This is a genomic window from Bartonella sp. A1379B (genome assembly GCF_002022485.1).
In the GTDB taxonomy this organism is placed as follows: domain Bacteria; phylum Pseudomonadota; class Alphaproteobacteria; order Rhizobiales; family Rhizobiaceae; genus Bartonella; species Bartonella rochalimae.
This window is the reverse complement of record NZ_CP019780.1, coordinates 519,042-576,712: the sequence shown is the minus strand read 5'-3', so window position 1 is coordinate 576,712 and position 57,671 is coordinate 519,042. Positions and strand designations below refer to the sequence as shown.

At 34.1% G+C, this 57,671-nt stretch carries 53 protein-coding genes, 4 tRNA genes and 1 pseudogene (2 of these 58 cut by a window edge); 24 read left to right on the top strand and 34 right to left on the bottom strand.

The genetic code is table 11. The annotated features are described in order from the left end of the window. Both BA1379B_RS02465 and BA1379B_RS02460 read right to left on the bottom strand, forming a co-directional pair. Positions 1-161 carry the beginning of an NADH-quinone oxidoreductase subunit A gene (locus tag BA1379B_RS02465; RefSeq protein WP_035005864.1) on the bottom strand. It extends 205 nt beyond the left edge of the window, so the window shows 161 of its 366 coding nt (coding positions 1-161); its start codon is at positions 159-161; the stop codon falls past the left edge of the window. Positions 162-455: 294 nt separating this feature from the next. Beyond that, a tRNA-Asp gene (locus BA1379B_RS02460) sits at positions 456-532 on the bottom strand. Between the two features lie 214 nt (positions 533-746). On the opposite strand from BA1379B_RS02460, the gene BA1379B_RS02455 reads away from it, so the two are divergent. Continuing rightward, a tRNA-Val gene (locus tag BA1379B_RS02455) sits at positions 747-822 on the top strand. 955 nt (positions 823-1,777) lie between these two features. Here the strand turns inward: BA1379B_RS02455 and BA1379B_RS02450 are convergent. From BA1379B_RS02450 to BA1379B_RS02425, 6 genes are all read right to left on the bottom strand, one after another. Continuing rightward, positions 1,778-2,179, bottom strand: coding sequence for an SUF system Fe-S cluster assembly protein (locus tag BA1379B_RS02450; protein WP_078673736.1), 402 nt, complete (start codon positions 2,177-2,179; stop codon positions 1,778-1,780). Beyond that, entirely contained in the window at positions 2,172-3,416 is a 1,245-nt protein-coding gene (locus BA1379B_RS02445) for a cysteine desulfurase (RefSeq protein WP_078692351.1), read from the bottom strand. Before BA1379B_RS02445 ends, BA1379B_RS02450 begins: the two co-directional genes overlap by 8 nt. A gap of 9 nt (positions 3,417-3,425) precedes the next feature. Further along, positions 3,426-4,694 (bottom strand): Fe-S cluster assembly protein SufD, encoded by a 1,269-nt coding sequence (gene sufD / locus BA1379B_RS02440; RefSeq protein WP_078673734.1) that lies wholly within the window; start codon positions 4,692-4,694, stop codon positions 3,426-3,428. A gap of 11 nt (positions 4,695-4,705) precedes the next feature. Further along, positions 4,706-5,461 carry a Fe-S cluster assembly ATPase SufC gene (gene sufC / locus BA1379B_RS02435; protein WP_078673733.1) on the bottom strand — a complete coding sequence of 252 codons (756 nt, stop codon included), beginning with the start codon at positions 5,459-5,461 and terminating at the stop codon, positions 4,706-4,708. 40 nt (positions 5,462-5,501) lie between these two features. Continuing rightward, positions 5,502-7,013, bottom strand: a complete 1,512-nt coding sequence (gene sufB, locus BA1379B_RS02430; RefSeq protein ID WP_078673732.1) for a Fe-S cluster assembly protein SufB — start codon at positions 7,011-7,013, stop codon at positions 5,502-5,504. 159 nt (positions 7,014-7,172) lie between these two features. Further along, positions 7,173-8,321: a cysteine desulfurase family protein gene (locus BA1379B_RS02425; protein WP_078673731.1), complete on the bottom strand. Its 1,149-nt coding sequence runs from the start codon at positions 8,319-8,321 to the stop codon at positions 7,173-7,175. 181 nt (positions 8,322-8,502) lie between these two features. Between BA1379B_RS02425 and BA1379B_RS02420 the strand changes: the two genes are divergently transcribed. Next, positions 8,503-9,189, top strand: a complete 687-nt coding sequence (locus BA1379B_RS02420; protein WP_078673730.1) for an alpha/beta hydrolase — start codon at positions 8,503-8,505, stop codon at positions 9,187-9,189. Between the two features lie 42 nt (positions 9,190-9,231). Here the strand turns inward: BA1379B_RS02420 and BA1379B_RS02415 are convergent, their stop codons facing one another. The 3 genes from BA1379B_RS02415 to BA1379B_RS02405 form a co-directional block, all read right to left on the bottom strand. Further along, positions 9,232-10,005, bottom strand: coding sequence for an alpha/beta fold hydrolase (locus BA1379B_RS02415; RefSeq protein WP_078692350.1), 774 nt, complete (start codon positions 10,003-10,005; stop codon positions 9,232-9,234). Beyond that, on the bottom strand, positions 10,002-10,520 hold the full coding sequence (locus BA1379B_RS02410) for a DUF192 domain-containing protein (protein ID WP_236829070.1): 519 nt from the start codon (positions 10,518-10,520) through the stop codon (positions 10,002-10,004). Before BA1379B_RS02410 ends, BA1379B_RS02415 begins: the two co-directional genes overlap by 4 nt. Positions 10,521-10,613: 93 nt before the next feature. Further along, complete coding sequence (locus BA1379B_RS02405) at positions 10,614-11,189, bottom strand: cold-shock protein (RefSeq protein ID WP_035005879.1); 576 nt, start codon at positions 11,187-11,189, stop codon at positions 10,614-10,616. Between the two features lie 327 nt (positions 11,190-11,516). Between BA1379B_RS02405 and BA1379B_RS02400 the strand changes: the two genes are divergently transcribed. From BA1379B_RS02400 to BA1379B_RS02380, 5 genes are all read left to right on the top strand, one after another. Beyond that, positions 11,517-12,686 (top strand): ABC transporter substrate-binding protein, encoded by a 1,170-nt coding sequence (locus BA1379B_RS02400; RefSeq protein ID WP_078673729.1) that lies wholly within the window; start codon positions 11,517-11,519, stop codon positions 12,684-12,686. Between the two features lie 81 nt (positions 12,687-12,767). After that, positions 12,768-13,844 (top strand): branched-chain amino acid ABC transporter permease, encoded by a 1,077-nt coding sequence (locus BA1379B_RS02395; RefSeq protein WP_078692349.1) that lies wholly within the window; start codon positions 12,768-12,770, stop codon positions 13,842-13,844. Then, positions 13,844-14,905 carry a branched-chain amino acid ABC transporter permease gene (locus tag BA1379B_RS02390; RefSeq protein ID WP_078692348.1) on the top strand — a complete coding sequence of 354 codons (1,062 nt, stop codon included), beginning with the start codon at positions 13,844-13,846 and terminating at the stop codon, positions 14,903-14,905. Before BA1379B_RS02395 ends, BA1379B_RS02390 begins: the two co-directional genes overlap by 1 nt. Then, entirely contained in the window at positions 14,898-15,671 is a 774-nt protein-coding gene (locus tag BA1379B_RS02385; protein ID WP_035005883.1) for an ABC transporter ATP-binding protein, read from the top strand. Before BA1379B_RS02390 ends, BA1379B_RS02385 begins: the two co-directional genes overlap by 8 nt. Beyond that, complete coding sequence (locus BA1379B_RS02380) at positions 15,668-16,378, top strand: ABC transporter ATP-binding protein (RefSeq protein WP_035005884.1); 711 nt, start codon at positions 15,668-15,670, stop codon at positions 16,376-16,378. Before BA1379B_RS02385 ends, BA1379B_RS02380 begins: the two co-directional genes overlap by 4 nt. 169 nt (positions 16,379-16,547) lie before the next feature. Here the strand turns inward: BA1379B_RS02380 and gatA are convergent, their stop codons facing one another. Both gatA and gatC read right to left on the bottom strand, forming a co-directional pair. Continuing rightward, the gene (gene gatA, locus BA1379B_RS02375; protein WP_035005886.1) at positions 16,548-18,032 is read right to left on the bottom strand and encodes an Asp-tRNA(Asn)/Glu-tRNA(Gln) amidotransferase subunit GatA; all 1,485 of its coding nucleotides are present in this window, start codon (positions 18,030-18,032) and stop codon (positions 16,548-16,550) included. Positions 18,033-18,062: 30 nt separating this feature from the next. After that, complete coding sequence (gatC, locus tag BA1379B_RS02370) at positions 18,063-18,350, bottom strand: Asp-tRNA(Asn)/Glu-tRNA(Gln) amidotransferase subunit GatC (RefSeq protein WP_035005887.1); 288 nt, start codon at positions 18,348-18,350, stop codon at positions 18,063-18,065. A 152-nt stretch (positions 18,351-18,502) separates the two neighbouring features. On the opposite strand from gatC, the gene ruvX reads away from it, so the two are divergent. Next, a complete protein-coding gene (ruvX, locus tag BA1379B_RS02365; protein WP_035005889.1) occupies positions 18,503-18,994 on the top strand; it encodes a Holliday junction resolvase RuvX in 492 nt (163 codons plus the stop codon). On the opposite strand, the gene BA1379B_RS02360 is transcribed toward ruvX, so the two are convergent. Then, positions 18,968-20,596 (bottom strand): acyl-CoA dehydrogenase family protein, encoded by a 1,629-nt coding sequence (locus tag BA1379B_RS02360; RefSeq protein ID WP_078692347.1) that lies wholly within the window; start codon positions 20,594-20,596, stop codon positions 18,968-18,970. The genes ruvX and BA1379B_RS02360 overlap by 27 nt on opposite strands. Before the next feature lie 126 nt (positions 20,597-20,722). On the opposite strand from BA1379B_RS02360, the gene BA1379B_RS02355 reads away from it, so the two are divergent. Genes BA1379B_RS02355 through dprA form a run of 4 tightly spaced genes read left to right on the top strand, consistent with a single transcriptional unit; the run spans position 20,723 to position 24,783 of the window. After that, on the top strand, positions 20,723-21,688 hold the full coding sequence (locus BA1379B_RS02355) for an aspartate carbamoyltransferase catalytic subunit (protein WP_078692346.1): 966 nt from the start codon (positions 20,723-20,725) through the stop codon (positions 21,686-21,688). Continuing rightward, the gene (locus BA1379B_RS02350; RefSeq protein WP_078688522.1) at positions 21,685-22,989 is read left to right on the top strand and encodes a dihydroorotase; all 1,305 of its coding nucleotides are present in this window, start codon (positions 21,685-21,687) and stop codon (positions 22,987-22,989) included. Before BA1379B_RS02355 ends, BA1379B_RS02350 begins: the two co-directional genes overlap by 4 nt. A gap of 8 nt (positions 22,990-22,997) precedes the next feature. Further along, positions 22,998-23,624 (top strand): glycerol-3-phosphate 1-O-acyltransferase PlsY, encoded by a 627-nt coding sequence (plsY, locus tag BA1379B_RS02345; RefSeq protein ID WP_035005896.1) that lies wholly within the window; start codon positions 22,998-23,000, stop codon positions 23,622-23,624. Continuing rightward, entirely contained in the window at positions 23,602-24,783 is a 1,182-nt protein-coding gene (dprA, locus tag BA1379B_RS02340) for a DNA-processing protein DprA (protein ID WP_371441552.1), read from the top strand. Before plsY ends, dprA begins: the two co-directional genes overlap by 23 nt. Here dprA and BA1379B_RS02335 read toward each other — a convergent pair. Further along, a complete protein-coding gene (locus BA1379B_RS02335) occupies positions 24,743-24,949 on the bottom strand; it encodes a hypothetical protein (protein ID WP_035005898.1) in 207 nt (68 codons plus the stop codon). The genes dprA and BA1379B_RS02335 overlap by 41 nt on opposite strands. 246 nt (positions 24,950-25,195) lie before the next feature. On the opposite strand from BA1379B_RS02335, the gene topA reads away from it, so the two are divergent. The 6 genes from topA to BA1379B_RS02305 all read left to right on the top strand — a co-directional run bounded on the left by topA (position 25,196) and on the right by BA1379B_RS02305 (position 34,283). Beyond that, positions 25,196-27,787 (top strand): type I DNA topoisomerase, encoded by a 2,592-nt coding sequence (gene topA / locus BA1379B_RS02330; RefSeq protein WP_078673721.1) that lies wholly within the window; start codon positions 25,196-25,198, stop codon positions 27,785-27,787. A 3-nt stretch (positions 27,788-27,790) separates the two neighbouring features. Further along, on the top strand, positions 27,791-30,061 hold the full coding sequence (rnr, locus tag BA1379B_RS02325; protein ID WP_078692345.1) for a ribonuclease R: 2,271 nt from the start codon (positions 27,791-27,793) through the stop codon (positions 30,059-30,061). Between the two features lie 559 nt (positions 30,062-30,620). Next, on the top strand, positions 30,621-31,793 hold the full coding sequence (locus tag BA1379B_RS02320) for an MFS transporter (protein ID WP_035005902.1): 1,173 nt from the start codon (positions 30,621-30,623) through the stop codon (positions 31,791-31,793). A gap of 102 nt (positions 31,794-31,895) precedes the next feature. Next, entirely contained in the window at positions 31,896-32,063 is a 168-nt protein-coding gene (gene rpmG, locus BA1379B_RS02315) for a 50S ribosomal protein L33 (protein WP_035005904.1), read from the top strand. A gap of 969 nt (positions 32,064-33,032) precedes the next feature. Further along, a complete protein-coding gene (locus BA1379B_RS02310; protein ID WP_035005906.1) occupies positions 33,033-33,599 on the top strand; it encodes a thermonuclease family protein in 567 nt (188 codons plus the stop codon). A 48-nt stretch (positions 33,600-33,647) separates the two neighbouring features. Continuing rightward, a complete protein-coding gene (locus tag BA1379B_RS02305) occupies positions 33,648-34,283 on the top strand; it encodes a uracil-DNA glycosylase family protein (protein WP_078673719.1) in 636 nt (211 codons plus the stop codon). A gap of 666 nt (positions 34,284-34,949) precedes the next feature. On the opposite strand, the gene cobT is transcribed toward BA1379B_RS02305, so the two are convergent. From cobT to BA1379B_RS02270, 6 genes are all read right to left on the bottom strand, one after another. Further along, on the bottom strand, positions 34,950-35,939 hold the full coding sequence (gene cobT / locus BA1379B_RS02300; RefSeq protein ID WP_078692344.1) for a nicotinate-nucleotide--dimethylbenzimidazole phosphoribosyltransferase: 990 nt from the start codon (positions 35,937-35,939) through the stop codon (positions 34,950-34,952). A 346-nt stretch (positions 35,940-36,285) separates the two neighbouring features. Then, positions 36,286-37,266, bottom strand: a complete 981-nt coding sequence (gene dusA / locus BA1379B_RS02295; protein ID WP_078674093.1) for a tRNA dihydrouridine(20/20a) synthase DusA — start codon at positions 37,264-37,266, stop codon at positions 36,286-36,288. Positions 37,267-37,915: 649 nt separating this feature from the next. Continuing rightward, positions 37,916-37,988 (bottom strand) — tRNA-Thr (locus BA1379B_RS02285). A 153-nt stretch (positions 37,989-38,141) separates the two neighbouring features. Then, positions 38,142-39,500 (bottom strand): acetyl-CoA carboxylase biotin carboxylase subunit, encoded by a 1,359-nt coding sequence (gene accC / locus BA1379B_RS02280; protein WP_078692343.1) that lies wholly within the window; start codon positions 39,498-39,500, stop codon positions 38,142-38,144. A gap of 14 nt (positions 39,501-39,514) precedes the next feature. Then, positions 39,515-39,997 (bottom strand): acetyl-CoA carboxylase biotin carboxyl carrier protein, encoded by a 483-nt coding sequence (gene accB, locus BA1379B_RS02275; RefSeq protein ID WP_035005912.1) that lies wholly within the window; start codon positions 39,995-39,997, stop codon positions 39,515-39,517. Between the two features lie 218 nt (positions 39,998-40,215). Continuing rightward, the gene (locus tag BA1379B_RS02270) at positions 40,216-41,085 is read right to left on the bottom strand and encodes a DsbA family protein (protein ID WP_035005914.1); all 870 of its coding nucleotides are present in this window, start codon (positions 41,083-41,085) and stop codon (positions 40,216-40,218) included. A gap of 259 nt (positions 41,086-41,344) precedes the next feature. On the opposite strand from BA1379B_RS02270, the gene glpD reads away from it, so the two are divergent. Next, positions 41,345-42,886 (top strand): glycerol-3-phosphate dehydrogenase, encoded by a 1,542-nt coding sequence (glpD, locus tag BA1379B_RS02265; protein WP_078674092.1) that lies wholly within the window; start codon positions 41,345-41,347, stop codon positions 42,884-42,886. A 936-nt stretch (positions 42,887-43,822) separates the two neighbouring features. Then, positions 43,823-44,605: an N-acetylmuramoyl-L-alanine amidase gene (locus tag BA1379B_RS02260; RefSeq protein ID WP_078673715.1), complete on the top strand. Its 783-nt coding sequence runs from the start codon at positions 43,823-43,825 to the stop codon at positions 44,603-44,605. A gap of 637 nt (positions 44,606-45,242) precedes the next feature. Here BA1379B_RS02260 and BA1379B_RS02255 read toward each other — a convergent pair. The 4 genes from BA1379B_RS02255 to folE all read right to left on the bottom strand — a co-directional run bounded on the left by BA1379B_RS02255 (position 45,243) and on the right by folE (position 48,095). After that, positions 45,243-45,734, bottom strand: a complete 492-nt coding sequence (locus BA1379B_RS02255) for a hypothetical protein (protein WP_078692342.1) — start codon at positions 45,732-45,734, stop codon at positions 45,243-45,245. A 140-nt stretch (positions 45,735-45,874) separates the two neighbouring features. Further along, positions 45,875-47,047, bottom strand: a complete 1,173-nt coding sequence (locus BA1379B_RS02250; RefSeq protein ID WP_371454972.1) for an alpha/beta hydrolase — start codon at positions 47,045-47,047, stop codon at positions 45,875-45,877. A 205-nt stretch (positions 47,048-47,252) separates the two neighbouring features. Next, positions 47,253-47,337: transfer RNA gene (locus BA1379B_RS02245), tRNA-Leu, on the bottom strand. Positions 47,338-47,480: 143 nt separating this feature from the next. Then, on the bottom strand, positions 47,481-48,095 hold the full coding sequence (gene folE, locus BA1379B_RS02240) for a GTP cyclohydrolase I FolE (protein WP_035005920.1): 615 nt from the start codon (positions 48,093-48,095) through the stop codon (positions 47,481-47,483). Positions 48,096-48,216: 121 nt separating this feature from the next. Here folE and BA1379B_RS02235 point away from each other — a divergent pair, with 121 nt between their 5' ends. The 3 genes from BA1379B_RS02235 (at position 48,217) to thrS (ending at position 51,086) form a co-directional block, all read left to right on the top strand. After that, the gene (locus tag BA1379B_RS02235; protein ID WP_035005921.1) at positions 48,217-48,654 is read left to right on the top strand and encodes an iron-sulfur cluster assembly scaffold protein; all 438 of its coding nucleotides are present in this window, start codon (positions 48,217-48,219) and stop codon (positions 48,652-48,654) included. After that, on the top strand, positions 48,647-48,991 hold the full coding sequence (gene yidD, locus BA1379B_RS02230; RefSeq protein ID WP_035005923.1) for a membrane protein insertion efficiency factor YidD: 345 nt from the start codon (positions 48,647-48,649) through the stop codon (positions 48,989-48,991). Before BA1379B_RS02235 ends, yidD begins: the two co-directional genes overlap by 8 nt. Before the next feature lie 130 nt (positions 48,992-49,121). Continuing rightward, complete coding sequence (gene thrS, locus BA1379B_RS02225; protein ID WP_078673712.1) at positions 49,122-51,086, top strand: threonine--tRNA ligase; 1,965 nt, start codon at positions 49,122-49,124, stop codon at positions 51,084-51,086. 47 nt (positions 51,087-51,133) lie between these two features. Here thrS and BA1379B_RS02220 read toward each other — a convergent pair. From BA1379B_RS02220 to BA1379B_RS02200, 5 genes and pseudogenes are all read right to left on the bottom strand, one after another. Continuing rightward, a pseudogene (locus BA1379B_RS02220) lies at positions 51,134-51,636 on the bottom strand (MerR family transcriptional regulator). A 190-nt stretch (positions 51,637-51,826) separates the two neighbouring features. Then, positions 51,827-52,138, bottom strand: coding sequence for an integration host factor subunit alpha (locus BA1379B_RS02215; RefSeq protein ID WP_035005927.1), 312 nt, complete (start codon positions 52,136-52,138; stop codon positions 51,827-51,829). Between the two features lie 74 nt (positions 52,139-52,212). Next, complete coding sequence (locus BA1379B_RS02210; RefSeq protein ID WP_035005929.1) at positions 52,213-53,184, bottom strand: beta-ketoacyl-ACP synthase III; 972 nt, start codon at positions 53,182-53,184, stop codon at positions 52,213-52,215. 37 nt (positions 53,185-53,221) lie between these two features. After that, the gene (plsX, locus tag BA1379B_RS02205) at positions 53,222-54,292 is read right to left on the bottom strand and encodes a phosphate acyltransferase PlsX (protein ID WP_078692341.1); all 1,071 of its coding nucleotides are present in this window, start codon (positions 54,290-54,292) and stop codon (positions 53,222-53,224) included. A 135-nt stretch (positions 54,293-54,427) separates the two neighbouring features. Beyond that, positions 54,428-54,994: a YceD family protein gene (locus BA1379B_RS02200; RefSeq protein ID WP_035005933.1), complete on the bottom strand. Its 567-nt coding sequence runs from the start codon at positions 54,992-54,994 to the stop codon at positions 54,428-54,430. 229 nt (positions 54,995-55,223) lie between these two features. Between BA1379B_RS02200 and BA1379B_RS02195 the strand changes: the two genes are divergently transcribed. After that, positions 55,224-55,739, top strand: a complete 516-nt coding sequence (locus BA1379B_RS02195; RefSeq protein WP_035006680.1) for an outer membrane protein assembly factor BamE — start codon at positions 55,224-55,226, stop codon at positions 55,737-55,739. A 50-nt stretch (positions 55,740-55,789) separates the two neighbouring features. Here the strand turns inward: BA1379B_RS02195 and nusB are convergent, their stop codons facing one another. The 4 genes from nusB to ribD all read right to left on the bottom strand — a co-directional run. Further along, complete coding sequence (nusB, locus tag BA1379B_RS02190) at positions 55,790-56,260, bottom strand: transcription antitermination factor NusB (RefSeq protein ID WP_078673710.1); 471 nt, start codon at positions 56,258-56,260, stop codon at positions 55,790-55,792. A gap of 2 nt (positions 56,261-56,262) precedes the next feature. Next, entirely contained in the window at positions 56,263-56,721 is a 459-nt protein-coding gene (locus tag BA1379B_RS02185; RefSeq protein ID WP_035005936.1) for a 6,7-dimethyl-8-ribityllumazine synthase, read from the bottom strand. 72 nt (positions 56,722-56,793) lie between these two features. Further along, positions 56,794-57,411, bottom strand: a complete 618-nt coding sequence (locus tag BA1379B_RS02180; protein WP_078673709.1) for a riboflavin synthase — start codon at positions 57,409-57,411, stop codon at positions 56,794-56,796. Beyond that, on the bottom strand, positions 57,393-57,671 hold the final stretch of the coding sequence (gene ribD / locus BA1379B_RS02175) for a bifunctional diaminohydroxyphosphoribosylaminopyrimidine deaminase/5-amino-6-(5-phosphoribosylamino)uracil reductase RibD (RefSeq protein ID WP_078673708.1). 846 nt of this gene lie beyond the right edge of the window; 279 of the gene's 1,125 nt are visible here — the last part of the coding sequence; its start codon lies beyond the right edge, outside the window — the gene reads right to left on this strand; its stop codon occupies positions 57,393-57,395. The genes BA1379B_RS02180 and ribD overlap by 19 nt, the downstream gene beginning before the upstream one ends.

Sequence of the window (57,671 nt, the reverse complement as noted above, 5' to 3'; positions counted from 1 at the left end):
TCATCAAATGAATTAAATCCACATTCATAAGCCGATAGTTTTTCAGGATCAGGAGCACGATAAGCCACAATATAAGGTATGATTAAAAGAACTCCAGCAATAATTACTGAAACAATAATGAAAATCAATACCGGTAAATAAGAGTTCAATAAATGGATCATAATCCTTTTCCGCCTTAATGAGGTTCTGAATTAGCGTAATCATCTAATATTGTCTAGATAAAATTACAACACTCATCACGCTAATTCCGCTCGTACAGCTTAAAGGGCATGCCGCGCAGTATTTATTTTATTATAGGTACCGCAGAGAAAAGAAAGACGCAAGCCCTTATTCTCATAAAACTATATAAAAAAGGAAAAATTAAACATCAGCTAAAAATTCTATAGGATGCGCTATAATTATTATAACCCACAAAAAACCACATGCTAAGGAAATTAGGAAATAAAAAATCGAAATGGCGCGAGTGACGGGGCTCGAACCCGCGACCTCCGGCGTGACAGGCCAGCACTCTAACCAACTGAGCTACACCCGCGCACTTCTTGGAACCAATTAATATGGTATCAATCGTCGTGTAAGATGTTCATTCGGTTCTGTCAAGAAAAATGAAACATTTTAAAAAAAAATTAAATAAACAATAAAAACTCATCCAATTCTCTAAAAAACATTAATAAATAACATTTTTTATTCTTGCCTTTAATTTTTTTTTTCCTTAATAAAGTGCTCATCCAATTGTGAATTATTAAATTGGGCGATTAGCTCAGCTGGTAGAGCGCCTCGTTTACACCGAGGATGTCGGGAGTTCGAGTCTCTCATCGCCCACCATGTTTCTTATAGACAAATGTAACATACTGATTTTATTTATCTTTTTTAAGGTTAGGGATAAATAAAGGTTAGGGAATAGCACTTTATATTTTCCTTTATACGCATTAAAAATCAAAACTTGCTTTCAAGGTGATTTTTAGTTTGTGTTAAGTATCAAAAGCATTGAGCTTCTCTTTACGATTCGATTTTTTATGCACTTTTCCACCTACATATTATGAGCACCTTGTTTGTTATGCTGTAAAGATTTTCCTTACTAAATTTGGGATAATGACCATGAAATCGCTTTTCTCCAAATATATTCAATACTAACTAATACAACCCTAGCTATATTATTGCTCTCTTAATGATAGTCGCTGTTTATTTTTGCCGTTTAGTCTTCTTACCAAAACGAAGAGCCCTCACTCAGGCTACAAAAAAGCTTCTAAAACCACTATCACCACCACAAAATATTTCTTTCCTCAACAAGATCACAAACATTGCTCTTGCAAGCGTTTAGCAATAGGCACTAACCGCATAAGGACTAAGGACATAAACACCTTTTCTAATACTAACCATACTCTTTCCAAGAAACTTTTTCTTTGTTCTTAAGCGTGCACAACAACCACAAAAATCACTTTCACAGCCAACTCTACTTTCATGATTATCAATCCCAGTCTTGCTATTGTCTAAAGCCCCATCTCCAGTTCTATCTTATCAATGATAGCTTCTATTGCCATTACTGTTGCTAGTACTAGAAATTAACTGATGGCTTAAGAAAAGTAGCTGCAACAAAAACTGCAAACTTAGATGCAATAGTATTTCAACTCAAAGAAATTTTTAGCTGCTAACATAGCAGTTCTTTATACAAAGAACGCTGATCGCAAAAAGCTAGTTTATCGAAACAATAAAAAAGCTCAAAAAAGTGATAAATAAGATAAAACAATAATAAAATCAATATTTTATTATTGTTTTATTTTTAATACCATCCAACAGCAATTTGTGCTTCTTCTGACATACACTCAGGTGTCCACGGAGGATCAAATGTCATAATTACTTCAACACTTAAAACACCTTCAACTGCACTTACAGCATTTTCTACCCAACCTGGCATCTCACCTGCGACAGGACATCCAGGAGCTGTAAGTGTCATTTCAATTTTTACCGAACGATCATCTTCAATATCAATCCGATAAATCAATCCTAGCTCATAAATATCAGCAGGTATTTCCGGATCGTAGACTGTTTTAAGAGCAGCAATAATATCGTTTGTCAGACGATTAATCTCAGATTCTGGAATTGCTGGTAAACAAGACTCTTGCTTATCACTTTCTAAACCAACAGGCTCAGCTGAAGAGCATTTTTTAATTAATCTAACCATTAAAAAATATCCTTGCTTTTTCTAATGCTTCAACCAATTGATCGATATCTTCCCGATTACTATACATTGCTAATGACGCACGACAGATAGATGTTAAACCAAAATGTTGTAATAAAGGCTGTGCACAATGTGTTCCCGCACGTATAGCAACTCCCTGTCGATCAACAAACATAGCAACATCATGTGCATGGATACCTTCAAGCTCAAAGGATATAATAGCACCTTTATTCAAAGCACGTCCATAAATATGTAATGACTGAACTGTTTCAAGTCTTTCATGAGCGTAATTTAAAAGCGCCATTTCATGTGTATAAATCGCATTTCTATCCTTTTCTTGTATATAATCAATAGCTGCCGCTAATCCAATAGCTTCAACTATAGGAGGTGTACCAGCTTCAAAACGATATGGAGGAGAATTATAAGAAACCTTATCAAGTGTCACCTCTTCAAGCATTTGTCCTCCGCCCTGAAAAGGACGCATTTCTTCCAACCGACACTTTTTACCATAAAGAACACCAATACCTGTAGGACCATAAACTTTATGACCAGTAAAAACATACCAATCACAATCGAGATCTTGTACATCCACCGTTAAATGTGCCGCTCCTTGAGAACCATCAACCAAAACAGGAATAGCATTTTGATGTGCTAACTTAACAATTTCTTTTATAGGAGATATGCTTCCCAATATATTGGACATATGTGTAATAGCAACAAGACGGGTTCTATCACTTAAAGCGTTTTGAAAAGATTCAATATGTAAAACACCATCTTTATCAACTGGTACAAAAATAAGTTTCACACCTTTTTGTTCACGAATAAAATGCCAAGGAATAATATTTGAATGATGCTCCATAATAGTGAGAATAATTTCATCACCTTCTTTTAATTTAGGCATCCCCCAACCATAAGCTACAGTGTTAATAGCTTCTGTTGCACTTTTCGTAAAAACAATTTCTTCAACTACTTGAGCGTTTAAAAAAGCCCGAACTGTTTCACGAGTATCTTCATAAAATTGTGTTGCTGTATTTGATAAAAAATGCATTCCTCGATGCACATTAGCATAATGATATCGGTAAAAATTATCCATGATATTAAGGACAGATAGCGGCTTTTGAGCAGATGCTCCGCTATCAAGATAAGCTAATCGTTTACCATAAATACTATTTTGCAAAATAGGAAAATCACGGCGAATTTCTTCTACATTATAATTTAATGTTTTTACCTTATTTTCCATTTTTTTGCCTTAGATGTTCGTTACTAACCATTTATTAATGATAGTACTCAAAAGAGTGTGCATGTTATCTTGCTTAATGTCATCAATAAGTTCTGAGATAAACCCTTTTACCAAAAGTTCGCAGGCAGTTTTAAAAGAGATACCGCGTGCCATTAGATAAAAAAGATGATCATGATTAATTTTAGCAACTGTTGCTCCATGGGCGCAAGCAACATCATCTGCAAAAATTTCTAGTTCAGGCTTTACATCAAATTCTGCATCATCTGAAAGAATAAGGCTATTGCAAGCCATACGGGCATCTGTTTTTTGCGCTTTCTGTGCAACGCGTATTACCCCTTGAAAAGCACCACGTGCTTTATCTGTGATAACATTACGTATAATTTCTTTCGAAATTGATTTTTCTTCAACGTGACGTACAGTCATCGTAAGATCACTGTGCATTTTTCCAGACAATAAATTTATTGCTCGTAATTGAAAATTAGCCTCTTTTCCCAACAACTCAATATCAATTTCTTGACGATTAAGTTGACTACCTATATTAATCACATAAAGTGTTAATTCAGCGTTTTCAGCAAGCACAGCACGAAATTGGCTAAATTGTGTAGCACTTTCTCCCCTATCACGGATAAGAATCCATGTTATATTACTGTTAGCAGCAAGATCTAATGAAAAGACTGAACTAACGAAAGTATCTTTATCATTGCCTATCTGGCGTTCAATAATTACAGCCTGACTATTCTTTCCGACTTTGATGCTTGAAAAAGTATGTGATTGCCCTCCCATTTGAATATTTTGCAATTCAATTGGCACATCCAATTGAATATTATCAGAAATCTTGAAAAACCACCCATCTGTAACGAAGGCTGTATTTAATTGTCCAATAAAATTTTCATCAGAAATAATTGAATTTAGTTTAGCACTATTTTTATCTAATGCCGTTACAAGATTCTCTACTTCAACACCCTCTATTTTATTTGAGGTAAGCGCTTTACCATTTTCAATAGAAAAAACAATATTTTCTGGAAGTAATTTATCAATCGTTTGTTCATCATTAAATTCTGAAAACTCACTGACAGATTTTAATAAAACGCGTAAATCAGTATAATGCCAATATTCTACTTTGCGCGAAGGAAGACGCGTTTTTTGAAATAATTCAATCGCCTTCTTACGGATAACTTGCACTGCTTCATCGCCGGGTAAATGATCAATGCGTTGATTAAAATTACTGATAATATCTTCTTCAACTGCAATCAATTTTTGTTGTGAGTTTATGCTCATATTCAATAACCTCAAGCAGTTTTACTGATAATATCAGCATACCCATTTTGCTCTAAATACAATGCTAAAGATTTATCGCCACTTTTAATAATACGACCTTTATAAAGAACATGCACTGTATCAGGCGTAATATAATCAAGCAGACGTTGATAATGAGTAATAACCAAAAATGAACGTTCTTGATTACGCAATTTGTTAACACCATCTGCAACAATTTTTAAAGCATCAATATCTAAACCAGAATCCGTTTCATCTAAAATGCAAAGTTTTGGTTCAAGCAGAGCCATTTGAAGAATTTCAGTACGTTTTTTTTCTCCACCTGAAAAACCAACATTCAGTGAACGTTTAAGCATAGCCATATCTATTTCAAGTTCAGAAGCGGTTTTCTTAACATACTGAATAAATTCAGAAATTTTAAGTTCTTTGTCACCTCGAGTTTTACGTTGAGAATTTATTGCAACTTTTAAAAATTCCATTGTTGCAACACCAGGTATTTCCATTGGATATTGAAATGCTAAAAAAATACCGCTTACTGCACGCTCTGTTGGACTCATTCCTAAAATTGATTGTCCATTATAAAGAATATCACCTTCTGTTACTTCATAGTCATCACGACCAGAAAGCAAATAAGATAAAGTAGATTTTCCTGCTCCATTTTGCCCCATAATAGCAGCGACTTCACCATCTTGAATGGTCAAATTTAAACCACAAATGATTTCTGTATTAGTTTCAGAAATACGGGCGTGCAAATTTTTTATTTCTAACATAGCTTAATCCTGTTTTTGCTGTATTTTATGCAATGCGCAATTAGCCTACGCTGCCTTCTAAACTAATGCCAATTAGTTTCTGCGCTTCAACAGCAAATTCCATTGGTAATTTTTGAATAACTTCTTTTACAAATCCATTAACGATTAATGCAATTGCTTCTTCCTCAGGAATCCCCCGTTGCATAACATAAAAAAGTTGATCGTCAGAGATCTTTGATGTCGTTGCCTCATGTTCAAACTGAGCTGTTGCATTTTTTGCTTCAATATAAGGTACTGTGTGAGCACCGCAATCATTACCAATTAACAAACTATCGCATTGAGTAAAATTACGTGCATTCTTAGCTTTTTTATGTGCAGTAACTTGTCCACGATAAGTATTATTCGAAAAACCAGCAGAAATACCCTTTGAGATAATACGACTTGATGTATTTTCTCCTAAATGGATCATTTTTGTACCGGAATCAATTTGCTGGTGACCATTTGCAACAGCAATAGAATAAAACTCTCCGCGTGAATTATTACCCCGTAATAAACAAGATGGATATTTCCAAGTAATCGCAGAACCTGTTTCAATTTGTGTCCACGAAATTTTGGAATTATCTCCTCTACAATCCCCTCGTTTAGTTACAAAATTATAAATTCCCCCCTTTCCTTCCTTATCACCAGGATACCAATTTTGTACTGTTGAATATTTAATTTCTGCATTTTTTAGAGCGATAAGCTCGACAACAGCTGCATGCAACTGATTTTCATCACGCTGGGGCGCAGTACACCCTTCCAAATAAGAGACATACGAATCTTCATCTGCAATAATCAATGTTCGCTCAAATTGTCCTGTATTGCGTTCATTAATCCTAAAATAGGTTGAGAGTTCCATAGGACAACGCACTCCTTTGGGAATATAAACAAATGAGCCATCCGTGAAGACAGCAGCATTTAAGGCAGCGTAATAATTATCACCAGCTGGTACAACTGCTCCTAAATATTCCTGAATAAAAGCAGGATGCTCAGTGATAGCCTCTGAAATAGAACAAAAAATGACGCCGGCACGTGCTAATTCTTCTTTAAATGTTGTTACAACTGAAACAGAATCAAAAACAGCATCAACAGCTACTTGTCCTGATGCGTAGATATTATCATCAGATGTAGAAAGATCCGTCTGTTTTTTTACTCCAGCTAAAATTTCCTGCTCTTTTAAGGAAATACCAAGTTTTTCATAAGTTGCTAATAACTCAGGATCAACCTCATCTAAAGATTTTGGTCCCGTATGATTTTTAGGAGCAGCGTAATAATAAAGTTCTTGAAAATTAATTTTTGGATATTTAATTCGTGCCCAACGAGGTACTTCCATTTTAGACCACCGGCGAAAAGCTTTCAAACGCCATGTCAACATCCATTCAGGTTCACATTTTTTAGCGGAAATAAATCGAATAATATCTTCATTTAGCCCTTTTGGAGCCTTATCTACTTCAATATTCGTTTCAAAACCATATTTATATTGATCAACGTCTATTTCACTTACCTGGCGTATTGTTTCCTGCACTGCCGGCATCGGTTTTCTCCATTTTTTTCGGTGTCAAAAACCGGTGATAAATGGTAAATATCTTATTTACTTCACAAAATAAAAATAGGTGACTTTAATATGCAAAATAGGAAAATTCCAATCAAGCTTACTCCATTTTTTAAGAATAATGCTTAATTTCTTAATTGATTAATGCTGCCTTTTGTTACCTATAATTTGAGCAAAAATCAATAAAAAATCATCAATATCTTTAGAAGTTGTACAACGTCCTGTTGAAACACGGATCGCACCATTTGATATATGATATCCCATTGCTTCCAAAACTTTGCTTTGTTTTACTTTTCCTGAAGAACAAGCAGAACCTGCTGATACAGAAAATCCCGCTAAATCAAGACCAATTTGCATTGTTTCAGCTTTTATACCCCGTACAGTAAAATAAGTAGTATTTGGCAAACGTTGAACGTTCTTACCAAAAATTATAACATCATGACTAATTTTTAGTAAACCATCTTCCAATTTGTTACGTAAATAGATTAATTTTTTTATTTCTTCTTGAGTAAAACAATTTTCCATTGCTGCTCCAAAAGAAGCAATAAGCGGTAAAGCTTCTGTCCCTCCACGGTGTCCTTTTTCTTGTCCACCAGCAGTAATAAGAGGAGAAGGCATAAGAAGATCTCCACATGAAACAAATGCACCAACCCCTTTAGGTCCTCCAATTTTATGAGCTGATAGTATAAAAAAGTCACCTCCAAAATGATTAATATCAATGGGATATTTATCTATATATTGAACTAAATCAACAATGAGAGTACCTCCAGCATCCCGAACAATAGACGCTATTTCTTGAATGTTTTGGATAACACCAGTTTCGCTATTAGCAGCTTGAATAGCGATAAGCGGTAAACCTTTCGCTTTATCATGTTCTATTAATAAAGATTTTAACTTATCCTGCTGGATCAAACCATGCTGATCAACATCAATTATACTAATCAATTCTTTAGAAAAACGCCCTCCCTCTGCAATGGACGGGTGCTCACTCGCACCAATGTACAGATGCGAAAACTGCACTTCAGACCTTCCAATATGATAAAAAGGTGTCAACAGAGTCATCGCTGCTTCACTAGCACCAGATGTAAATACAACATTATCTGGATTTGCCTTAAGTCTATCAGCAATTTGTCTACGGGATTTCTGTAAAAGTGCTTTAGCAGCACGCCCTTCCGTATGAACAGATGATGGATTACCAAATATCTCTAAAGATTCTAATAATGCCATTCGTGCCATTTTTGTGAGCGGTGTCGTTGCATTATGATCAAGATACCGGCGTTTTACAGCCATTTTAAATCCTAATTATCTATCCCACAAATTGATTTAAAAAAAATAATGCAATTTTCTTGAAAAACGCCTTCAAAAAAGGATATCTAGTAATTAATTAAAGAAAATACCTAAACAAGGTGGATTTTATTGTAAAATTCGACCAAGGTCAATGAAAACATTCATAGCTTTTAAGGAGCATTTAATGCCAGAAATCATTTTTAATGGTCCCACAGGTCGTCTTGAAGGACGTTATCAACCTTCTCAACAAAAAAATGCACCAATTGCGATTGTTCTACATCCTCATCCTCAATTCGGTGGAACAATGAATAATAAAATTGTTTATGATTTATTTTATATGTTTCAACAACGTGGTTTTACTACACTGCGTTTCAATTTTCGTGGCATTGGTCGAAGTCAAGGAGAATTTGATTATGGTATAGGCGAACTTTCAGATGCTGCCGCTGCTCTTGATTGGGTGCAAACACAGCATCCTAATTCTAAAAACTGTTGGGTAGCTGGTTATTCGTTTGGTGCTTGGATTGGAATGCAACTTCTCATGCGCAGACCTGAAATTGAGAGCTTCATATCAGTTGCTCCACAACCAAATATTTATGATTTTTCATTTCTTGCTCCTTGTCCTTCATCCGGCTTAATCATTCACGGTGATATCGACAAAGTCGCGCCTTCGAAAGATGTTCAAAATCTTGTCGATAAACTAAAAATGCAAAAAGGAATTACTATTACACAAGAAATCCTAAAAGGAGCTAACCACTTTTTTAGTGGATATAATGAAGAACTTATTGAACGATGTGGACAATATTTAGATAGGCATATTGCAAGTAACTTATCAACTCTTTCTCCACGTAAAATACCTGCACTTTTAAAATAATAGATTATTTCTTTAATATCTCGAATATCTTTTAAACAATAATTAAACAATAGGATGACGAGCAAGAAAATCGATAACACCTTTTTTATAAACTTTATCTCCAACAGCAAGCATATGATCACGCCCAGGAATTTGTAGTGCCTCACCATGTGGCAATAAAGCCACTAATGGCTCAGCTTCACCACTAATTTCATCTAATGAACCAACTGCAACGAGTGCAGGCTGCTTAATTTTATAAATTTCATGCTCTGTTAATTCTTGTTTTGATGTCATGATGCAAGCAGCAAGAGCACGTCTATCGCTCTTAGTTTGTTCTGCAAATTTACGGAACATCAAACCACGAGGATCAGTAATTGCTGAAACATCTTTTTCTAAAAGAGCTTGAGCAACAGGCTCCCAATCACCTGCCCCCGTTACCATACCAATTCCTAAACCACCAAAAATAACACTATGCACATATGTCGGATACAAAAGAGCCATAAATGCGCTAATTCGAGCTCCCATAGAATATCCCATAACATGGGCCTTGGATAACTCTAAATGTTGAAGCAATTTAACCGCATCACTAGCCATAGCTTGAGGTGTATAAAATAAAGGATCATAGATCTTATCCGAATCACCATGGCCACGATTATCAAAAGCAATAACACGATAGCCTGCCGCAATGAGAGTACGAAACCAACCTGTTGCATACCAATTTATAAGCGCAGAAGATCCAAAACCATGAATCAATAAAATAGGAGCACCCTGTCCTTCTTCACAGTAAGCAAAACGCAAACCATCATGTTCAAAAAAGCGAATCTCTTCTGCTATCATAGTTTATCACTTTCACATTTCTCATAAATAACAGGATGCATCACACATTGACCCTGCTGTATCTTTTTATCAGCAACCTCACCGGCATTAAGTTCTATAGCAAAAGCTGCAGGTACTTTTGACGAAATTATATTTTTTGAAAATGGAAGAGTATTTTCAACAATTGAAACAATAACTCCCTTTGAATTTAAAAAAATTATATCTAAAGGTAAAGATGTATGAGACATCCACATAAACATTTCTTGTTTATCTTCTGGCATACTACCAAGAAAATTCTTGAATAACATAGCACGATTACGAGGAAAATCAGTACGATACATCAAACCAGCGCTCGCTTGAGTTTGTAAAAATGCAATCTCTACCTCATAAAAAATCGCATTCTGTTCCGTATTAATTATTAAAAAATTTGGATCAGTAGGAATCTCTATAGGCTTTCCTGCTATAACAGCACTTGAAATATTAGCGCATAAAAATAGAATAAATTGAATAATTTGTTTCCTCTTTAAGAATTTCAAAACTCTTATCCTACATCATTACTATTTTTCTTTAAGATAAATTACACAACTTAAAAAACAGAGATGATATTTTTCCTTAATAACATTAGAAATTTAATTTGTAACAAATGGAAGCGCTATATCAGGATAAATTTCTGCTGTCATCAAGCCCTTTTCCCCCTTACCAAAACGCACAAGGACAACCTGACCAGAACGGAGTTCCGCTAAACCAAAACGACGTAATGTCTCCATATGAATGAAAATATCCTCTGTTCCTTGCCCCCGGCTAAGAAAACCAAATCCTTTTTCGCGATTAAACCACTTAACAATTGCACGCTCTAAACCACTTTCAGGAGTTACCACAACATGTGTACGCACTGGAATTTCTGAAGGATGAGTAGCTGATGAGCAGTCAATAGACTTAACTTGGATACATTTTAGCCCTCTCTCTGTTTGTTTTACAACACAAATAACTTTAGCTCCTTCTAAAGCTGTTTGAAAACCATCTCGCCGCATCACTGTCACATGCAATAATATATCAGGAAGACCGGGAAGATCAGGAATAATAAATCCGTATCCCTTGCTGCCATCAAACCATTTAATGACACCACTAATTTCAATAATTTCACCACAAATATCGAGACCATCTTCAGATGGAGAATAATCTTTTAATGTATCCTTACTTGTCATAACCAAACGTGATCCTGTAGGTTTGAATTCTACAAATTGATTCTTCTGCGTAAGTAAACATTGTAGTTACATTAACAAGCAAGACCAAAGATAAGATTTCCCCATATTGTCGTATCTACTTCGTAATGTCAGCTCATAAATCATAAAATTTCATCCAAGAAGGTTTACACACATAAATAAATATAATGGTAATCTCGAAGACTTTTTGCACACACTCGTACACACTGATCAATTTTATAAGATGTATAACTTGCATGATAATAAAGTTCAAGATAATGTATACAATTTATAATAAAAATTATAACTGACAATAAGGAAAAGTGCGTAATGCAATTGAGAAAGATCCTTACCGTAGCTTTTATAATAAGTGCATTTCTGACAAATGCCTCTGCAGAAAATCCTATTAAAATTGGTGTTTATCTTCCATTAACTGGACAAAATGCGTTTGGAGGAAAACTTGAACTCGATGGTATACAATTAGCACATAAAAAAAATCCAGAAATACTAGGACGCAAAGTTGAGCTGATTGTTATTGATAATAAATCTGATAAAGTAGAATCAGTCAATGCTGTCGCGCATTTAACCGCTAATGACAAAGTTAATGGAATCATTGGAACCTATGGTTCTTCACTGTCATTAGCAGGTGGAGAAGTATCTGAAAAAGCAAAAACACCTACTATCGCAACTTCATCAACAAATGCACTGGTTACACAAGGCAAAAAGTATTATTTTCGTGCATGCTTCACTGACTCTTATCAAGCTATAGGTGCTGCAACTTATGCAACCCAAATTTTACATGCCAAAAAGGCAGCTATCTTAAAAGATATATCTAACGATTATGCAATTGGTCTTGCACGTTACTTTACCAGTTCATTCAAAAAGTTAGGCGGTGAAATTATCTCAAATTTAAATTATAACTCTGGAGACCAAGATTTCTCAGCCGCTCTTATACAAATCATAGCACAAAAACCTGATATCTTATTCATCCCATCTTATTTTGCTGAAGGTGCCATAATTATAAAGCAAGCACGTGAATTGGGGGCAAAATTTCGCATTATGGGTGGAGATGCTATGGATAATCCAGAAACTATTGCCATTGCAGGACTAGCTGCAGAAGGATTTTTGCATACAACACTTCCTTACAATGAAGCTATACCAAACATGTCAAAAGCCGCACAAGAATTTACAAATCAATGGAAAACTGCTTATCCCAATAAACAACCAAATATCAATTCAGTTTTGGGGTACACAGCATATATGATGTTTATGCAAGCCATTGAAAATGCTGGCAGTGCTGATCGTGAGCAAATTACAGCTGAATTGAGTAAATTAAAAGATTTTCAAACCCCTTTTGGAACTATATCCATAGATGAAAATCATAATCCTCAAGCTTCTATTGGTATAATTGAAATAAAAAATGGAAAGCGTATTTATTTACACGAAATACAGTTTACTGACTTACAAAAAACAATGCAAACTAATAAATTGCTCAATTAAAATTATAAGCTTAGTTAATGTATTCCAAGATTAAATTATTTAGAGCTATCATATTTCATATTAATACATAAGGAATAAGAGATGAGCACTGAAATGTTCATTCAATATCTCTTTAATGCGCTGACATTAGGATCACTTTATGGGCTTATTGCAATCGGTTATACCATGGTTTATGGTGTTCTGAGGTTGATTAATTTTGCTCATGGTGATCTCATAATGTTGGGAGCATATTTTTTTTCCTTTTCTACAATTAGCTTTATGCCTACATGGGTTGCTATTTTACTTATATTGTTCTCAGTTTTTATTTATTATTCAATCTTTATTGGATTTCAGAAACAACAAAAAGTTTATTGGATTTCTATCTTTTTTATTCTTGTTTCAGGACTTATTTATTACTCACAAATTTCTCTGCAAGATTTTAAACCCGTTTGGATTTTAGCTATTTGTTTTTCCATTTTTATTACCGGTGCAGTGGGAATTTTTGTTGATCAGTTAGCCTATAAACCTTTGCGTAACGCTCCACGTATTTCAGTGCTTATCAGCGCGATTGGCATTTCTTTTCTTACTGAAAGTCTTGCAATCATGTTTTTTAGCAGCATTCCAAAAGCTGTAAAACAACCAGATTTTCTTGTAACACCAATCTTATGGTCTTTCGGACAGGATGCAAAGAGTATCATTCGAATTGCTCCCATGTCTCTCATCGTTCCTATTGTTTCATTCATTCTTGTTATTGTTTTATTATGGATAATCAACAAAACAAAGCCTGGTCTTGCTATGCGTGCAATATCATATGATATTGAAACAACTCGTTTAATGGGTGTTTCTGTTAATAAGATTATTGCATTTACATTTTGTATAGGTTCTGCATTAGGTGCCATAGCGGGTATTATGTGGTCTTTACGTTATCCTCAAATTCATCCTTATATGGGTTTGCTTCCTGGATTAAAAGCTTTTATTGCAGCTGTTATTGGAGGTATAGGCTCAATTCCAGGAGCAATGCTTGGAGGCTTACTATTAGGATTTATTGAAATTATGGTTGTTGCCTTCTCTCCAACTTTATCTGGATATAGAGATGCCTTTGCTTTTATCCTCTTGATTCTTATCTTATTAATAATGCCAACTGGTTTAATGGGTAAGAAAAACCAGGAGAAAATTTAATGACAAAATCATTAAACATTTTTCTATCATTTGTTAGCATTATAATTTTTATTAGCTTTTTATTTTATGCTGATAACTATTTTAATGACTATACACTGCGTATTATTAATCTTATCGCTATCAATGCAATATTAGCAATTTCACTCAATTTGATTTATGGATTTACAGGGATGTTTTCCCTAGGACATGCTGGTTTTATGGCTATTGGTGCTTATGTATGCGCAATTTTTCTTCTCTCTCCTGAACAAAAAGAAATGATGTGGATTTTAGAACCGATAGCTGAACCCTTAAAAAATTTGCAACTATCGTTTTTTGTTTCTGTGATTATAAGCGGATTATCTGCTGCAATTATAGGTTTGCTAATCGCTTTCCCTATTTTACGCCTTGGTGGTGATTATCTTGGAATTGCAACACTAGGCTTTGCAGAAATTATTCGTGTTGTCATTATCAATGCTATACCTTTAACAAATGGTTCATTAGGAATCAAAGGAATACCTCAATATGCTACGTTATGGTGGAATTTTGGGTGGTTAGCATTTACAATAATTTTCATTACTCTTTTATTACAAAGCAATACAGGTAATGTTTTACGTGCTATTCGCGATGATGAAATCGCTGCGAAAATAATGGGAGTAAATACTTTTTTCTATCGCTGTTTTTCTTTTACGGTTGGTGCATTTTTTGCAGGTATTGGTGGTGCATTAACCGCCGCTCTTATTTCAACTATCGATCCCAAAATGTTCAATTTTATCCTAACCTTTAATATTTTAATGATTGTTGTGGCTGGTGGTCTTGGTTCTATTACAGGAAGCGTTATAAGCAGCATTATTATTACAATAATGCTTGAGTGGCTTCGTATCGTTGAAAATCCATTAAATCTAGGCTTTATAAATATTCCGGGATTACCAGGCCTACGAATGGTTATTTTTTCAATTATATTGCTGGCAATTATCTTATACTGGCAAAAAGGGTTATTAGGCCAACGTGAACTTTCATGGAATTGGATTTCCAATCTTTTAATAAGAAGAAATCTTTTCAAAATGAGAAAAAATCATGAATAGTACGATTCTCTCACTCAATAATCTTACAATGCATTTCGGTGGATTAATTGCTGTAAACAATGTTAATATGGCTATTAAACGAGGAACAATTACTGGATTAATTGGTCCAAATGGTGCCGGAAAAACAACTATTTTTAATATGATTTCTGGTTTTTATGCGCCAACAAATGGAGAAATTCTTTTAGATAATAAAAAAATCTGTGGCCTCCCACCTTATACTATCTGCAAGCTCCATATTGCACGAACGTTTCAAAACATACGCCTTTTTTCAGGATTAACAGTCTTACAAAATATTATGGTAGGTGCTCATATTCGACAGAAACAACCATGGTTTAATGCAGCTTTATTATTACCAAGTGCGCTTAAAGAGAAAAGACAAATTCATAACAATGCAATGGAACTTCTTAAAAAGCTTCAGCTTGATCATCTCGCTCATCAAAAAGCAACCACCCTCTCCTATGGAGCACAACGACGCTTAGAAATTGCTCGAGCTTTAGCAACAAAACCAAAACTGCTTCTTCTTGATGAACCCGCAGCCGGTATGAATCCACAAGAAAGCGATGAATTAAGGCAATTTATAGAAAAAATCAAAAAAGAATTTGATCTTACAATCCTTTTGATTGAACATGATATGAAAGTTGTTATGAAGCTTTGTCAATATATTTGTGTATTAGAATATGGTCGTTGTATTGCTAATGGCACACCCAATGAAATACGCAATAATCCTAGAGTTATTAAAGCTTATCTCGGTGAAGATATATCATGAATATTCTTGAAATAAAAAATCTTCATGTTCATTATGGTGCAATTAAAGCTGTTCAAGACCTTTCTATGTCTATAAAAAAAGGCAGTATAGTTACTCTAATTGGAGCGAATGGAGCTGGTAAAAGCAGCACTGTACATTCTATTGTAGGCCTCAATCGATCGATTCACGGAGAAATTATATATAAAGGCAAATCTATCATAAAAAAACAACCGGAAGAAATTTTACGATTAGGTATTGCCTTAACGCCTGAAGGAAGACGTATTATACCTCACTTTACTGTTTTAGAAAATCTTCAGCTAGGCGCTTATATCTGTAATGATAAAACTGTTGTTACTCGCAATATCGAATGGATATTTGATTTATTTCCACGCTTGCGTGAAAGATCTCAGCAACTGAGCGGTACAATGTCAGGCGGTGAACAACAAATGTTAGCCGTAGGTCGCACCCTTATGAGTAATCCCGATATAGTTATATTAGATGAGCCATCTCTCGGTTTAGCGCCCCTTCTCGTACGTGAAATCTTTTCGATTATAAAGAAAATTAATGATATGGGGAAAACTGTTCTTCTTATTGAACAAAATGCATCTGCAGCACTTTCCATTGCTAATTATGCTTATATTTTAGAAGTAGGAAAAATATTATTTCACGATGAAGCTAAAGCTTTGCTTTCCGATCCACGTGTCAAAGATGCATATCTTGGCAATTAAAAATTACAGTGCCTATTCCTTATTATTTAACTCTAATGATTATGAAGTTAATTAAAAGCTTCTTTTTGTTCATAACTCATTAGAAATAGCTTTAAAACGAATAAGTTTCATATATTTAATTGTTATTTATAATTAGTTTTATTAGCATTAAAATTATAAACTATATCTTTTATGTCCACCATTTTTCAGCATTTAATGTTCCTGCTGCTTGTTCTATAATATATGCTATTTTAAAAATCACTTCCTCAGAAAAAGATCTACCTATTAATTGTAATCCTAGAGGCAAACCATCTAATGATAAACCTGCAGGAACAGAAATCCCTGGTAAGCCAGCCATATTAACTGGCACAGTAAAAATATCATTAAGATACATGGCTATTGTATCATTCTTTATTTTTTCATCTGCAATACTAAAAGCGGATGTTGGCGTTGCAGGAGTTAGGATAGCATCAATACCAAGCCCAAAACAATGATCAAAATCACGTTTAATTAAAGTTCGTACTTTCTGAGCTTTAAGATAATAAGCATCATAATACCCCGCAGAGAGAACATAAGTTCCAATCAAAATACGCCGTCTGACTTCATCACCAAAGCCAGCTGAACGGGTATTTTCATACATTTCAATGACATCTTTTCCTGGTATACGAAGCCCAAAACGAACACCATCATAACGTGCTAAATTAGAAGATGCTTCAGCAGGAGCTAAAATATAATAAGTAGGCAAAGCATACTTTGTATGAGGTAAAGAAATATCAATAATCTCTGCTCCTGCATCTTTTAGCCAATTCATTCCTTTTTGCCAAAGATCAACAATTTCTTCAGACATCCCTTCAATATAATATTCTTTTGGGATACCAATTTTCATTCCTTTGATCGATTGACCAAGATAGCTTTCATAATCAGGTACTGGTAAATCAACTGAAGTTGAATCCTTACTATCAAAGGAAGCCATTGATTTTAACATAATTGCACAATCACGCACATCTCGTCCAATAGGTCCCGCTTGATCCAGTGATGAGGCATAAGCTATCATCCCCCAACGCGAACACCGACCATAAGTTGGTTTTATCCCTACAGTGCCAGTAAAAGCTGCTGGCTGACGTATTGATCCACCAGTATCAGTTGCTGTTGCTCCCGCACAAAGATGAGCTGCCACAGCAGCAGCAGAACCTCCTGATGAACCACCAGGCACAAGCTTCTCATCTGATTCTTTTTTTCGCCATGGATTAATAGTTGGGCCATAACATGATGTTTTATTAGATGATCCCATAGCAAACTCATCCATATTCAGCTTACCTAACATAACTGCTCCATCTTTCCATAAATTAGCAGTTACAGTTGATTCATATTTTGGTTTAAAACCGTCTAAAATATATGAACAAGCCTGAGTATGTATATCTTGTGTTGCAAAGAGATCCTTAATTCCCAGTGGAATACCTTCTAAAATGCCAGCCTTTCCTTTCGCTAAACGGATATCGGATTCAACTGCCATTTTTGTTGCTTGTTCTGCAGTTATTGCTACATAAGCATTCAGAATTGGATTAGCCAATTCAATTGCTTTCAAATAAGCTTCTGTTAGTTCAATTGCTTTCAAGTCTCCCTTTTTTAAAGCATCACGAGCTTGTGCAATTGTTAAGGTTATCAAATCGGTCATGTTGATTCTCGAGTTTTAAAATATAAAAAATTATTCGACTACTTTTGGAACAAGAAAAAGATTTTCTTCTGCTAAAGGCGCATTTGCTATAATATCCACAACCTTATTACCATCCGTAACCTCATCCTCACGTTTTCGTAACGTCATTGGAATTACTGATGTTAGTGGCTCAACTCCATCAACATCAACTTCGTCAAGTTGTTTTACAAAATCTAAAACGGTATTAAACTCCTCTGTTATACGTTCAACTTCATCATTATGGATAGCAATACGTGCTAATTTTGCCACCCGCTTGACTGTTTTACTCTCAACAGACATATTATACCTTCCTACTTGATTTACTCTAATATTATTAGCCTATTCATTTTTTGGCTATACAAGTCTACATCTATAAGCGCAAGAATATTGATATTTACACCCCAATTTTTATAGCAACTAACGAAAATATTAGATACTCTAAGCATATAAACATGGCCATTATCAGCATAAATGAAGTTATGACACATCTTTCACTTGGGCAGACAATAGCAAGCTTAGATTTGGGTACCAAAACAATTGGAATTGCTATTTCTGATATTAGTTTAACATTTTCAAATCCGCGACCTGTTATTTATCGAAAAAAATTCACATTAGATGCTCTCACGCTTATACAGATTTTTAACAATGAAAATGTAGGGGCTATTATCATTGGCTTACCTCTTAATATGAATGGAAGCAATGGCCCACGTGTTCAAGCAACTAAAACTTTTGTTAGTAATATGGCAACATATACAGAAATTCCTTTTGTTTTTTGGGATGAACGATTATCAACAATCGCTGCAGAACGTCTTCTTTTAGAAATGGATATGTCACGCTCTAAGAGAAAATCACGTATTGATTCAGCTGCTGCTGCTTTCATTTTACAAGGTGCTCTCGATAGAATTAAGACTCTGCCATCAAATAGTAGGATAGAGAATATCTAATAATTGCGTTGGATTATATCGTGCAATCAACATACCATAAGATGATCTCCATTGTCCTCCAAGACGGCTTTCCATGTAAGCATTTACAATATATTCTACTTCTGTATAACGTAACGCAGCACTAGCAGATGCATATGCCATCTGCTCAACAAAAAACCTACCAGCTCCCTCATTCGTTGAAGCCATATTCACAGCGGATTTAATAATCTCAATCGCTCGTGGACCAGCTTGTCCAATATCAGCTGCAATTTTTTCTAATAATTGCTGAAATAATCCAGGTGCTTTATCTCCTATAAGAATTGCATCCCTTACCAATTGATTCATACCACTATTTTTAACTATTCGTGCAGGACTATCACGCAATATTTGCAACAAGGGATTACTATCCGTAAAACTCTCTATACCAACCTGCGCAATAATTTCACCAACAATTGGAATCACTAATTGACTAACATGACAAGCAATAATAGGTGTCATAATTCTTGCAAAAGCTGCCTCAGAACGATTATCTACAGCATTATCAAATGCTCGGGCTAAACGCATAACCAATGCTTGCGAAGCAGCTATATCAAGTGCAATATCAGCAAAAATACGCTCTGTTAATGGTGGAAAGGGTTGATTTGGCATTTTCTTCCGAAGAAAATCTATACTAAATTGAAGTGCAGACCGCAAAACACCTGCAGATATTATAGCTTGATCGAAACGCATCATCGTTTCGATATCCTTAATCACCTTAGCCCCTTCTCCTACGTTACCCAAAAGCCAACCACAACAACCTCGGAATTCAATAACTCCCTCTGGAGCTGAACATTCTCCAGACCGCTGAATTAAATAACGAATTAATATAGTACCATTTAATAAGCCATTTTCTTGCAACCGTGGAATTAAAAAGCAGCTTAAAAGGCCATCTATCTCTGCGCTTACAATATATCCGTCAGCCATCGGATTAACAACATTGGTTTTTATAATGTTTAAACGGTATAGATCACGCCCCATTTTCTCATCAAAAGAAATCCTTTGAACAGCTGGAAAATTGAAAGTATATTTCTCACTTTCCTCAATATTATCAAAAGCACAAGTCAGTGAGGCGCCTGTTTTATTATCAATAGGCTTAGAAGATAAATCATACTGACGTGATAAAAGTGCATCTTGCCATTTTTTAAATAGTTCAATATCACCAATTAAAACTGCAATAGCAGCACTTGCTACAGTGATCTCATTCAAATGTCCTGTTTCCAAACCGGCCAATAAAGCCAAGCGAATAGCACGCGCCTGATAACGTACTCCATTCTCTGAAGTCGCACTTTCCCAAAGCGAAGAAACTAAACCTGCTTGTCTAGAATACCTCTGAAGAGTATGATAAGAAGGATGAATATCTAATTCTTCTTTTGACTGTTTCCATCGATTATTATAGTGCAACCGGGGCCGGTGGCTGTTAGCTAAACGTGCAAGATCCCACGCCTCATCACTAGCCACAAAAGTTCCTATTTCCTCAAAGCTTGCCAACAAGGAAGTAGGTAAAGTAGACGCAATACGAAACATAAGCGTATCACTAAGAAATGCATTTTTTCGCTGTAAATTCTGCGTGAATACAACATTCATATAGTATATTCCTATTATTAGAATCACTCACATCATAGACTATTTGCCTTTTTACAGCTAAAAACATTTATTATATTTAAACAAATGCTGATTTACGCTCTTTAGAGATCTATAGAAAAGAATACTATGACTCATAATACTACTTTTCCAATTTTTCCTCACCGACATCTTTTAGGGATTAAACACCTCACTGTACAAGACATTAATATATTACTTGATCGCGCAGATGAGAACGTACTTCTTTCCAAGAAAATTAATAAAAAACAATCTATATTGCATGGGTATACACAAATTAATCTCTTCTTTGAAGCTTCCACAAGAACTCAATCTTCGTTTGAATTAGCTGGCAAACGATTAGGGGCAGACGTGATGAACATGGCTATTAGTAATTCGTCTGTAAAAAAAGGAGAAACATTAATTGACACAGCCACAACTCTTAATGCTATGAAACCTGATATACTCGTTGTTCGCCATAGCTGTGCTGGAACTGCAGCGCTTTTAGCACAAAAAGTTGATTGTTGCGTAGTTAATGCAGGTGATGGTGCACATGAACACCCAACACAAGCTTTATTAGATGCTCTAACCATTAGAAGAATAAAAGGTCATATTGAAGGATTAACTGTCGCAATTTGTGGTGATATTTTACATTCACGCGTCGCCCGTTCTAATATTATCAGCCTCAATGCTTTAGGAGCTCGTGTTCGTGCTGTTGCCCCATCAACACTTCTCCCTCCTGGAATCTCAAATATGAGTGTTGAAGTATTTAATACAATGAAAGAAGGTCTAAAAGGTGCTGATGTTATCGTGATGCTACGCTTACAACGCGAGCGTATGACAAGTGCTTTTATCCCTTCTATTCGTGAATATTTCCATTATTTTGGTTTGCATAAAGAAAATTTAGCGTATGCTAAAAATGATTGCATTATCATGCACCCTGGCCCAATAAACCGTGGTGTAGAAATTGCTTCTGATATAGCAGATAGTACACAAAGTATGATTCACACACAAGTAGAAATGGGTATTGCTGTGCGCATGGCGGTCATGGAGGCTTTATTAGATTTGCGCCATAACTGGAGTAAAGAAAAGAAATGACAAAACCAATAGTTTTTCAAAACGCCCGCATTGTTGATCCTTCACGCGCAATTGATGAAATCGGTACAGTTATCATTGAAAATGGACTGATTGTAGCCGCTGGAAAAGAAGCTTTGAATCAAGGAATACCAGAAGGAGCAGAAACCATTGATGCACAAGATAAAGCAATTCTTCCTGGACTTGTTGATGCTCAAGTCTTTATCGGAGAACCAGGAGCTGAATACCCTGAAACTATTGCTTCAGCAAGTCAATCTGCAGCAGCCGGTGGTATTACCTCATTTCTTATGATGCCTGATACACAGACGATAATTGATAATGTAGCTCTTATTAAATTTATTACATGCACAGCGCATGAAACGTCATTAGTTAATATTTATCCAGTTGCTGCTATCACGCAAGGTCTGCAAGGACAAAAAATCACTGAATTTGGTTTATTGAAAGATGCAGGAGCAGTTGCCTTTAGTGAAGGAAAAAAGACACTCCAAAATTCAGCTGTGATGCGGCGGGCAATGATTTATGCACGTGATTTCGATATTGCATTGATTCATGAAACACAAGACCACGATCTTTCTGATCAAGGCGTTATGAATGAAGGTTTATTAGCGAGTTGGCTTGGTTTTTCTGGAATTCCGCGTGAGGCAGAAGTCATTCCACTCGAAAGAGACTTACGGCTAGCTATTCTAACACAAACACGTTACCACGCAGCACAGATATCGACAGCTATGTCTGCTGACGCTATTCGTTTAGCAAAACAAAATAGTGAAAAAATTTCAGCTGGTGTATCTATTAATCACTTATCTTTAAATGAAAATGATATTGGTGAATATCGTACTTTTTTCCGCTTAATGCCCCCATTACGTGCAGAAGAAGATCGTATAGCAATGATTAAAGCAATAAAAGATAGGACAATAGATATTATTTCTTCTTCTCACAATCCTCAAAGCATTGATAGAAAACGCTTGCCATTTCAAGAGGCTGCGCCAGGTGCTATTGGCATGGAAACTTTATTAAGTGCGGCTTTACGCCTTTATCACAATGAAACTGTACCTCTTGTACGATTAGTTGAACTTTTATCAACAGCACCTGCAAAACTCTTTGGTCTCAATGCTGGAACGCTTATGAAAGGCGCTCATGCAGATCTTATTTTGGTTGATTTAGATGAGCCATGGGTCTTATCTGTAGATACGCTACATTCACGTTCAAAAAATACTCCCTTCGAAAATGCTCGTTTTCAGGGACGTGTTCTTCAAACTTTTGTAAAGGGACAATCAGTATTTAAAATTAATCAGCAAAGCAAATGAGATTCTTAATGAGTGAAGTAGAAACACTTTTGCAATTCAATACATGTCTTATTTTCCTGATATCTTATCTCATTGGTTCTGTACCATTTGGATTACTTTTTACAAAATTTTATAAACTTGGCGATATAAGAACAATTGGTTCTGGAAATATCGGAGCGACAAATGTTTTACGAACAGGAAATAAAAAAATCGCAACTCTTACTCTTCTATGCGATATATTAAAAGGCACTTTTGTTATTTGGGTGACAAAATTTCTATTTCCTACTGTAGAAATTGCTCTTCTGGCTGGATTTTTAGCTTTCTTAGGGCATATTTATCCCATATGGCTTAAATTCAAAGGAGGTAAAGGAGTTGCAACTTATCTAGGTGTCTGCTTAGGTTTTGATTGGTTAGCAGCTCTTATTTTTATTATTGTCTGGATAGGAGCGTTTATATTAACGCGCTATTCTTCATTTTCTGCACTTGCGGCTGTAATTATTACTCCAATTTTTATTTACTATCATTCCCCTTCTTTCTATGTTGCTTGCATAGTAATAATAATGAGCATACTCGTTATTATAAAACATCATACTAATATTCGCAGATTATTAGCAGGGGAAGAAAATAAAATTGATACCACAAATAGGAATAAATAAAGGAATTTTGCTTACTGATCAGCAACGATTAAATTGGTTGCGGTTATTACGCAGCGAAAATATTGGAGCAGTTACTTTTCGTAATTTGATTGACCATTATAAAACAGCAGAAAATGCTCTTGCTATGCTTCCTGAGCTTAGTAAAAATGGAGGGCTTCGTAAACCTATTCGAATCGCGACATTAGATGATGCCGAAAAAGAAATGCAACAAGCTGAAAAACAAGGTATTAGGTTTATCGGTATAGGAGAACCAGATTATCCACCATTTCTCAAAATAGTAGAAGCATCACCTCCACTTATTGCCATAAAAGGTGATTGCTCGATTTTTCAAAAACCTTCTGTTGGGATTGTTGGTTCTCGAAATGCCTCTGCAGTCGGCAAAAAATTAACTAATCAGTTTGCTCATTTTATTGGTAATGCTGGTTTTACGATTATTTCTGGACTTGCACGTGGAATTGATAGCACTGCTCATCAAGCAAGTTTGCTAACAGGCACAGTTGCAGTTATGGCTGGTGGTATTGATCACATTTACCCTCCCGAAAATCAAAAACTCTATGATGATATTCTTGCTAATGGTGGAGCAATTATTAGTGAAATGCCCATTGGTTGGAAAGCCCGTGCTATCGACTTCTCAAGAAGAAATCGTATTATTGCAGCTCTATCGCTTGGTCTTTTAGTGGTAGAAGCGGCCATGCGATCAGGCTCCTTAATTACAGCACGCCAAGCTGTTGAAATGGGACGATTGATTTTCGCTATTCCAGGTTCTCCACTTGATCCAAGAGCAATTGGTACAAATAATCTTATTAAAGAAGGTGCTTTGCTGGTTACACATCCCTCTGATATTATAGAAACACTCACACCATTAACATCGAATACAACCGATCCTCAACTTAGCTTTTTTGAAGAAACATATTCAATTCAATTTCCACAAGAAAATACTAGTCCCCCTAAGCAAATAACGAATGAGACTTCTTTGATTGGAGATGATATAGAACGTGAAGCTGTCCTTTCTGCTCTATCAAGCACTCCAATTGATTTAGATACACTCAGCATTTATTCAGGTGTTTCGTTACAAAAACTCTACCTCTTGTTAATTGAACTGGATCTTGCTGGAAAGCTTATTCGGCACTCTGGCGGTTACGTATCATTGTCGACTTAGGATCTTCTCCAAGAGCCTCAGAACTATTAATAATGCTTTGCCCCTCTTCAGCTGCCATATCCAAAAGCAATGCTAAAAGTGGACTATGAGCTTGACGTGCCATCTGGCTCATTTGTTTTGACATATCTGTAATATAGTGGATAATCTTTAAGTGATTTATAAACATAATCTTTTATCCTTGAGCATTCTCCCCACCTCTCAATAGATGTTATCTTAGTATTTTGCCGTATGCTTTTTATATTGGCTGTGGAAAATAAGTTATACGATTTCTTTTATAAGATGTATTTTTAATAATAACAATCAAAAGTTGTATAATATAGTTTTTTTTTATGTGCTCTTGACCAATTGTCATTAGCTATTCATTTGAAAGAAGTTTATAAAGAGAATTTTGTTTCAACATTCGGATAAAATTATGGATATTGTTATCGTTGAATCTCCAGCAAAAGCAAAAACAATCAATAAATACCTTGGATCTCAATACAAAGTCATAGCATCATTTGGGCATGTACGTGATTTATCTGCAAAAGATGGCTCTGTTCTTCCTGATAAAGATTTTGCTATGAAGTGGGATATTGATACTGCTTCAGCAAAACGTTTGAATGAAATAGCAAAAGCAGTCAAAGAAGCCGATAGCCTTATCTTAGCAACAGACCCTGATCGTGAAGGAGAAGCTATTTCATGGCATATCCTTGATGTTCTAAAACAAAAAAAAGTTTTAAACGATCAACGTGTTAAACGAGTTGTTTTTAATGCAATCACGAAAAAATCCGTTCTTGATGCCATGAAAAATCCACGCGATATTGATATATCGCTTGTAGATGCCTATCTTGCACGTCGAGCTCTCGACTACCTGGTTGGGTTTACTCTCTCACCTGTTTTATGGCGCAAATTACCTGGTGCTCGTTCTGCTGGTCGTGTTCAATCAGTTGCTTTACGTATCATTTGCAATCGCGAATCAGAGATTGAGCAATTCATTAAAGAAGACTACTGGTCAATTACAACATACTTGAAAACACTCCAAAATAATATTTTTCATGCACGGTTAATAGAATTTAACCATAACAAACTTGGTAAGCTTGATATTCAATCCCAAGAACAAGCTGATCAAATTCTCTCTATGTTGGAAAAAGCAAATTATCGCACGTTAAGTATTGAAGCCAAGCCTATAAAAAGGAATCCTTCTCCACCCTTTACAACATCTACATTACAACAAGCTGCTTCTTCAAAATTGGGTTTTTCAGCTTCTCGCACAATGCAAGTTGCTCAAAAGCTTTATGAAGGTGTTGAAATCAATGGTGAAACAGCAGGACTTATTACTTATATGCGTACTGATGGAGTGCAAATGGCTTCAGAAGCTATTGATGCAGCACGAAAAGCGATTATTGATTCTTTTGGAAGAAATTATCTTCCTGAAAAACCACGTTTTTATTCAACAAAAGCTAAGAATGCACAAGAAGCACATGAAGCTATTCGTCCTACAGATTTTACACGTCATCCTAATCAAGTGTGCAATTTTCTCGATAGTGATCAAGCAAAACTCTATGAATTAATATGGAAACGCGCAATTGCCAGCCAAATGTGTTCTGCTGAAATTGAACGTACAACTGTCGAAATTGAAGCATCTCAAGAAGAAAATCACGCTCATTTACGCGCAACAGGCTCTGTTATTCGTTTTGATGGCTTCATTTCTGCTTATACGGATCCAAAAGAAGAAGAAAATAGTGATGAGGATGAATCAACACGTCTTCCGCAGATTAATGTTGGAGAATCACTTACAAAAGAAAAAGTTGAATCGGTCAAACATACGACAGAACCACCTCCTCGTTATTCTGAATCTGCATTAATTAAAAAACTTGAAGAATTGGGAATTGGTAGGCCTTCAACTTATGCATCTACATTAAGCACACTTTGTGATCGTGGATATATCATAACCGATAAACGCAAACTTATCCCTGATGTTAAAGGACGTATTGTTACAGCCTTTCTTGAAAATTTTTTTAATCGCTATGTAGAATATGGTTTTACAGCAGCTCTTGAAGAAAAATTAGATCTTATATCCGATGGAAAACTTTCCTGGAAAGATGTTTTACGCGATTTTTGGGATGAATTTAATGCATCTATTACGAGTATCCAAGAACTCCGCATAATGAACGTTCTTGATGTTTTAAACGTAACGTTAGCTCCTCTTGCTTTCCCGACACGTGAAGACGGAAGTGATTGCCGCTCTTGTCCCCTTTGTACAAATGGCCAATTATCATTAAAATTAGGGCGCTATGGTGCATTCGTTGGTTGCTCTAATTATCCTGAATGTAAATATACATGCCAATTAGGTTCAGATACAGAAGAACAAAGCAAAGCGGTGCACAATGATGAACCTGTTATGCTCGGTATTGATCCTGAAACAGGGAAAGATATTTCCCTTCGTCATGGCCGCTTTGGTCCATATATTCAACTTGGCGAAGGTAAAGAAATTAAGCGTGCAAGTTTGCCTAAAGGGTGGCACATAGAAAATATTGATTTTGATAAAGCTTTAGCTTTGCTGTCTTTACCTCGTGAAGTTGGCATTCATCCTGAAACAGGAAAAATAATTACAGCCGCAATTGGACGATATGGTCCTTATCTTGCTCATGATGGACAATACACAAATCTTTTTAGTACAGATGAAGTCTTTGATATCGGCATTAATCGCGCTGTTACAATACTTGCTGAAAAAAAAGAGAGTACAACAAACCGACGTAAAATAACACCTGCTACGCTGGCAACACTAGGAGATCACCCAGAAGGTGGACTAATTACTATACGTAATGGTCTTTATGGTCCATATGTTAACTGGAATAAAATTAATGCTACCTTACCAAAGGATAAAGATCCAGCTACAGTCACACTTGCAGAAGCATTAGAACTTATATTAGCTAAAGCATCGATAAAAAAAACAAAACAAAAAGCTACTTCAAAAAAGAAGGCAACACCAAAAAAATCCTCACCCCGCAAAAAGAAAGCATAAATTTTGGCTAAAAGCGAGAAAAAAACAAAATATTTTCAACTATCTAATACTAAGAAGCTACCTAGTAAATCAGAAATTTTATCCTTTATTACTCATAATCCGAACCAATCGAGTAAACGAAAAGTTGCTAAAGCTTTTAACTTGAATAGTAATTCTCATATGTGGTTAAAAGATATATTGCGTAACTTAAAAGATAACTATGTAATACCAAAAAAACGTAAAAATTTAAGCATCAAAAAGGGATTACCATCAATTACTTTAGTCAAAGTTAGTGCTCTTGATAAAGATGGTGACTTTATTGCAGAACCTCTTGAATGGCCCAATGATCCAAAGCCTAATATTCAAATTTCTTCTTCTCATCGCATAAGAGGAGCAAGCATTAGTATTGGAGATCACATCCTTGTAAAAATTTTTCGAAATAAAGTTTTGCAAAATCTTTCTTATACAGGACGAATCATCCGCAAGATTGATAAGAAAAAAAGAAATATGCTTGGTATAGTGAGAGAATTAGAAAATGGCGAATGGCATATAGATCCCATAGAACGTAAAAATAACGAGCTTATTATTGATATTTCTACGAACATAGATATTAAAGCTGGTGATCTTGTCGAAATTGAAATTAAAAATAGTACTAACTACAGATTCAAACAAGCAAAAGTAAGAAATATTTTAGGGCACATTGATAATGAAACAAATCTTTCAATGATTGCCCTTATATCAAAAGAAATTCCTCATATTTTTCCCTCAGATGTCCTTGAACAAGCTGAAAATATAAAACCTGATAACGCTGTTAACCGCGAAGATTGGCGACAATTACCGTTTATTACAATTGACCCCCCAGATGCAAAAGACCATGATGATGCAGTTTATGCAATAAAGGATGAAAGCCCTGCCAATAGCGGAGGTTGGATTATCATTGTCGCAATTGCGGATGTTTCTTGCTATATACAAACAGGAAGTATTCTAGATCAGGAAGCATTAAAACGAGGAAACTCTGTTTATTTTCCTGATCGTGTCGTACCAATGCTTCCAGAATGTATTTCTAATGATCGCTGTTCATTGCACGAAGGAAAAGATAGACCTGCACTAGCTGTTCGTATGATTTTTGATGCGAATGGAAACAAACGTAAACATAGTTTCCATCGTATTGTAATGCGTACGGCAGCCAAATTATCCTATCAAGAAGTACAATGTGCAATTGAAGGAAAGACAAATAAAAAAACAGCTCCCTTACTTGAAAACATTTTACAACCATTATGGGGTGCTTATTCCTGCCTTAAAATTGCGCGCAATCACCGACAACCATTAGAATTAGAAATACCAGACAAAAAGATTATTCTTGATCAAAATGGATACATTCAAGATGTTGTGATGTTATCTCATCTAGAAGCACATCGATTAATTGAAGAGTTCATGATACAAGCGAATGTTGCAGCTGCTGAAACATTAAAAGGACATCATCAACCTCTCATTTATCGTATTCATAGTAAGCCATCTCTTGCACAACAGGAAATGCTCCAGAACTTTCTTCAAAGTCTAGGAATTTCACTTGCACGAGGAGCTGAACTTACATCAGCACAGCTTAATAATATTCTTACAAAAACTATGAATACGCAACAAGAGGAGTTAGTAAATCAGATTATTTTGCGCTCACAATCTCAAGCCGAATATAGTCCTAAAAATATAGGCCACTTTGGTTTAAATCTGCCTAACTATACACATTTTACCTCACCAATTCGCCGTTATGCTGATTTAATTATTCATCGAGCGCTTATAAAAGCTCTGAAATTGGGTAATGATGGGCTCACAGATGAACAAGAGAAAAATTTTGCAAAAATCGCCACTCAAATTTCTTTATACGAACGCCGCGCAATGATGGCAGAACGAGAAACTGTTGATCGACTTGTTGCACATTATTTAGCTAATAAAATTGGACACTCATTTACAGCCCGTATTTCAGGAGTTACAAAAGCAGGTCTTTTTATCGCACTTGATAAATTAAATGCAGATGGTTTTGTGCCTATTTCTACACTTAAAAGTGATTATTACTATTTTGACGAAGTACAGCATACCCTTATAGGAAAACGTAGCCGTAAATGTTATCAACTTGGTGATGTAGTCGAAGTAAAAATTTTAGAAGTCCAACCTTTTTCTGGTGCTTTATGTTTTGAAATGTTAACAAAACCTCGTCTCATAACTTCTTTACCTATCTCCTACCACAAAAATAAATCTATAGTGAAAAAACGCAATTATGTTTCTGATAAAAAAAGATAACCTTCAATAAAAGATCGCAAAATTAGAATTATATCTCTGCACACAAAGATTAAAAGCCATGATAAATCCATAATAATATTTAATTTTAAAAACTAATTGATTGTTGATAACATTAGTATCAAATATTTTAAGCTTATTATACAAAAAGTTATTTAAGAAAAATCTTCATTTTTAATATCTTTTTAAAAAGATGTCTTAATTTAAGAAGAACTATATAGCCAACATTTTTAAAGTAATGGATTATTTAAAAATCTCTTGTCATTTTATTATTATTTGATGCATACTATTTCTTTTTTTAGCTCTATATAATAAATTTCTATGATTCTCTTTTGATTAAGAAAAGGTCAAAAAATTTTACATTAAATATATCATAAAATATGCAACATATAGACTTATCTACCTTTTATCATCTAAAAATCTACACAATTACCCCACAGACTATGTGCTACGCTGTAAATGCTATTTTTTTAATCGCAATTTTCTTTTTCTATTTTCAACAAAATTTATTACTAATCATATGATCCAAATATAACACTATAATTTTAATTAAACTCCCCTCATGATGAACAAAACCTTCAACTTCCCAAATAGTTCTTTGCGTGCAATTATTGCCTCGATTACGACCATCGGTACTGTCGGTGTAGCATTAGGAATGGGAACACAACTTATTTCGTTGCTAATGACTGAAAAAGGATTATCAAATAGTATCATCGGTTATAGTGGAGGAGTCGGAGGAATTGCAACAATTATTGCAGCTGCTCTAACTGCCCGAATCGCCTTACATTTCGGTGTCGTCGAATCAATATTGCTTATGATGATTATTGGTTCTCTAAGTTTTTTAGGATTCTATTTTTTTGAATCAATATGGATTTGGTTTATTTTGCGATTTACACTACATTTCGCTATGACAATTATATTTATTCTATCAGAATTCTGGATTAATAATGCATCTCCACCTCACAGACGCAGTTTAGTAATTTCTATCTATGCTATTACTTTAGGTCTTGGATTTATTTTAGGCCCAATGCTGCTAGAAAAAATAGGAACACAAAATTTTATACCTTTTGGTGCCGGCTGCCTTCTTATTATAATTGCTATCATACCCCTTCTCTTTGCCTGGAAATTGAGCCCCAAATTTCAGAGTAAGGAAAATACGGCGTTTTTTTCACATATTTTACGTATTCCCACCTCAACAATAGCAGCACTTATTTATGGCGCTATACAAATGGGAACGTTAACACTTATAACACCTTTTAGCTTATCAATTGGATATAATACAAATGAAACCATACATTTTATGGAAATTCTTGCTCTTGGTAATATTCTCCTTTTAATTCCTATCAGCCTCATAAGTGATTATTTAAAAGATAAGCGCTATTCTCTTATAGGATGCGCTATTTTAGGATTGATTGGAACTCTCATTATACCGCAGATAGCAGAACATAAACTGATTTTGATGATTGATCTTTTCTTCCTTGGTGGAATACCAGCAGGTCTTTATACAATTGGCCTAGCACAACTTGGTGAATGCCTTAAAGGACAAGAGCTTGCTGCAGCTAATTCTGCTTTTATTTTTTGCTATGGAATTGGTATACTGATTGGACCAGCTATTATTGGTCAAACAATGGATATTTTAAAACCATTTGGTTTTTCTTTGGCAATTGCCTGTTTTTTTAGCTTATATATTATTTTAGTGCTTATTCAATTAATGAGAAAATCAAACAACTCTTGACTTTTTGTAGAACATCCGTAGTGTCATATATAAAATGTAATTGCATCAAAAATAAATTTTGATAGCGAAGTAATATTATTTTACTATAATAGGACTCTTATTATGGCTAAGGCAGCAACTATTAAGATTAAGCTTTTATCAACTGCAGATACTGGCTTTTTCTATGTAACAAAGAAAAATAGCCGCACAATGACAGATAAAATGAGTAAACGCAAATATGACCCAATTGTTAAAAAGCATGTTGATTTTAAAGAAACAAAAATTAAATAATTAGTCTTTCGTTTAAATTATTAAAATTAAGAATGCCGTGTAAATAAAAACGCAGAATATATTGCAGTGTTCTTGATAATTTGGCTTTTTTACAAAAGCTCTTTTATTATTAACCCCCTAATAAAAAAGGGGAACGTGATTGTATTCTTTTAAGATAAATGTCTAGCTTTTCTAGCTAAAGTCTCAACCTTTATTTTGCAAAAATTCATTACTCACAGCAGTCTCAAAGAGTGATATATTACTAAGTGCATTAGTTATATAAACTATCTTGATCAATACAAACCTAAGTACTCATAATTAATTATTATTGGAAAATAATTATTTAATCTTCTCACTGACGCTGCATTTTCCGATATCAATCATCTTCCACGTGTTAGTCATATAAAATAATTAGCAAGTATTCTTTCAGACCCTCAAGCTACCTATAATGATAAATTTGTTGCTTAAAGGCAAATATATTCTCAAGAAGTTCTTTCTATGTGTCAATATATCAGAATAGCAATCATCATAGGTAAAAAAGGACATTGTATATGGACTGATGGAAATGATATTAGATCTTTTATCAGAAGGAATTTTAAGCGCCTATATACGTAAAATTTGCGCTATTCGCAAATTGTTTCTCTTTGTTCAATGAACAAAAATACATAAATAATCTACCTGATCAGATTGATATTTATGCCCAAGAGAAGACTTATATAAGTTTTTATTTATGCTTAAAGGAGCTGGATCTACAAATAAAACTTTATCAAATACTCCACCTTTACTATCACATAATCATTTAATTAACTTTCTATAGGATAAAATTCATAGATGAGAAACAGCAGCCTGTCTTCCCTACCATCTTGCTATTGTATATATTTATTTATAGATAGAGCATAATGAATATTTTTCAAAATGAAACAGTTATTACAAATTACCAGTATTTTATCTTAACTCATCCCATAAATATATTGTTACAATTTTTATCTCATGAAAATAAATAATTCTCCTTCTAATCCGAATATTTTTAGCAAAAAACTTATTATTTTCAGTATTGTTATAATAAATATTGTTCTTATTCATGGAACAATTTATTCGAGATGTACTGCAGCACAAATCAATAACATAATTTCTGTTCCCCAAAAATCTATAAAAGGTAAGGCATTGGTCATTGATGGTGATTCAATTAAGATTTCTGATAACATAATTCGACTTGCAGGAATCGATGCTCCTGAACTCAATCAATTTTGCGGCATAAAAAAAGAACGCTACGCATGCGGCTTGCAAGCAAAAAAAAAATTAGAAAAACTTATAGCTCATCAATCTGTTACATGTTACTGGTCTAAAAAAGACAACTATCATCGTATTCTTGCCATATGTAGAACAAAAAAAGTTAATAACATTAACGCAGCAATGGTACGCAATGGTTGGGCTGTCAGTTTTTATAACTATCCTAAAGAAGAACAAAAAGCTAAAAGACAAAAAAAAGGAATATGGCAGTCAAGTTTTCAAAATCCGCAAGAATGGCGTAAAACTCATCCCCGCATAAAAAAATAAAGTAATCTCTTTATTCCATAAAAATATCTTTTTAATTTCTTATTTATTATGAATAAAAAACAATGTGAGCATATTATAAAATTAGAAAAAGATATTCATTCTTGCCGTGTTTGTATCAAACATCCACATTATCTTCCTCCCCTTCCCCATGAACCAAGGCCTGTTGTCTATTTATCTAATACTGCTTCTATTGCAATTGCAGGTCAAGCACCAGGATTGCGTGTGCATGAAAGTTTGATCCCTTTCAATGATCGTTCTGGCGTAAGATTACGTAATTGGCTCGGTGTAACCAGTGATGAATTTTACAATAGATCTCTATTTGCTATTGTTCCTATGGGATTTTGTTTTCCTGGCTATGCCCCAAATAAATCTGATTTGCCTCCAAGAAATGAATGTCAAGAAATATGGCATGAAAAAGTATTTCAGGCTATGCCGCAAATAAAACTTGTTCTTGCTGTTGGAAGTTATGCGCACAAATGGCATATCACAAACCTAAAATATAAAACTGTCTCGGAAACCGTCAGTGATTGGAAAAACATACTATCCATACGTCAACCTCGAGGATATAATGTTATGCCTTTACCCCACCCATCATGGCGAAATACTTTTTGGTTAAAAAAACACCCATGGTTTAATGATGAGCTTATTGTACATCTTCGCTGTTTAGTCCGTAAATTCTTATGAATTTGATAGTATATTAATTTTTTATCAAATTAGTTAACTTTAATAAAGTTTATAGCCCCTATAAACAATGTAAGGAATTATCAATATCAAATATAATAAATTAATCATGATAGCTTTATAATATAGAGCTGAGTTCACCATGCATAAAGCAGCATTCTTTATCTAATATTGTAACATCTAATATCCCAGTGAAATTGTTAATAAAAGCTCTACTTAACTAAAATGCTATTATTTAATTTGAATAGCATCTAATCTTAAATATGAATTCACTAAAAGAAGATTTGAAATTTATAACCTATAAGATTATTACCTAATTGTATTAATAGCCACTAGTAAAGCTAATATACTCAGCATATGTTGAAATAATTAATAATCACTAAAACTCCAACTGATACGTTCTAAGTTTAGATATCATAAAATCTGCAATTCAGTCTTGATATCCTTTTTAAAAACTGAAAAATATCAAATCAACTAACTCAAATGAAAAAAGTAATCTGAGATATCGATTTTTAAAAATTATACCATCAAAATATTATGCGAAAAAATGAACGATTTTAGGAAACTTGAATTTTATAGTTTAATAAAGTTTTTATTTTCTAGAAAATTATATTTTTAAAGTTGTTTAATATTTATGATCACATTCTTACTTTTTAATACTCAGTTTTTCTACTCAGACGGTCCCATTTGCGTATGAACTAAGACGGCCGCTTTAACAATACCAGCTGCTATAGCTGCACCTGTTCCCTCACCAAGACACATGTCTAAATCCAAAAGTGGTTCTTTCCCAATTTTTTCTAAAAGTTTACGATGAGCTGTTTCAGAAGAAACATGCCCAACAAGTGTATGATCAAGAGAACTTGGATTTATTTTATACAGCACTGCTGCTGCTGCTGTCGCTATAAACCCATCTAAAATAACTGGAATTTTTTCCATTCTTGCAGCTAAAATAGCCCCTACCATAGCAGCAATCTCACGCCCTCCTAAGCGACGCATAATTTCAAAAGGATCATTTAAATAGTTCTTGTGTAAAGAGACTGCTGTTTTTACAGCCATAACCTTGCGCTGATAAAATTCTCCTACAGCTCCCATACCAGATCCGACCCATTCCTCAGCTTCTCCACCAAACAAAGCAAGACATAAAGCTGAAGCTATAGTCGTATTGCCTATTCCCATCTCTCCAACACATAAGAGATCTGTTCCTCCGGCTATTGATTCCATTCCAAATGCCATTGTTGCGGCTGCACTGCGCTCATCCATTGCCGCATCTTTTGTAATATTCATTGTTGGATATTCTAATGCCAAATCATATATTTTCAATCCAAGATCATAAGCTACACAAATCTGATTGATCGCAGCACAACCTGTTGTAAAATTTTGTACTATCTGTTGTGTCATAGATTGTGGAAATGGTGTAACACCCTCATCAGTAACCCCATGATTGCCAGAAAAAATAGCAACTAGAGGCTTCATTATAGTTGGTTTTTCTTCTCCTCTCCAACCCGCATACCAAACTGCAATATCTTCCAATTTTCCTAGTGCACCCTTTGTTTTCACTAATTGTGCCTGCCGTTTTTTTGCTAAAGTTATTGTAAATTCATCAGCAATAGGTAAATTTATTAATAAAGCACGAAAATCATCAAATGGCCTAGCAATCATGAAAATACCTTTTCGAATCTACAATATATAATTAGAACTTTTTTACAGATAGGATATAAATAATTTATTGTTTTTTTTCATATTACAAATGTAAGATGCGCCACTTAATAAGTATCTAGGATGATAGAGAGCAAATGTTGAAACTCTTTTAAAAGATGAAACTGATATATCGCTGTATACAATTATTGCAGTAAACTTTTACATTTTTTAACCTTTAACAAAGATTAACTCTGATCAACTAAGATATTTATTTTATCTCTTTCTTGAAGAACTGCAATTTTCTAATAATTATTCATAAATTATAACTTAATTTATTATATAATATTAAAATATTGATCAAATTATCTTAACTGATAGCAGCAAAAGCTTCTTTTAAAATACGCACATTAGCATCCGTCTTTGTTGCATTATGTGATAATATTTGTCGCCATCGTCGTGCACCATCACGCCCTTGAAACAAACCAATCATATGTCGTGTAATATGAGAAAGACGTCCTCCTGAAGCTATATGTTTGGCGGTGTAATCACACATAGCATTAATAAGATCATAATCACTAAGATTATTCTGCGGTTCACCATATATTTCAGAATCAATAAGGTTCAGCCAAATAGGATTATGATAAACTTGTCGTCCAACCATAGCGGCATCACATGATCTTAAGTGCTCTTTAATTTCACTAATTGATTTTATTCCGCCATTTAATCCAATAAAATTATTTTTATATTTACGCTTTAAATTATAAACCCTTTTATAATTAAGTGGTGGAATATCACGATTTTCTTTTGGACTTAATCCTTTTAACCACGCTTTGCGTGCATGTACCCATAGCGCATCACAGCCAGCATTCCATACACGATCAGCTAAAAAGTCTAAAGCCAATTTTTCATCCTGATCATCTACACCAATACGACATTTAACAGTCACAGCTATAGTAACAGTTCGTTTCATCTCTTCTACAGCTCGCGCTACAATATCAGGATGCAACATTAAACAAGCACCAAATATACCTGCCTGAACACGATCTGATGGACAACCAACATTTAAGTTAATTTCGTCATAACCAAAGTCTTCGGCAATACGTGCAGCTTCTGCCAATTTTTTTGGATCTGATCCTCCTAATTGTATTGCAATTGGATGTTCTTCATCACTGAAAGCCAATAATTTTTTACGGATACCGTAAATCACAGTATCAGCTACGAACATTTCAGTATAAAGCAACGCCTTTTTCGTCAAAAGACGATAAAAAAATCTGCAATGCCGATCTGTCCAACCCAACATTGGTGCCACAGCAAATTTTACTAATGGTGGAGAATGATAAAATGTCATAGGAATATTATTCATATATCTCTATTATTATCTTATTAAGCAAACAAATAACCTCCCCTTCCTCTCCTCCTCATATAGATATTTTATTCTCTCTCATTGCTGAAAAAATAAAACATATAACTTCTTATTTGATGATTTATCTTTTTTCTAAAATAATTTTTGAATCTATATATATCCGCATATCTAGTTTTTCTCATTAATCAACTAATATATCTTAAATAGTAAAATTCAATGTTATGATTCAACATATTTCATAAAATATATAGTATTTTAAAATATCTCTAATTTATAAGATTTTGTAAGTGAAAATTGAGAATACTATTTTCAATAGAATCTATCTAACTTTTTGGAAAACATCTATAATTTGATACATCTAATAATGCATAAAATTTTATTTATATAAAATATGTAAAGAGCACCACCACACCAATATCACTTTTTCATATGCTTACTGGCACGGTAGGTAAAATCATAGAATACAAAATGAAAACCAGAATTATGCTGATGAAAAGCCTTTTTATATCTAACACAATGCTTCAAAGGATATTATCAAAACTATATAGATTAAATAAAGTAGTGTGGAAAAAAAATTCTAGCATTCATTCCAAAGAAAAATATTATATTTCAATATGTTAAATACAAAAAACGGTGCCCCCAGAGAGACTCGAACTCCCGACCCCCTGATTACAAATCAGGTGCTCTACCAACTGAGCTATAAGGGCACATTATATTGGAAATAGCATAAACTTACAAAAAGGCAAATAAAAAATTATGAATGTGATTTACTATTGAAAGATATATCTAAGCCAAATTAATCGGATGTGTATTATAATATGCCTATATTGATAAACAAGTATTGTTTATAAATTTACTCCTTATAAATCGAAAGAGACTGATTTATCAGAAAGATATTTTTCCAACCAATGAATATCATAATCACCATTAGCAATATCTTTATTGTCAATAAGATCACAAAATAAAGGTAATGTAGTTTTGATACCATCAACCACAAACTCACTTAAAGCACGCCGTAAACGCATCATACATTCCAAACGTGTACGACCATGAACAATCAGTTTTCCGATTAAGCTATCATAATAGGAAGGAATACGATAGCCTGAATAAGCCCCTGAATCAACACGAACTCCTAGCCCTCCAGGTGTATGAAAATGGGTAATAAGTCCTGGAGATGGTGTAAAACTAATTGGGTCTTCAGCATTAATGCGGCATTCAATAGCATGGCCAGAAAAGTGGATATCTTTTTGGGCAACTGAAAGCCCTAAACCAGATGCAATATGAATTTGTTCATGAACTAAATCTATACCTGTAATTGCTTCAGTTACAGGATGCTCAACTTGTAAACGTGTATTCATCTCGATAAAATAGAATTCACCATTTTCGTAAAGAAACTCAATGGTACCCGCCCCACGGTATCCAAGTTTTGCACAGGCATTTGCAACAATATTACCAATTTTTTTCCGCTCAGCTTCATTAAGTACAGGAGAATGCGCTTCTTCCCATACTTTTTGGTGGCGCCGTTGAAGTGAACAATCACGTTCTCCTAAGTGTATAGCATTACCAGCTCCATCACCTATGATCTGAATTTCAATATGACGTGGTTTTTCTAGATATTTTTCAATATAAACTGAATCATCATTAAAAGCAGCACTAGCTTCTGAACGTGCTGTTTTGAAAGCTGCTAAAAGTTTTTGCTCAGAATGAGCAACTTTCATACCCCGTCCACCACCACCTGCAGAAGCCTTAATAATAACTGGATAGCCAATTTCATTAGCAATGCGCAGAGCTTCTTTTTCTTCAACTATAGCGTTATCAGAACCTGGGACAACAGGAATACCAAGGCTTTTAGCAGTTTTTTTAGCTTCTATTTTATCACCCATAATACGAATATGTGCTGCTGTTGGACCAATAAATGTAATATTATGAGCTTCCAATACATCTGCAAACTTTGCATTTTCAGAGAGAAATCCATAACCTGGATGAACAGCATCCGCTCCTGTAATTTCACACGCCGAAATAATTTGATAAATATTTAAATAAGAATCGCGAGAATGTGGAGGACCAATACACACACTTTCATCAGCAAGCCGAACATGCATAGCATCAGCATCAGCAGTTGAATGAATAGCTACAGTTTTAATTCCAAGTTCTTTACACGCTCGCAAAATGCGAAGAGCAATTTCTCCTCGATTAGCAATGAGGATTTTTTGTATCATGACTGCCCCTCGTTTTATTCCACTATAATAAGTGGTTCATCAAATTCAACTGGCTGACCATCTGTAACTAAAATAGCAGTCACAGTACCTGAATGCGGTGATAAAATTTGATTCATCGTTTTCATTGCTTCAATAATCAGTAAAGTTTGGCCTTTAGAAACATTTTGCCCTACTTTTACAAAAGGTTGTGCACCTGGCGCAGGAGCAAGATATGCTGTACCAACCATTGGAGATACTACCTCATTTTTTGATTTTTCTTTTTTTATAGAATCTTCAGTTGTCGGAAGTGAAGAAGGACCTACTGTAGAGCCAGACATAGGTGCATAAATTGTTTGTGCAGAAGAAGAAGTGTTTTGGCGCGCTACACAAATGCGAAATCCGTCTTGTTCAATTTCAATATTGGTCAAATTTGTATCATTCAAAATTTCAGCAAGGTCGCGGATAATTGCTGTATCAATCCCAGTACACTGCTGAGTATCTGTTTTTTTTATTGCCATTTTATTCCTAACTCCTTGACCGATAAAATTTCTAATACTTACTATCCTTATGACTAAATATCTTTTAAATTTTAATGAAGTTTCCCCTAATCATTGTGTTCACATTGTCATTAAATTAAACTGCAATACAAATCCACATTTATAAATCTGTTAACAAAAAAATCAAAGAATCAATATATTGGTGTATTTCTCAATAATCTCATTGAGAAAAGAGAAGTTCATTGTGCATCTTCTATTGCTGCTTGCAAAATACTTTTTTCTACAGCTCCACTAAATATTTTATCTCCAATGATATAAGCGGGGGCACCAAGAATATTCAAGGCAGAAGCGATTTTAAGATTTTCTTGAAAGAATTTCTGTAAGTTTGAGCTTTGGATTGCATTCCGTAGCTCTTTTTCATTGGCTCCTAAAGAAACTGCTACTTTTATAGCTTTAGCTTCATTTGCACGGCCTTGGCTCATTAAGAGTTTTTTATGAAACTGAAAATATTTCTCTGGAAAGAGTTTTCTAAAAACATAAGCAATAATATGTGTTTCTACGGAATCAGGCCCTAAAATTGGTAAATCTTTGATAACTATTCGTAGATCTGGATATTCTTGTATTAGACTTATTAAATCTGAATAGGAACGTTTACAATACCTACAATTATAATCAAAAAATTCAACAAGCACTATTTTTCCATTTGGATTTCCTAAAATAGCATCATGAGGAGATTGAAAAATTTCCTTTTCTAATAACTTAATGATTTCAGATTGCTTTTGAGCTTCCTGCTGACGGCGTTGTTCAAATTTTTCTTGAAGGATAAATTGCATTTCAATCATAATCTCCGGATTATTAAGGAGATAGTCTCTTATAATCTGTCGAATATAATCATCACTGATGCTTTTTGTGCTTTTTTCGCTAAACTTCGACAAAAAATCAGAATCTTCTAAAAGTTGTATTTTAAGATTTTCTATGGTTAGATGGTTTGATGTTTGTTCTTTTGTTTGCGCGTATGACAAAAACAAATACATAAAAACGCTCAAAATAAACGCCATTAAAAAAATTTTCATGAATGGTAATTTTAAATGTTGAGCTTGATCGATCATTTATCTGTCTTTGTATTTAGCTTAAGTATTTATAAACTTATATGATAAAGTATCATATTTATGCAACAAACCAATTAAATTATAATATATAATTTAGCGAATTATGGAGATAACCTGTTCTCTATTATCTGATAAACAGAATATTTTCATGCATATTTTCGTATTTTTTTGTTAAAAGAAATATCAAAATATTTGATATAAAGCATTTACCTTAATCGCTCAAATATTGGCATCATTAACTCCTGTAGGCCAACTTAATATGAAAAAAGAAAAAACAATGAAAGCCATGGTGCATTATGATCTATTTATTATTGGTGGTGGAATAAATGGGTGCGGAGTAGCCAGAGATGCAGCTGGTCGTGGATTTAATGTTGGCTTAGCTGAAATGAATGATCTTGCATCCGGTACATCAAGTGCATCAACAAAGCTTATCCATGGTGGTCTTCGTTATCTTGAACACTATGAATTTAGATTAGTTCGTAAAGCATTGAAAGAACGTGAAATTATTTGGCGTATGGCTCCGCACATTGTACATCCTATGCGCTTTATCCTACCTTATCATAAAAAATTACGGTCTTCTTGGATATTACGTTTAGGACTTTTTATTTATGATTATCTTGGCGGTTGGAATCAAATATTTCAGCGTACCAAAATGATTAATTTTTCAAAAAATTTTTGTACTTCTCTTAAAAAAAATTATCATAAAGGTTTCGAATATTCTGATGCGATAGTAGATGATGCTCGCTTGGTCATTGCTAATGCGCGAGATGCAGAAAAATGGGGAGCCGATATAAAAGTACGAACAGAAGTTCTATCCTTAAAAATAGAAGGGAGCAAATGGCTTATTACTCTTCATGATAAATTAAATGATAAAAAATACTGCGTTACCGCTTCTTATATTGCGAATATGGTTGGTCCTTGGATTAATCATGTTTTAAAAAATGTTTTAAACTCTACAGAACTTCCTCCAATGCGGCTTGTTAAGGGATCCCATATTTTGATTCCAAAACTTGATATGCATAATCGCGCTTATATTTTACAAAATAACGATAATCGTATTATTTTCGCTATTCCATATCAGGAAGAATTTACATTAATCGGAACAACAGATTGTGATTATCAAGGTAATCCTACTGATGTATCTATTAGTGATGAAGAAATCGATTATATTTGCGCAGTAGCAAACGAATATTTCACACAACCGATATTGCGTGAAAACATTATATGGACTTATTCGGGTGTTCGTCCTCTTTATGATGATGGTACTTCAATGGCTCAAGAAATAACACGTGATTATGTCCTCAAAGAAATAGGAATAGAGAATACACCTAAAATTCTTAATCTGTATGGTGGAAAAATAACGACTTATCGCACATTGGCTGAAGATGTAATGAAATTTATTGAAAAAGCGCTTGGTCCTAAGAAAGGACCATGGACACTGAACTCTGTTCTTCCTGGAGGCGATTTTCCATATAATAGATTAGATATGATTGAAAACAGAATTTCTGTTTTACTTCCAGATCTAGATGCTTTTACTTGCCGTAGGCTTGCTCGTTCCTATGGTTCAGAAACATTTATAATATTTGCGAATGGGAATGTGGATAAAGGGAAATATTTTGGACATGGGCTTTATGAAATAGAAGTGAAATGGTTAATGGAAAAAGAATGGGCAAAAACATGTGAAGACATATTATGGCGCCGTTCAAAACTTGGCCTTTTTTTTACTAAACAAGAAACTGATACTCTTGCTAAATATATAGAAGGTAAAAAAGAAAATGGATTAAAGAATATCTCTCTTTAGATTATATAAAATTTTATACCTGAATTTTGATGATCTTATAAAAAATTTTTATAATTAAATATTTCTATAATAACTTGTATCATTCAATTTATTCTAATTTCAAATCTCATTGATCACTTCGATAGCGTTTCTCATTACGGTACTTATAGCAGCTAGTGTAAAAATAACTGCTGATAAATTAGAGTATTATATATATCTTGTAATTTTATGATAAGAGTATTTATAAAGCTTTTAGAAAAAGAAGTGATTATTGTATCAGTGAAATTTATATTCTATTGAAATGATCTAAAATCTTGTTTTATTAAGCGATATCAAGAATAATATGTAGTAATAATTTACAATAAAAATAATTATTAATTTTATATAACTTAAATATTACAATGCAATTTACCAGAAATATTTAGTCTCAATAAATTAGCTTATACTTATATGTTAACCACTATAAAGCCTTACGTTAGTTAACAAACAAGGTATAAGCGTTTAAGGCTATATCTCCTGTTACATCCAATATCCCTAATCCGCAAATATCTCGAAAGTGAACAACCTGTTGACTTCTATAGATAACTCCCAAATCAAATACAAACAATATCAGTACCATAAATATTCTTATTTTTGATCTCCTCCTAATTAAAACACATATTGCTAAAGAGAATAACTGAACTTTCTAGATCTCAAAATGAATATGAACTATATTATCATATGGATTTTTAATGTATATAATAGCAATAAAAAAGATTTATTTTTAATAATTATATTGGACAATTATAGGTATATTTTAAAAAATAATTATTAAATTACTTCTATCGTATTCTTCTTTTTTCTATTAATTAGATAATATGTCTTAGTTATTATTTTTTATAATAAATAAAATTAATTATTGTAATAATATATAATATCGTTATACTATAATTAAAAATTAAATAAAGGGGGGGTATTATGCATAAAATCGATTATAATAGCTATCGTACCGTAAATGGTTTTAATCGTCGGGTTCGCTTTCTAGTAATGCATTACACTGCAGCCAACTTTAAATCATCTGTCATAACTCTCACAGGACCTTCAGTCAGCGCCCATTATCTTGTTCCTGATCCTTCAGAACAGACATACATTGATGCAGGTTTTAAAGATATGCGCATTTTTAATTTGGTTGATGAAAATGAGCGAGCCTGGCATGCTGGCATTAGTTCATGGGCTGGACGTAATAATTTAAATGATACAGCTATTGGAATTGAAACAGTTAATCTAGCAACCGATAACAACGGGAAGTTTACATTCCCGCCTTTTCATCCAAAGCAAATTGATGCAATTAAAGAACTTGCATTTAACATTCTTCAACGTTATCCAGATATTTCACCAACTAATGTTGTTGGCCATAGTGATATTGCTCCTGGGAGAAAAATGGATCCAGGTGCAGCTTTTCCGTGGAAAAAACTTTATGATTCAGGTATAGGAGCGTGGTACGATGCCGTACAAAAAGATTTTTATCAAGAAGAGTTTACTAGAGATCCTTCATTTTTCGCAAAAGCAAAAGAAGAAGTTGTAGCTAAACTGAAAAAGTATGGATACGATACTTCAGGTGCAAATACTGAAAGTGGGTATAAAAATTTGATTATGGCGTTTCAGCTCCATTTTCGTCAAGAAAACTATAATGGACTTTTGGATATTGAGACCGCAGCAATTATTTACGCATTGGTAGAAAAATATTTCCCATCAAAATAATTTAGCTTAGTTTAAATTAAAATATATGTGATTGTTACAGAAGATTTTTTGCCTTCATAGAATTATTAGCTTTAATGATTAAAGTGATATACTTTAATATTTTTATGAGTATCACAACTTATTTATATTGCTAATTTAGAATAAATAAAAGGAATAGATAAAAGCTTTTTTCTAATCCTTTTATCCTTTATAATTATAAAGAATTTCATTTAGCCTTAAAGCGAATTTTAAAGAAAGAGAAAAACTGAATATATTTTTAGCTTTTAAATATATAAAATAGCCAATATATAAATTTTAGTTGGATTTCATAATCAATCCTAAATTAGACTTTTAGCCATATTAATGATTTCGTCTAGGATCCAATAAATTTTTCCTCAAATTTTTATAATTAAAGAATCAAATTAAAATACCTTTAAATATAATAGAAGGTAATAATATCTTTTTAGAATTATTTTTTCGACAATATCAACTCCTAATACTTATTTTTGTTAAATGAAATGTTCTTTCTTTTTTATGAAATTATTTAACAATAAGTACAGAAAATCTATGTCTCTTTTTTTAGTGATGTTATCTAATTTAATCCACTTATAAAATTTATAAATTACCATAATTTTAGCTTGTATTTTGAACTGCATTATTATTTTTCAAAGAGATGCGGATTCTCAAAAGCAAGATTCTGCCGTGCTTTTTGTAATCGTTGAATAATATCATCAATTTTGGATGAAGAATAAGATATCTCCTGATTATCAGTTAATGAATTTTGTTTTTCTGCACCTTCATAAAAATACTGAATTTGTGATTGAATCGTTCGTATTTCTTGAAATAAAAGGCGACTAGTTTCTTTAAAACCATTATTAAGTGAAAAAATTTGATCGGAAATTGACATTAAAATTTGTTTTAAAAAATGCTCGTTTTCTTGACGTTTGCGATATTCTAAAACAAGAGCATAACTTATTTCATCTAACTGCTGTTTAGTGGAATCAATTTTATGCAATAAATCCGGTGCTCCATTTATATTAGCTTTTTTTATTTTCAAAAGCATAGCATAAATATTTAATAGTCTAACAGCAGAATAAGATAAATAATCAATTAATGTAAGTGTTTTAGTATAGTATTTTCGTTGAACCATTATAACTCTACCTAATGATTAGTTGTATACATTTATTCCACTATTCATTTCAAATCCTATAGAGTTATTCTAAAAAAAGTGCTAAAAAAATCTCTTTTCTAATTTATTAATATTAAATTATTATATTTGATTTTTTATATTTAATAATTAGTTAATGGAGATACGAGGCGTATAGGCGTATAAAGAATAAAACTTGCTGTTTTCTTTAAAATATTGTTACCACCAGCAAGAATCGCCTCACTAGGTGATAATTCTGTTTCTTGCATAATTGTTGAAGCTAAAGATCCTTCTCGAGATAGAGCCATTAATGTTGGAGAAGATGCAAATACATTATGCGTCCCACCATCAACATTAGATAAATCAAGAATAGCTATTCCATTCTTCCGCAATATTTCAATATTTGAACCATCTCCTACACGAGGATGTCCACCTGTAAGACGACTTGAAACAGCAAGAGCTTTATCCTTACGAGATACCAAAATGGCTGTTGGCTGAGGTAATATTTTAATATCATTAAGTTGACGCTCAAATACATCAAGGTCAATATCAGGTGCTGCCATTAAAAAACTCGTATTACGTTGAATTATTTTATATTTTCCTTGTAACGCTAGAGTTCTAAATGCTTCCATCGTAACGAAATTACCCATAGAGTGAGCTATAATTGAAATCTTCTCAGCATCTGTTTCACTGATAGTAATCAAAAGTTCTATCAGTCCATCACGCGCAAAATTAGCGCTATCACGATCATAAATATAAAGAGGTATTGCACCAGCCGAAGGCCATGAATAGTGCACATTAACAACATTCAAGGAATAATCGTAAGCAAATTGAGCAGTACGGAATGTGCCATCCGCAAAATTGTTATTGTAACCATGGATAAAAAGGAAAATTTCTTTTTTTCCTTTTGCTTTTTTTGCTAACGCAACATTTAATTGCTGTTTAAACTGTTCTTTATTATCATATTTTTGCAAAGCGACTGCTGCAAAATATTTATCATGACTAGGCTTATAGGCATTTGTTTCAACCATACCTTTCACATGTTGTTGAGGAATTCCTACATCAACACGATTGTAATGTACTGTATTTGATCGTTCTGCTCCATAAGGTTGAGAATAATTATCCTGCATCATACGACTTGTAGCAACGTACACTGGGATAATAGCTTTCGGAAGAATTTGCCCTTCAACCTTTCGCTGTGTAGCAACCATAGACGGTGTCGCATGTATTCCATGCCAAAGGACAGCACGCGAGCTACCGCATGCAACCAACAAAATAGCACAAATAAAAAGAACTAAATGCCTCAACAGTAACATACTTCTCACTGCAACACTACCTAATCTTATCAGATAAACAAGAACTCATATTTCGTACCTATAATGATAACATAAGATACAGTTTCTAATAACCTGCAAAAAGGGAATTATTATATAAAACATTTTTAAAATGTGCAAACAAGCATTGAATGCCTACTATTACAGCTTTTATCTTACTTTAAATACCAATCATAAAAAATATAAATGGTGCGGTCGAGAAGACTCGAACTTCCACGAGTTGCCCCACAGCGACCTCAACGCTGCGCGTCTACCAATTCCGCCACGACCGCACACGACAGAAGAAAATACATCAGTCTTCGCATTTAACAAATCATACAATAGGGTACAAGTTTATTTTTATATCACCGTAATTTATTTTACACTACTTCAATTTAACAATGCAAATCCTTAAAATGCATATTTTCTATATTACCTAGCGTATCAATGACATAAAACTATCTTGTGCCATTTGATTAGTTTGATAATACCCATGAAAACTTGTTGTAATAGTCGTAGCACCTTGCTTTCGTATTCCTCTCATACCCATGCACATATGTTCAGCCTCAATCACTACAGCAATACCACGAGGCTTTAGATGTGTCTTTAAAGCATCAACTATTTGAGCTGTCATGGTTTCTTGTGTTTGTAAACGACGAGAAAAAACATCTACAATACGCGCAATTTTTGAAAGCCCAACAACTTTTTTATCAGGAAGATAAGCAACATGAGCTTTACCAATAATTGGAAGCATATGGTGTTCACAATGTGAATAAAAAGAGATATTCTTCAATATAACTGGTTCACTATATCCTGAGACTTCTTCAAAAACTGTAGCCAAAATTTCTTTAACTGATTCGTTATAACCACTAAAAAGTTCACGATATGCTTTAGCAACACGACTTGGAGTATCTAATAGCCCTTCTCGATTTGGATTTTCTCCTATCCATAACAGTAATGTGTGAATTGCCATTTCCACTTCTTCAACACTAGGCTTTTTTTGCTCAGAGAAAAATGAATTAGTTGCTCCTCCTTTTATGATATCACACATTTAAAAACTCCAACTTATTACGTAGTAAGACATATATATGTACATATGTATTTTTATAATCTTTATATAAATGAATTAAAAGTTTAAATAGCAATAACTCTTGAAAGTCAGATAATAGCTTATGATTGACAACATATATAGTAATAAAATACTTGAACATGCTGCACATATAAGCAGAATTGGTCGCCTTAACAATCCAGATGCAACATCAAAAAAATATGCACGCTTTTGTGGATCGACTGTTACCGTAGACCTAAAAGTAGAAAATAGCACCATCATAGATTTTTCTCATGAGATATGCGCATGTGTACTTGGACAAGCTTCATCTTCTATTCTCGCAAATCATATCATTGGTCAAAAAACGCAAGATCTTAAAATATTATATGAAATTATTCAGCATATGTTAATAAAGGATGGCCCTCCCCCTTCACCTCCATTTGAGGAATTTGCCTGTTTAAAACCTATTAAAAACTATCAAACACGTCATGCATCGGTAATGCTTACTTTTGATGCAGTTATAGATTGTATTAAACAAATTGAAGAAAAAATGAATGGCTAAACAACACGTCAAAACAAATAAAAAACACACAAGAAACTATACAGGACCTTGGCAGAAAACACCTGGACGATTACTTGGTATTGGACTCATACGTTTTTACCAAATAACTCTATCTAGCTTTATAGGTATTCATTGTCGTCACAGACCAACCTGTTCAGAATATACCTACGAAGCAATTGCGCGCCATGGTTTATGGGCAGGCGCATGGATGGGACTTTTTCGTCTTATACGTTGTTGTCCTTTTGGAACAACTGGCTTTGATCCAGTACCAACCTCTATTGAAAATTCCTACAAGCCTTGGTACTATTGGAAAATTTCTATTAAACGTAATAAATAATTCTTTCTTTTTTAACGCATAATGCATAAAAAAGAATTGATAAATCAGCTTATTAGCTTTAATTGATTATTGCTAAATGTTCACGAAACCATCTGCATTCGTTAGCAGAATTGGATTAAAAGGGTTCTTTATGTCTCGCTCTATTTCTCTTTCTTTTCCTGATGGCTCAAAGCGCGATTACCAAACAGAAACAACTGGTTTAGAATTAGCTGAATCTATTTCTAAGTCTCTTGCAAAAAAAGCAGTTGCTTATAGTCTTAATGGAGTTATTAGAGATCTTTCAGACCCATTAGAACAATCTGGACAAGTAGAAATCATCACCCGCGATGATCCACGCGCACTTGAATTGATACGCCACGATTGCGCGCATGTTTTAGCTGAAGCAGTACAAGAGCTTTTTCCGGAAACACAAGTGACAATCGGCCCTGTTATTGAAAATGGTTTTTATTATGATTTTGCACGTAAGCAACCTTTTACATTAGATGATCTGACTACTATTGAAAAAAAAATGCGTGAAATTATTCAACGCAATAAACCTTTTAGAAAAGAAATTTGGTCTCGTGAAAAAGCTAAAAAGATCTTTTCTGAAAAAAATGAACTCTATAAAGTCGAGCTTATTGATGCTATCCCTGATGATCAAGATTTGAAAGTCTATTATCAGGGCGACTGGTTTGATCTTTGCCGTGGCCCCCATATGCAATCTACTGGCCAAATTGGTAATGCATTTAAATTGATGAAAGTTGCAGGCGCTTATTGGCGTGGTGATGCCAATAATCCTATGTTAACGAGAATTTATGGTACAGCATTTACTAATGAAAATGACTTAAAAGCCTATCTTCATATGCTAGAAGAAGCCGAAAAACGGGATCATCGCCGTTTAGGACGAGAAATGGATTTATTCCACTTTCAGGAAGAAAGCCCAGGAATGATTTTTTGGCACCCAAAAGGTTGGAAAATGTTCCAAAATTTGATCAGTTACATGCGTCGTCGTCTCGACAATCATAAATATGCTGAAGTTCAGGCACCACAAGTTCTTGATAAGTCACTCTGGGAAATATCAGGTCACTGGGGATGGTATAAAGAAAATATGTTTAAAACAATTCCAGCTGCCGATGACTGGAATGATGAATATACTTACGCTCTAAAACCAATGAATTGTCCCGGCCATGTACAGATCTTTAAACACGGTTTAAAATCCTATCGTGATTTACCCGTTAGACTAGCTGAGTTTGGCCTTGTTCATCGTTACGAGCCTTCAGGTTCTTTACATGGACTTATGCGAGTACGTAGTTTTACACAAGATGATGCACATATTTTTTGTACTGAAGAACAATTAGCTGATGAATGCCTTAGTATCAATGATTTGATTTTATCAACCTACGCAGATTTTGGTTTTAAAGAAATCAGTCTTAAGCTCTCAACGCGACCAGAAAAACGTGTTGGCTCAGATGAATTATGGGACCATGCTGAAAATATCATGACATCTGTTCTTAAAACTATTGAAGAAAAATCTTCAGGATGTGTTAAAATAAGCATTCTTCCTGGTGAAGGTGCATTTTATGGACCCAAATTTGAATATACACTAACAGATGCTATTGGCCGCGAGTGGCAATGTGGAACGACACAAGTAGATTTTAATCTACCTGAACGCTTTGGAGCATTTTACATTGATAAGGATTCAGAAAAACGCCAACCTGTTATGATCCACCGAGCTATTTTTGGTTCAATGGAGCGTTTTCTAGGTATATTAATTGAGAACTTTGCTGGTCACATACCATTCTGGCTTGCACCTCAACAGATTGTTGTGGCGACGATTACGTCCGATGCGAATGAATATGCAAAAAAAATAACAGAAAAACTCAAAGCTCTTGGTCTTTCAGTAAAACTAGATTCCCGCAACGAGAAAATTAACTACAAAATACGCGAACACTCTTTACAAAAAGTTCCTGTAATTTTGGTATGTGGCAAACAGGAAGCTCAAACAAATAGTGTTAATATGCGCCGTTTAGGAAGTATAGAGCAAACCTTTTTACCTATAGAAAAAGTATTTGCGCAATTGCTAGATGAAGCAACACCACCAGATTTACGTTGTTAATCAACGCTTAATATCATAAAATAAAAATACTATATAATAGGTTGTTATTATCGAGCTTTGTCAAGAATACGTTTGCACTCAATTAACTCAAAGAGCACTTCCTGTAATAAGGCTTTATCAGTTTTATCTCGATAATTATTTATAGTCCCCAAAGTAGATTCTCCCTCATTCTTCATAAAACCCAAAAGCCCAAATGCTATTTTTTTTGGCTTAGCTGGCACAGATTCAGATTCTTGTTCTGCACATTTTTTTTCTATTAAAATATTCATAGCATTAAGATCACCTTTGCCAAGGTCAACAACAAAAGAAGCCCCCTTCTCTTTTAAAATACGTTGCACACCTTTTATAGTATAACCTTGTCCGTAAAGTAATTGTTTTATACCATTGAGCAAATCGATATCATTAGGGCGATAATAACGACGCCCCCCCCACGCTTCAATGGTTTAATCTGAGGAAACCTTGTTTCCCAGAATCTTAATACATGCTGTGGAATCCCCAATAAATCAGCTACTTCACTAATTGTGCGAAAAGCATCGGGGCTTTTATCCATTTTATAATACCTCACCTAAAATTATATCAATATTTTACAGTTACTGATCAACTTCATACTGAGACTAATCACAATATAAAATCTCTCCAATAAGAAACTCTTCGCTTAAAATATAAGAGAAAAGAGTCTAAATAAATGTAAAACTCTTTAACAAAGAACAAACATCTTAATATTGTCTATTAATATAAAATTATTTTTTCTTTGCGCGATGCGTATCCAAAATTCTTTTCTTGAGCACATTTGCAGCCTTGAATGTTACCACACGCCGTGGTGGAATCGATGCTTCAACGCCTGTTTTTGGATTGCGTCCAACTCGTTCACTTTTATCACGAACTTGAAAAGTTGCAAAAGAAGATAATTTAACCATTTCACCTCTGACGAGTGAATTGCATATTTCATCCAAGACTAACTCAACTAAATCGGCTGATTCAGTATGTGACAAGCCCACTTTTCTGCAAACCGCGCCAGCCAAATCTGCACGTGTTACTGTCTTACTTGTCATTATTCACCTATTAAATATTAAAAATTACAAAGAAATTTATACATTTCATTTAAATATCGTCAAGCTGCTATAGCTTACCAGCGGATAAGAATTGCTCCCCATGTAAAACCTCCACCCATAGCCTCTAGCATAATAAGATCTCCTTTTTTAATCCTTCCATCTTGAACAGCAGTCGCTAAAGCTAACGGTACCGATCCTGCAGATGTATTACCATGCTGATCAATAGTAATAACAATCTGATCTTTGGTGATTCCTAGCTTTTTAGCTGATGCTTCAATAATACGTCTATTAGCTTGATGAGGTACAAACCAATCTAATTGAGAAGGTTTCATCCCAACTGCTGCAAAACAATCATCAACTACATCAGTTATCATACTAACTGCATGTTTAAAAACTTCCCGTCCATCCATGCGTAAATAACCTGTTGTTTGTGTTGTTGAAGGGCCACCATCAACATACAACTTATCTACATATTCACCATCAGAACGCAATTTAGCCGATAATATACCAGAATCAGCGGAAGTGCCTTCAAATTCTTGCGCTTCTAAAATAGCTGCACCTGAACCATCGCCAAATAAAACACATGTTGTACGATCTTGCCAATCTAAAATTCGAGAAAATGTGTCAGATCCAATCACCAAAATCCTTTTTGCTACTCCACAGCGCAAATAAGCATCTCCCGTTACCAATGCAAAAATAAAACCAGAACAAACAGCTTGAATATCAAAAGCAAAGCCATGTTTCATTCCCAAAGCATGCTGAATTTCAACAGCAGAAGCAGGAAAAGTACGGTTAGGTGTTGAAGTTGCTAAAATAATACAATCAATATCCTTCACCGTCATACCAGCATTTTTCAAAGCGTCTTGTGCAGCTTGTACTCCTAAAGAAACAGTAGTTTCATTACTATCAGCAATATAACGTTGACGAATTCCTGTGCGTTGAACAATCCACGAATCAGATGTTTCAACCAACTTTGTAATCTCATCATTCGATACGTTTTTTTTTGGTAAGGCACTTCCCACACTACACAGAACTGATCGAATCATGTTGCCTTAACCTTCTCCTCTATACTGCAAATATCTATCATACTACCTCCATATTTGTCCCAGCTTCACCTTCATTACCTAAAAATAATTCTTTGCTTTCATGAAAGAGGCGTAAATCCGTAGCTATTTCTTTTAAGAGCCCATTACTTACCATTTCATAACCAACACGAATAGCAGAAGCGAAACCATTAGCATTAGCACTACCATGGCTTTTGATAACAACACCATTTAAACCTAAAAGGACACCACCATTAAACCTATTTGGATCCATTTTATGTTTTAATTTACGAAAAGCACTTCGTGATAAAAAATACCCAATATATGAAAAAATAGAACTACGCATAGCAATATTTAAGGTTTCAGCCATCTGCTGAGCAGTTCCTTCTGCAACTTTTAAAGCAATATTACCGGAAAATCCCTCAGTGACAACAACATCAACGATTCCTTTTCCAATATCATTTCCTTCAACAAATCCCTTATATTCTAAACTATCTAATTGTACTTTACGTAACATCATCCCCGCTTTTTTTATTGCATCCAAGCCTTTGACTTCTTCAACCCCCACATTTAATAAACCAACGCTTGGCTTTTCAATATGATATAAAGCACGGAACATTCCAGCACCCATAACTGCTAAATCAACCAATTGACTAGCAGATGCTCCAATTGTTGCGCCAATGTCCAAAACAATACTTTCACTACGAAGAGTTGGCCAAATACCAGCAATACCAGGACGTTCAGCTTTTGCCATCATTTTTAAACAAAAATAAGACATTGCCATGAGAGCACCAGTATTACCAGCAGAAACGCAAGAATCAGCTTTGCCATTTTTTACGGACTCAATCGCATGCCACATTGATGATTTCCCACGCCCATTACGAAGTGCTTGGCTAGGTTTTTCATCCATACGCGTATAACCTTCCGTAGGATAAAAACAGGACACAGCAACCAAATGAGGGTATTTTTTTAAAATCGGTTCAACAACTTTATCTATCCCATAAAACAAAAAATGAATATTTGGCAAATATTTCTGAGCAATTGCAGCTCCTGCAAGAGTAATTTCTGGACCATAATCACCACCCATTACATCCACAGCAATTTTAATCACGCTTGTTTACCCTATATCTTTAAATTTAAATTGCGACGGTTTGCTATTAACAATTATAAAAATCATCGCTACAATTTCTTTCCAGAAGATACTGTTTTTATACAAGTATACAACAGATAATTTATATGTTTACAATCACTTCCACTCTTTTAAAACAAAAAATGGTGACGAATTTTGTTTAATTTTTTCTAAATTTTTGATCGTATCTAGATTAACGCCTTTTTTACGTGGATATTGATTAATTGATAATTCTAAAAATTCTTCCATAACTGCACCAATATCAATTTTATCTCCACAAAACACTTCTGGTATATCTGATCCTTCCACATCTAAAAATAATTCACCCGTACCCTCTGATATTTTAGGCTTAACTAAATTTGAGTCTTCAGGAACAAAAACAATGTTAATATTTTCACGAATAATATCTTCTAGCGGCTCTAATGTAATAACGCACGATTGTATTATATGTGCTTGTAATAAACCTTTTACACGTACTCCACGTTTTTTCCATGGTAAAATACAAAATTCTCCCTCAAAAAATTTTACATCAACTAAACCGTGATTCTTAGCTAAAGATGCACATTCCTGCTGATCTGCACAAATATGAACTTTTATTCCTTTTGTAAGTTTTGTAGGTAATGAGCGCACTGATACTGGATAAGTTAAAGCAAATTCCATTTGAGAAATATTTGAAATAGTCATTAGCGACTCCAAAATATAAAAAAGAATATATTATACTGCACCTTCTGTTTGACCAGATTATATTTTATGAATTTTTTTCTTTTCTAAAGAAACTCTATATGGCATTATAATCAAGAAAAGTCATCGTAAGATATGGTGAATAATCATTAAATCAAAAATTTAAGAAAGACTTGAGATCACCTTTTCATCATATATTACTAAGTGTAAAATGGAGATATCATTGTTTCAAATACCCCACATAGTAAACACTAAACGCAAATTACTGATGAGCCTCTCAATAGTAAGTATAATGGGAATAGCAGGTTGCAATCCACTTAGTTATTTAAACTCAAGTCAAATATATAATTCCCTTAATTCAAGCCAAATATATAAAGAAGGTTATATTCTTGATCAAAATGCTCTTGATTCTATCTCTATTGGCTCAAGTCAAGAGCAAGTTCTTTTAGCTTTAGGATCTCCTTCTCTGAAAACGCAATATAATAATGAAGTTTTCTATTATATTTCACAAACTCGATACCGAAAAATGCAATTTATGAAAACCAAAATTACTGATCGCAAAGTTTTGGCAATCTACTTTAACAAAGATCGTCAAGTTACAAAAATAGCTAACTACGGTTTACAAGATGGGAAAATTTTTGATTTTATCACACAAACAACACCAACTGGTGGTAATGATCAACCATTTTTAATTCAACTTATCAAGGGTGCTCCAGACCCTACTGATGATCCAGTTATTAACCGCTAGTTTTTAATGTTCAATTAAAATCCCGATAATATCGGGATTTTTTGACAAGTTTATTGGCACATTTCCTTTGCTATACTGTCAAGGACTGCGTTTACAAGCCTTGGTTCATCATTGTCAAAGAAAGCCTTAGCTATATCAATATATTCATTCAGAATGACAGCAATAGGCACACCTTTGCGGTTGATTAATTCCCATAAACCCGCACGCAAAATTGCTCGTAATGTAGAATCAAGACGTGAAAGCGCCCATTCTTCAGAAAGTTGTTGATGAAGCATAGGATCAAGTTGCTTTTGATCTCTTACAACTCCAACAATAATAGAGCGAAACCATTGAAAATCAGCATCAAGATATTGGTTACCGTCAATATCTTTTCCTAAACGATAAGCCTTATATTCAGCTATTACTTCCATAGCACCAATGCCAACCATATCCATTTGATAAAGCGCTTGTACAGCAGCGAGTCTTGCTGCCCCTCGTTTATTAGCTAAGCGTAGAGAGTCCTTGCCTTTTACATCATCCATATTTAATGATTATCTCCAAATTTTTTCTTTAGAGCAATCATACATAAAGCGGCTTTAGCAGCAAAACCACCTTTATTTTTTTCATCATTTCTTACACGTTCCCATGCTTGTAATTCATTTTCAACAGTCAAAATTCCATTGCCAATAGCTAATTGTTGATAAACGGTTAAATCCATCAATGCGCGACAAGAATTATCAGCTACGATTTCAAAATGATATGTTTCTCCCCGAATAACACAACCAAGCGCTATATAACCATCGTAGTATATTTCATTATTTTTTTCAGCTAGAGTTATTGCACAAGGAATTTCTAATGCGCCAGGAACTGTTATGATATCATAACTCACTTCAGCTTTTTGCAAAACACTCACCGCACCCGCAAGAAGAGAATCGGAAATTTCATCATAAAAACGCGCTTCAACAATTAAAACACGCAACTTTTTATGCCTATTTCTTGTCATGTGGCTCCTATCAGAAAAACAAAGGAACTTGAAATTATTGTAATCTCAAGTTTTAAAAAAAACAAAACAATTTTACGACTTATTCATTTTAAAATCTGAAAGTCTAGCTACATAACGAGCCAATTGATCAACTTCCAAGTTCACCTGATCTCCAACATCAGCTTGCCCCCAAGTTGTCATTTCAAGTGTATGACGAATAATAAGAACATCAAAAATATTATTTTCAACATAATTAACAGTCAATGATGTTCCGTTAAGTGCAATAGAACCTTTTTCTGCAATAAATGAAGCTAATTGCATTGGAACCTGCAAACGAAAACGAGTTGCACCACCTTCATTTTTTTTCTCAATAATCTCAGCCAGGCCATCGATATGGCCAAAAACTAAATGTCCTCCCATTTCGTCACCAAGTCGTAGTGAGCGCTCTAAATTAATAAGAGTTCCTTTTGTCCATTGTGCAAGATTAGTTAAACGCAATGCCTCTTCCCATGCTTCAACAATAAACCAATGAGAATCTGTAGGTTTTAATGCGCGTTCAACAATTGTTAAACAAATACCTGAACATGCAATTGATGCACCTATTTCTAAACTCTCCACATCATAATGAGTAGAAATATTTAAACGCATTCCCTGTTTTAAAGGTTGAATATCTTCAATGCAACCAACATCCGTTACGATCCCTGTGAACATAATATCTTACGTCTCCATTTATACAAACGATCATTCCCCAACATTCTCATTTCAACTTTATTAAATTCTGAAAGATAAGATTGAAAATGAGGAGCCTTAATTCGATCTTTCCCTAAAATAATCGGCGCATAAAAACATATTAAACAATCTACACAACCGGCATCTAAAAATATTTTTCCTGTCTTTGCTCCTCCCTCAAGTAAAACACTATTGATTTTACGCTGATAAAGTAACTGTAAAATAGCAAAAGGTGATAACAA

What these genes read in the sequence shown, in the direction of transcription:
- BA1379B_RS02450 (WP_078673736.1), bottom strand. Translation starts at nt 2,179, where the DNA reads ATGGTTAGATTAATTAAAAAATGCTCTTCAGCTGAGCCTGTTGGTTTA.
- BA1379B_RS02445 (WP_078692351.1), bottom strand. Translation starts at nt 3,416, where the DNA reads ATGGAAAATAAGGTAAAAACATTAAATTATAATGTAGAAGAAATTCGC.
- sufD (WP_078673734.1), bottom strand. Translation starts at nt 4,694, where the DNA reads ATGAGCATAAACTCACAACAAAAATTGATTGCAGTTGAAGAAGATATT.
- sufC (WP_078673733.1), bottom strand. Translation starts at nt 5,461, where the DNA reads ATGTTAGAAATAAAAAATTTGCACGCCCGTATTTCTGAAACTAATACA.
- sufB (WP_078673732.1), bottom strand. Translation starts at nt 7,013, where the DNA reads ATGCCGGCAGTGCAGGAAACAATACGCCAGGTAAGTGAAATAGACGTT.
- BA1379B_RS02425 (WP_078673731.1), bottom strand. Translation starts at nt 8,321, where the DNA reads ATGGCTGTAAAACGCCGGTATCTTGATCATAATGCAACGACACCGCTC.
- BA1379B_RS02420 (WP_078673730.1), top strand. Translation starts at nt 8,503, where the DNA reads ATGCCAGAAATCATTTTTAATGGTCCCACAGGTCGTCTTGAAGGACGT.
- BA1379B_RS02415 (WP_078692350.1), bottom strand. Translation starts at nt 10,005, where the DNA reads ATGATAGCAGAAGAGATTCGCTTTTTTGAACATGATGGTTTGCGTTTT.
- BA1379B_RS02405 (WP_035005879.1), bottom strand. Translation starts at nt 11,189, where the DNA reads ATGACAAGTAAGGATACATTAAAAGATTATTCTCCATCTGAAGATGGT.
- BA1379B_RS02400 (WP_078673729.1), top strand. Translation starts at nt 11,517, where the DNA reads ATGCAATTGAGAAAGATCCTTACCGTAGCTTTTATAATAAGTGCATTT.
- BA1379B_RS02395 (WP_078692349.1), top strand. Translation starts at nt 12,768, where the DNA reads ATGAGCACTGAAATGTTCATTCAATATCTCTTTAATGCGCTGACATTA.
- BA1379B_RS02390 (WP_078692348.1), top strand. Translation starts at nt 13,844, where the DNA reads ATGACAAAATCATTAAACATTTTTCTATCATTTGTTAGCATTATAATT.
- BA1379B_RS02385 (WP_035005883.1), top strand. Translation starts at nt 14,898, where the DNA reads ATGAATAGTACGATTCTCTCACTCAATAATCTTACAATGCATTTCGGT.
- BA1379B_RS02380 (WP_035005884.1), top strand. Translation starts at nt 15,668, where the DNA reads ATGAATATTCTTGAAATAAAAAATCTTCATGTTCATTATGGTGCAATT.
- gatA (WP_035005886.1), bottom strand. Translation starts at nt 18,032, where the DNA reads ATGACCGATTTGATAACCTTAACAATTGCACAAGCTCGTGATGCTTTA.
- gatC (WP_035005887.1), bottom strand. Translation starts at nt 18,350, where the DNA reads ATGTCTGTTGAGAGTAAAACAGTCAAGCGGGTGGCAAAATTAGCACGT.
- ruvX (WP_035005889.1), top strand. Translation starts at nt 18,503, where the DNA reads ATGGCCATTATCAGCATAAATGAAGTTATGACACATCTTTCACTTGGG.
- BA1379B_RS02360 (WP_078692347.1), bottom strand. Translation starts at nt 20,596, where the DNA reads ATGAATGTTGTATTCACGCAGAATTTACAGCGAAAAAATGCATTTCTT.
- BA1379B_RS02355 (WP_078692346.1), top strand. Translation starts at nt 20,723, where the DNA reads ATGACTCATAATACTACTTTTCCAATTTTTCCTCACCGACATCTTTTA.
- BA1379B_RS02350 (WP_078688522.1), top strand. Translation starts at nt 21,685, where the DNA reads ATGACAAAACCAATAGTTTTTCAAAACGCCCGCATTGTTGATCCTTCA.
- plsY (WP_035005896.1), top strand. Translation starts at nt 22,998, where the DNA reads ATGAGTGAAGTAGAAACACTTTTGCAATTCAATACATGTCTTATTTTC.
- BA1379B_RS02335 (WP_035005898.1), bottom strand. Translation starts at nt 24,949, where the DNA reads ATGTTTATAAATCACTTAAAGATTATCCACTATATTACAGATATGTCA.
- topA (WP_078673721.1), top strand. Translation starts at nt 25,196, where the DNA reads ATGGATATTGTTATCGTTGAATCTCCAGCAAAAGCAAAAACAATCAAT.
- BA1379B_RS02320 (WP_035005902.1), top strand. Translation starts at nt 30,621, where the DNA reads ATGATGAACAAAACCTTCAACTTCCCAAATAGTTCTTTGCGTGCAATT.
- rpmG (WP_035005904.1), top strand. Translation starts at nt 31,896, where the DNA reads ATGGCTAAGGCAGCAACTATTAAGATTAAGCTTTTATCAACTGCAGAT.
- BA1379B_RS02310 (WP_035005906.1), top strand. Translation starts at nt 33,033, where the DNA reads ATGAAAATAAATAATTCTCCTTCTAATCCGAATATTTTTAGCAAAAAA.
- BA1379B_RS02305 (WP_078673719.1), top strand. Translation starts at nt 33,648, where the DNA reads ATGAATAAAAAACAATGTGAGCATATTATAAAATTAGAAAAAGATATT.
- cobT (WP_078692344.1), bottom strand. Translation starts at nt 35,939, where the DNA reads ATGATTGCTAGGCCATTTGATGATTTTCGTGCTTTATTAATAAATTTA.
- dusA (WP_078674093.1), bottom strand. Translation starts at nt 37,266, where the DNA reads ATGACATTTTATCATTCTCCACCATTAGTAAAATTTGCTGTGGCACCA.
- accC (WP_078692343.1), bottom strand. Translation starts at nt 39,500, where the DNA reads ATGATACAAAAAATCCTCATTGCTAATCGAGGAGAAATTGCTCTTCGC.
- accB (WP_035005912.1), bottom strand. Translation starts at nt 39,997, where the DNA reads ATGGCAATAAAAAAAACAGATACTCAGCAGTGTACTGGGATTGATACA.
- BA1379B_RS02270 (WP_035005914.1), bottom strand. Translation starts at nt 41,085, where the DNA reads ATGATCGATCAAGCTCAACATTTAAAATTACCATTCATGAAAATTTTT.
- glpD (WP_078674092.1), top strand. Translation starts at nt 41,345, where the DNA reads ATGAAAAAAGAAAAAACAATGAAAGCCATGGTGCATTATGATCTATTT.
- BA1379B_RS02260 (WP_078673715.1), top strand. Translation starts at nt 43,823, where the DNA reads ATGCATAAAATCGATTATAATAGCTATCGTACCGTAAATGGTTTTAAT.
- BA1379B_RS02255 (WP_078692342.1), bottom strand. Translation starts at nt 45,734, where the DNA reads ATGGTTCAACGAAAATACTATACTAAAACACTTACATTAATTGATTAT.
- BA1379B_RS02250 (WP_371454972.1), bottom strand. Translation starts at nt 47,047, where the DNA reads ATGTTACTGTTGAGGCATTTAGTTCTTTTTATTTGTGCTATTTTGTTG.
- folE (WP_035005920.1), bottom strand. Translation starts at nt 48,095, where the DNA reads ATGTGTGATATCATAAAAGGAGGAGCAACTAATTCATTTTTCTCTGAG.
- BA1379B_RS02235 (WP_035005921.1), top strand. Translation starts at nt 48,217, where the DNA reads ATGATTGACAACATATATAGTAATAAAATACTTGAACATGCTGCACAT.
- yidD (WP_035005923.1), top strand. Translation starts at nt 48,647, where the DNA reads ATGGCTAAACAACACGTCAAAACAAATAAAAAACACACAAGAAACTAT.
- thrS (WP_078673712.1), top strand. Translation starts at nt 49,122, where the DNA reads ATGTCTCGCTCTATTTCTCTTTCTTTTCCTGATGGCTCAAAGCGCGAT.
- BA1379B_RS02215 (WP_035005927.1), bottom strand. Translation starts at nt 52,138, where the DNA reads ATGACAAGTAAGACAGTAACACGTGCAGATTTGGCTGGCGCGGTTTGC.
- BA1379B_RS02210 (WP_035005929.1), bottom strand. Translation starts at nt 53,184, where the DNA reads ATGATTCGATCAGTTCTGTGTAGTGTGGGAAGTGCCTTACCAAAAAAA.
- BA1379B_RS02200 (WP_035005933.1), bottom strand. Translation starts at nt 54,994, where the DNA reads ATGACTATTTCAAATATTTCTCAAATGGAATTTGCTTTAACTTATCCA.
- nusB (WP_078673710.1), bottom strand. Translation starts at nt 56,260, where the DNA reads ATGGATGATGTAAAAGGCAAGGACTCTCTACGCTTAGCTAATAAACGA.
- BA1379B_RS02185 (WP_035005936.1), bottom strand. Translation starts at nt 56,721, where the DNA reads ATGACAAGAAATAGGCATAAAAAGTTGCGTGTTTTAATTGTTGAAGCG.
- BA1379B_RS02180 (WP_078673709.1), bottom strand. Translation starts at nt 57,411, where the DNA reads ATGTTCACAGGGATCGTAACGGATGTTGGTTGCATTGAAGATATTCAA.